Source organism: Mycobacterium sp. IS-2888 (genome assembly GCF_001954215.1).
Classification (GTDB): domain Bacteria; phylum Actinomycetota; class Actinomycetes; order Mycobacteriales; family Mycobacteriaceae; genus Mycobacterium.
Genome location: NZ_MBET01000067.1, coordinates 57,672 through 114,223 on the forward strand (window position 1 = coordinate 57,672; position 56,552 = coordinate 114,223).

A 56,552-nucleotide genomic window follows, 5' to 3' on the forward strand; every position below is an offset into this window, starting at 1 on the left:
CAGCACGTGCGACGCGCCGACGGCGTTCACGGCGTATGCATGCAGCCAGGTCTCCACATCGGTCTCTTCGATCAGTGCGAATGGCACCACGGCACTCGTGAACACCACTGCATCGAGCCCACCAAACTTGTCGGCGACGTCGCCGATGACGGATTCGATCGCGCGCGGGTCAGATACGTCCAATTCGTGTGCGGTTCCGTCGAGCCCGTCGGCCAGTTCCGATAGGACGTCCTTCCGCCGCGCCGCGAGCGCCACGGAGGCGCCCCTGGAATGTGCGGCAACGGCCAACGCCCGTCCGATGCCGGAGGACGCTCCGATGATCAGCATCCGCGTGCCCTCGAGATTGGAGTGCCGCTCGCTCATTACCGTTTCCTTTGCGCCGAAGTTAGGCAGATTCTTGCATGAGAGAATTACTATTCTCGGCGAGGGTAGCGCCCGGCGAAATATGAGGAGGCCACGTGATCGATCCTCTCGATTTCGAAGGCAAGGTCGTGCTCGTCACCGGCGGCGGAGCGGGCATCGGGCGGGCCACTGTCTCGGCGTTCGCCGACCTCGGTGCGTCAGTCGTCGCGCTCGAAAGCGTTGATGGCGATAGCGTCGGTGAGAGAAGAATCGCGGCCTGGGGCCGCACTACGTCTCCGGTGAGGCCGTGAGATGACGAATACCGTTGACTCACAGGCCGATTCGACCTCCACCGGGCCGACCGAAGGGAGCGGGTCGCGGTCGTCGTCGTGGTTCGGATGGGGACTTTTCATCGTCGCCTATCTGGTCTTCGCGGTCGTGACCGTCGCGACCATGCAATCGGGCACTCACGGGGATTCGCGGATCACCAACCCAAACCCCGGCCCGACGCCCTATCCGCCATTCCTCGGCTTCGATAACTGGCCGCTTGCGGTTGCCCTGAGTTCGATTCCGATGGCGATCGGTCTGGTCGCAACGCTGGTGTGGCTTTCGGTGAGACGGCGCAAGGTGCACTGGGCGGTGGTGATCGCGTTTGCGGGCCTGATCACCGGGGCGCTGGATCCGTTGGCCAACTGGGCGACGTTCGCGATCTTCGACCCGCGCATGCTGCACTTCCCGCTGTCATGGCCGTATGTGAACATCTCGCCGAACCTAGAGCCGGCGCTGGCGTTCCTCGGCGGTTACGCCGCGTACTACCTCCTCAACGGCCTGGCTTTCCTGCAATTGCACGACCGGTTTATCGACCCGCTGATGCGGCGCATGGGTTGGCTCGCCCGCCATCGACTGATTGCGGTGTTCATAGGCGCGACAATCGTCGCGATCCCCATTAACGGGATGATCCAGTTCACCTGGATGCGTTTCGGCATCTTCTTCTATACCGAAGCCGTCGGGCCTGTACTGCGAATCGGCCATGTCTATTTCCCGCTAATCATGGCGGTGTATGACTCAATAATCTTCGGCATGGTCGCCGTCATGTGCGTCCGCGGGGAAGACGGCGAGCTGGTGCTGATCGACCGGGTCGCTCGCTGGCTTCCGGCGCGTCGGGACGGCAGCGGGATCACGCTGACGCGACAGCTCCTAGTCTCGGTTGCCATAGGTCTCGTGTCGTTCGCGACGCCGCTGGCGGTGCTGTCCGGGCTGCGGGCCGCGGGACTGTCCGAACCCGCTTACGAGCAGAACCCGTATCCGAATCTCAAGGTGTACGACCCGTACGGGCATCTTCGGGAATCGGGCAAGCCGGGACCCTTCTACGAGTGAACCACGAACTCGTTGCTCGACTCGCTATGCCTGGGTGACCCCGACGTCCACTGAGATCGCTGCTGCGGTAACAAATTTCGACTCATCGGAGGCCAGCCACGCGACCGCGTTGGCGACATCCTCGGGCATCGTCACCGCGTTGGGTAGGAGTTGTTTGCTGAAGCCGTACTGAGGGTGAGAGTACGACTCGGCGGCGTGCTGCATTGCCTCCATCATCCGGCCGCTACCCATCGGCGTCGCGACCGATCCCGGGTGCAGGCTGTTCACCCGGATGTCGTAGCGGCCGAGTTCGACGGCGAAGGATTTGGCGAGCCCGGTGACGCCGTGTTTGCTCGCCGTATAGGCCACCATGAAGGGCTCCATCTTTATCCCCGCCACCGATCCGATGAGAATGATCGACCCGCCCCGCCCACCGGCAATGATGTGCTTGGCTCCGGCCATCACCGTGTTCCAAGTGCCGACCAGGTTGATGTTGATGGTGTCCTGAAAATCGCTGGGGGAGACCTGGTCCCAAGGAGCCGGACAGCAGATGCCGGCGTTGGCGACGATCACGTCGAGCCGGCCGAGTTCGGCTACGCCCTTGTCGACCGCGGCGCACAACCCGTCGTAATCGCGGGTGTCGACGATGGCGGTAACGGCGCGCCTGCCGTTCGCAGCGACGAGGTCGGCGGTTTCGGCCAACTCCTCGGGGCTGGCCGAATCGTATGGGACGCTTGGCGGCAGTGGGCCCGCGATGTCGACGAGGATGGTGTCGGCGCCGTCGGCGCTCAACCTCACGGCGTGGGCACGGCCCTGGCCGCGGGCGGCCCCCGTAATGAATACAACCTTGCCGGTCATGTCTGGCACACAGGTACGCTACATCAGTACGCCGCTTACGAGAACTTCCTTTATCTTTGGCTGAGAATGAGTATTCTACGATCGCATGGGTGTACTTGACGGACAGACCGCGTTCATTCTGGGCGCCTCGGCCGGAATCGCTCAGGCGAGCGCCCGGCTGTTGGCCGCCGACGGTGCCACGCTATACCTGCTCGGTAGGTCGAGCACGCGCCTGGAAGCGACCCGCGAGGGCATCCTCGCCGTAGCTCCGGAGGCCGAAATCGTGCTCCAGAAGGGCGATCCGCAGGACGAGGCGACCGTCGCGGCAGCCGCCCAGTCGGCCTTTGACGTCAACGGGCGGCTGGACATCGTCCTCGGTACGGTGGCCGTCGGGGGCACAGGTCCGTTGATCGAGCAGGACCTTGAGACCTTCACCAACTTCGTCATGGGCAATCTGCGGTCCAATTTCCTGGCGATGCGCTACTCGGCGCCGCTGATGACGAACGGCGGGTCGATCGTGTTCATCTCGTCGACGTCGTCGAAGATCCCGATGGAGGGACTGGGGCACTACTCGGCCGGCAAGGCCGCGCTCGAGATGATGATCCGGGTGGCGGCATCCGAACTCGGGCCGAAAGGAATTCGCGTCAACGCCGTCCGGCCGGGCTTGACCGAGGCGGCGACGACTCAGGGTTACATCCACCTAGAGGAGCTGACGAAAAGCTTTCTGGAGCGAGTTCCGTTGGGCCGGCTTGGGGTATCCGACGATATCGCGCCCGGCGTTCGGTATCTCGCAGGTCCCGAGTCCAGTTGGATGACGGGGCAGAGTTTCGCGATCGACGGTGGCAACGAGGTACGGGGTGCGCCGCGTGGCCCGATGTTCACCGTTTAGCTGAAATCCAATGCGTCGCGGGGCGCGGTGATCGGCAGATCCAGCGAGGTGGCGATGCCCGGGGCGGCATCGACAACGTACGGGATGGCGTTGACCACGCGCATGGCTGTCGCCTCCATGGCATCGTCGTTCGCTGACTTCGCGGTCGGTTCGGTACCAAAACGAAGATCGCAGTGGATGTGTGGCTCGCCCTCGATGATGATGCGGTAAGTGCCGTGCGGCGCCGACGCCCATTCGGGTGCGAGATCGGGGGCCATGCGGTTGATGTGTTCGATGGTGATCACCGGATGGCCGTTGACCACCCCGGTCGTCTCGGCGCGCACCGCCCCACACGTGCCGGCAGGGATCAACCCGCACGCCACGTGGAGGTCGCGTGGCGTGATCGCCCGCTCGTAACGTTCGGTCACCTCGTCGAGCTCGACGCCAAGGGCTCGTGCCACCAGACCTATCGGTGGTCCCCAGGCGAACCGCTGTGCGCCTTCCAGCTCGAGCAGCGGCGTGAAGTCCAACGGACGACCGAAGCCCATCGCGTCGAACATCGAGTACTCATTGGGGTAGGCCGAGTAATCGATGATCTCCTGCGCGCGGACCGATCGGATGGTGTTGGACAGGGTCGACAGCATGACGGCGAACTGATCGCCGGCGAAACCCGGTTCGATACCCGAGGTGTATATCGTGACGCCGCCGGCGAGCGCCGCCGCGCGCACTTGATCTGCCAGATCGGGAATCCATCTGTCGGGAAACATCATTCCCGGTGTGTTGGTCGTGACGACGTTGATGCCGGCCTTCAGAAAACGGACATAGTCGGGGACTGCGGCCGCATCCATGTCGGCGCCCAAAGCCGCGTAGACCACGCAGTCCGGCCTGAGCTTGATGATGTCGTCGAGGTCGGATGTGGTCGTCACGCCGATGGGGCCAAGGCCGACGATCTCACCGGCATCGCGGCCCGTCTTCTCGGGACTGTGCACCCACACCCCGACCAGGTCGAGGTGTGCTCGGCGGTGAATCGCCCGCACCGCGATGCTGCCCACACCGCCTGTCGATATGACCGCTACGCGTAACACTTTGTCTGGCACGGGCCTTGCTCCTTCGCTCGGTGCTTCTTGGCTACAGATCGGGGATCGGAAGCGATGAATTCGGCCCTTAGCGGGCGGACAACAGCCCGCTGAGCTGCCGCGCCAATTCCGACTTCTTCACCTTCCCGGTCGCGGTGAAAGGGAGGTCCTGTTTTGTGGTGACCCAGATGAACTTCGGCACCTTGTACGCCGAGAGGCGCGCGCGCAGTTGCTCTCGCAGAGATTCGCCATTGAGTGTCGATTCGCCTCGGGGCACCACCGCCGCGGCGACCACCGTCCCGTTATCGCTCTCGGCGCCGACCACGTACGCCTCGAGTACGCCGTCGCACTCGGCCAGTGCCAGTTCGACTTCGCCGGGTGTGACGTTGGTGCCACCGCCCGTCTTGATCAGGTCGCCCAAGCGTCCGGTGAACCTGATCCAACCGTCGTCGTACTCGACGCCGCAGTCGCCGGTCCGGTAGTAGCCGTCCGGGGTGAACACCTCTTCCCGCTCGCGCTTGTGCAAGCGTTGCATCAACGAGTACCCGCGAACCCATATTTCGCCTTGCGCGCCAACGGGCGCCGGCTGTCCGGTGTCGGGGTCGGCGATCAGATGGTGCAGCCCTTCAATTGGTGGGCCGCCGATTTCGGACCGATCGGGCGACTGCGGCAGATACGGGTCGATGCCCAGGTGATTGCCGCACAGCTCGCTCATTCCCAGGCCGCTCGAGCCCTTGGGCTGACGCTCCGGTGGCACCATCGCCGGCATGCTGGTGCGGTGCACCGAACTCAGATCGCGTGTGGCGAAGTCGGGATGTTCGGCCAGCGCCTTGCCCTGCTGCGGCCAGCCCAGCGCGATGGTCGCGTGGTGGCGCTCCATGAGTTCCAACGCCTCTGCCGCGTCGAACGCGGGCTGGGTGACCAGGGTCGCGCCGTGGTGGATCACCGCGTGCAATCCGGTGATCAGCCCGCCTACCCAGAAGAAGGGCATGGAGGTGAACATCACGTCGTCCTGGGTGACGGCGTACATGAACGTGAGGTTGTAGGTGTGGCGGACCAGTGTGCCCTGGCTGTGCACGGGTCCCTTGGGGTCGCCTGTGCTGCCTGAGGTGTAGATGATCATCGCGTCATCGGCCGGTGTTACACACGATTCGACGTCAACCAGAAAGTCGGTGTCGCGAAGCGACATCGGGCGATCGGCCTCGATCGTCGTCGTCCAGGCGCGATCGGATGCTGCTCCCCACACCGCGACCGTCCGCAGGAACGGGGCTCCGCGAACCGCGATGCGGTCCGGCTCGCGCTCATCGGCCAATCCCGGCAGCGCCTCCTCAAGGAGGGCGAGGAAGTCCTGATTGCGGAATCGCGACCAGGCGAGGATCGTCTTCAGGTCGGCATGACGCGCAGTCCAGGCCAGTTCGGACGCCCTGTAGAACGTGTTGAGTGGAACGGCCACCGCCCCAATACGTGTGGTGGCAAACCAGGCCAGCGCCCAGTCGACGCTGTTGGGCATCAGGATTCCGACATGATCGCCCTTGCCGATGCCCTGCGCCAACAGGGCAGTCGCCAGTGCAGCCGAGCGCCGATCGAGATCGGCATAGGTCAATACCTGGCCGTCGGCGATAAGGAAAGCCTTGTCTCCGAAGCGTGCTGCACTAAATCTCACCAGTGCGGGAATCGTGGGTGAGATCTTCGGAAAGGGCATGAGCGCAGGATAGTAGGATTTCCGGAAAACGGTAACACCGGTTCTCAACCACCGGCCTCCGCTTACAATATCCGCCATGGCCACAGAACTGCGGAGCGCGATGGCCGGCGACAGATTGGACCGTGTCGAATCGAACCTCGCGATCAGTCAGCTGCCCAGCAAATATGCGATGGCCCTCGACGCCCGCGATCTCGACACGCTGGTGGCGTTGTTCGTCGACGATGTGGACGCAGGCGCGGAGGGCCGTGGCAGGGATGCGTTGAAATGTTGGTATGACCGTGTGCTTCGGCGGTTCTACCGCAGCATCCACCTGATCTGCGGCCACCAGTTTGACTTCGTCGACGCCGAGCACGCGATCGGATCGGTCTACTGCCGCGCCGAACACGAAGACGGTGATGGATGGTACGTGATCACGATGCGATATGACGACGTCTACGAGCGCCGCGATGGCCAGTGGTGTTTCGTGAAGCGGCGGGAGCATCCCTGGTACTCAGTCGATGTGACGGAGCGCCCGGGGCCGGAGTTCATGCGCTGGCCGGCTGACATTCCGTTGCGCGCCGCCATGCCCCAACGCATGCCGACTTGGCAGGCATTTTGGGCCGAAGGGGATCCGGCGCTGCCCGAACGGCTGTCGGCACGTCCGTAGCACTAGGCCCGGGTTGCCTGTGGTCGGCGCGGTTTACAAAACCGCATAGAACTGACATTCTCAAACAATGCAAACAGGCGTTATCGCCGTTGCTGACCTGGTGGTGCGCTCGCACCCATCCCACCGCGACCAATGGAGGCCGTCATTTCCGTCGACAAAGTACTCAGCGGCGTGCGTGTGCTGGAGGTCGCCGCGTGGACCTTCGTGCCGTCGGCCGGCGCCGTCCTGGCGGAGTGGGGGGCCGAGGTCATCAAGGTCGAGCCGCGTGACGGCGGTGACCCGCAGCGTGGACTGGTCACGATGGGCATCGTCGACGAGGGCGGCGGCACGGTCAACTACATGATCGAGATACCCAATCGGGGGAAGAAGTCGATCGGCGTCGATCTCCGTACTCCCGGCGGCCAAGAGGTTATCCGCAAGCTGGCCGCGACCTGCGATGTGTTCCTCACCAGCTATCTGCCCAGCCGGCGCAAGAAAATGGGCATCGACGTCGACGACATCAGAGCCGCTAACCCCAGCATCGTGTACGTCCGCGGGTCGGGCCACGGTCCGAAGGGGCCCGATGCCGACAAACCCGGCTATGACGGAGTCTCCTACTGGGCGCGCGGCGGAATCGCAACCATGCTTACCGAAGACGGTGACGAGCTGGTCCGCTCCCGGCCGGCCTTCGGAGACCTGCTCGGAGGCATGACGATCGCGGGCGGGATCGCGGCCGCGCTGTACAAGAAGGCCACCACCGGCCAGGGGTCGGTCGTTGATGTTTCCCTCCTCGGGCTGGCGGCCTGGAACCTTAGCCCCGATGTCGCCGTGAGCCAGATCCACGGCGGCACATCCATTCCGAAGTACAGCCACGCCGACGCACCCAATCCCTTGGTGGGAACCTATCGCACCAAGGATGACCGCTACGTCCAGCTGATGATGCTGCAACTCGAGAAGTTCTACCCTGAAGCCATGCGCGCGATCGGCCTGCCCCAACTGATCGATGACGAGCGATTCGCTGATGCGGCAACGCGATTCGCCCACCGAGCGGAACTCATTGCATTGATGGACAACGCGTTTGCCCAACGCACACTCGCCGAATGGCGAGAAGCGCTCGCAGATCTTTCCGGCGCCTGGGGCGTGGTGCAGACGCCGGGGGAGCTGTGTCACGACCCGGCGGTGACCGCGAATGGCTATATCGCCAGAACCGCAACGATGAATGGTGCGTCGTACTCGCTGCCCACCAATCCCGTCCAGTTCGACGAACAGGCCGTTGTCCCGCCGGGGGCGCCCGAGCACGGCCAGCACACCGAAGAACTGTTGATGGAGGCAGGCTTCGACTGGGACACGATCGAGGGTTACAAGGAGACCGGAGCGATCCTATGAGCGCGACGACGTCACACGAAGTCGCTCGTTCGCGATTGCCTGCTCACGATTGCCGGTCCCGCCAAGGGATTCGCGAGTACGCCAGGTGCCGCCCCTACGACCTCGGGTATGGAGTTGACCGCAGCCAGCGCTGTCACCGCGACACCCGGATTGACCCGATCCGAGGCCGATTGCTCGAAGTACAGCTCCAAACACATGCTGGGCCGTCCCTCGACCCGGATGACCATGCCACCTTGGTCGTCCCTCGACGGCCTCGGCCATCGCTGCGGCCAGGGTGTGGAACTCACCGTTGCGAAATACTGCACCGCGACCACTGGCCGACCATCGATGACGCCGGCGAGCTGCCAACGGTGCGCGCAAATCGTCCCTTCCGGAATCACGCTGATTGCCGTTTCCAGATCCGTTGGTGCGAGCAACGTTTCCCAATCCAGTTCAACTCCGTCTAGCTCCAGACCGAGGATGTCGGCGATGTAGCGCACCACGGTCTCCCAATCGTGGTTAACCTTGCCCGACGCGATTCGAGCGGGCACGTGCCCGTCTGGCTTTCCAAACCCCATGGATTCGTGCAGGACATCCCAAATGGGATAGGACTTGTCGAGGTCGATCGCGTATTCGTCCATCCGATAGGACTCGATGACTCCGGCGCCGGCAAGCAGGGCGGTAGGGATGTTAAGGCTGATGAAACCCGGCTCGGCGCCGGTGGCGTAGAAAGTCGAATTACCCTTTGCCGCTGCGGCTTCTACGGCCGCGCGCCACTCCGGCGGCGCCGCAGGCGGGTAGACCATCGGGATCGTCGAGATCGTCACAACGTTGATCCCCGCCTCGAGGTAGGTGACGATGTCGGCAATTGCATCGTTCTCGCGCCGGACGGCCGTGGCACAGTAGGTAACACAGTCCGGCGTGAGAGCCAGCACCGCGTCGAGGTCGTCGGTTGCCGATATACCGACATCCGCTCCGCCACACAGGCGACCCGCGTCGACTCCGGCCTTCTCGGCCGTGGAAACTTTGACACCGACGAGTTCCAGCGCCGGATCATTGATGATTGCCCGGAGTGCCTCCTTCCCGGTCAGTCCCGTACCTACGTGAACAACGCGATACCTTCCAGATTTCTCAATTGCCACCGTTCAATCTCCTATGTGCGTTGTGCCAGGAGCCGACGTCGTCGTGCTCCACGGTTACGGCGGATCATTGCGCTACCGCACGCACGGGTACGCGTCCCCAACCGAAGACATTCGGCATCTTGACCCGTTGCAGGCCCGCGACGTCTACCTCGAACTCGGGGATCAAGTCCAACAGGACATCGATGGCAATGCGGCCCTCCATGCGCGCCAGTGCCGCGCCGAGACAGCTGTGTATTCCGTAGCCGAATCCGAGGTTGTGGCCGGAGTGCCGACGATAGATGTCGAAGCGATCGGCATCGACGAACGCACGCTCGTCCCTGGTGGCCGAACCATTGATGAGCATCACCGGCCTGTGCTTGGGTATCACTGTGCCATGAAGCTCGACATCGACTTTGCTCCAACGGATGTCGTATTGCGATGGTCCCTCGTAACGCAGCAGCTCTTCGAAGGCGGCGGGGATGAGGCTTCGGTCTCGCCTTAGTGCCTGCCATTGGTCCTGGTGTCGGGCAAACACCACTGCGGCGCTGGCGACCAGCTTGGTCACCGTCTCGGCGCCCGCACCGCCGAGCATCGACGCAAAGGCCGAAATCTCCGTGTCGTCAAGGCGGGTCATGGTGCCGTCATCGCGTTCGACCTCGACCTGGGTGAGCCGCGAAATCATGTCGTCTTGCGGGTTGGCGCGTTTCTCGACGACAAGGTCGTAGTAATACCTCCACATGGTCACCGCCGACTCGCGGCCGTGCGGCGTCGTGCTGATGTTTCCCGGCTCGCGTTCCAGCAGCGCATCGAGCCAGTGCCGGATCTGCTGGCGACCGTCCGGCGGCACCCCCAGCATCGTGGTGATGATCTCGACGGGGAACAGCGCCGAGAAGTCCTCGACCATGTCGAACGACGTGACATCGATGGTCTGCGCGATTGTTTCGATCACATTCCGGATCATCGGCTCGAGCTTGGCGATTGCACGGGGGGTGAATACCTTGTTCACCAGCGACCGCATTCTGGTGTGCTGCGGAGGGTCCATCATGATGATCACCCCGTGCGGGACCATCGCGTCAGGATCGATGAAATGATCGAGGGTCACTCCCTTCGCCGAGGAATATGTTTCGTGATCACGCATCGCGGGCGCGACATCCTCATAGCGGGAAAGGGCCCAGAAGTCGTACTGCGTGCTGTGGTAGACCGGCGCCCGATCGCGTAGTTGGCGGTAAGTCTCGAACGGATCGTTGAAGAATTCATCCGAGAAGGGATCGAAGTGAACGGATCCCGGAGACGTGCGGGATTGATCGTTCATTCCCCTCCTTTACGTTTACATGTGCGCCACGTGATCTTGAGTCATGTGGCCGGTCAGTTCAGCGGTCGTAGTCTCTGTGCGCTAGTGCGCGTAAACACCTCTTCACAATATTAAGAATAGAGCTTCTCACGTAATAGCGCGGGCCGGCCTCGCCCTCGATTGACCTTGTCCTTCACATGATCTGACGAATCACGAACACCCCTGGCTGGAGCGCTAGGCCCCCACGCCGCCCTCCTTCAGGAAGTTGATGGTGTACTCCTGGCTCGTCAGCCCGTCGGGCTCGAGCCCGATCAGCGCCAGCAACGATTTCCACTCGGCCGAGTCGACAAACCAGTCCCAGCGCGAGATACGCCCCTTCTCGTCGGTCCAGATATAGTCCCATTCCCGCAGTTCCAACCGGGTCCCGTCGGGAAGTGTCCCCGCATAGGTGTCGCAGGAGGAGAAGCCCCAATCGCCAGCCACACATTCGAATGGGCTGATCAGCCGGTAGTCCGGCATGTGTTTCCACCACATGCGCCACTCCGGGGTGAGAATATCGCCGTCCGGCGCATACTTGGCGATGGCGGCCGCGACCTCGTCGGAGAGCATATCGGTGGCCGACTGCGGGACACCGTCGTTAAACAGGGGACTCATCATCACGGAATCGGGTGCCCAGATGAACTCTTCGCCGAACGAGACATGACGGCCGCGCTCAATCGGTTTTGCATAGCCCTCCCACTTCGCGAAGGCAATCCTTTCGTGTAGCGCCACGCGGTCCCGGGTCATCTCATGTCCTTTCGGCTAGTGCAGCTCGGCGAATCTCTTTAAATAGGGCCATGCGATCGCGGGCGGTATCCCGCCGCATAACGGCGAGAGGTTGAAGACTTCACCTGCGGCAATGCGTTCTCGCGCTTCGTCGACCGACAGAATCACGTGTGACGACGTTTTGCGAAGCTCGTCGATGGTCGTGGCGGTGGTGATGTTGGCAGACACGGCGTTGTCGGGGTTCCACTCCGAGTAGGCCATTGCGTCGTGCAGGAGGTACTTGCCGATCTCGTCCCACGCCGCGTCGACGTCGTCGGCGACGAAGCAGTTGGTCGCCGCGTCACGGTCGGGGATGAGGACGAAGCCGGGCTCGAACCCGTTGTCGCGGCACGCTTTTTCGTAGGCATCTCGCATTCCGGGCACTCCGCCGTTGGCAAGCAACCCGAGACCGTTGCGTCCAGCACGCCGGGCGGCCGCCAGGCTGGCACCGCCCCAGCACATCATGGGACCTTCCGGCGTGCGCGGTCGTGGGGTGACCTTCATTCGCCTGCCGCCGCGTTCGATCTCTTCGCCGGCAAGGAGGCGGCGTAGGACGCCGAGCTTCTCGTCCGCCAGCCTCCCGCGGTCGGACATAGAGAGTCCGAAGTGGTCGTATTCCTCGGCGCGATATCCGATTCCGAATACGTAGGTGGCTCTGCCCGCGCTGATGTGATCCAGCACGGCCATGTCCTCGGCCAGCCGTGCCGGATCGTAGAAGGGCAGCAAAATCGTCAGGTTCAGCATCAGTTGCTTCGTGCGAGCGGCAATGGCCGCGCCGAGCAGCAACGGGGACGGCAGGTAACCGTCGTCTGCGCAGTGGTGTTCGCACAGTACGACGGCGATACAGCCATGCTGCTCGGCCCATGCCGACATCTCACTGGCCGCGGCATACAACTCGGCGGCCGGCGCTCCGATGGAGGGCGCTCGCATGTCGAAGCGAAGGGTGAACATAGCCCTGTCTAATCCAGTTGCCGTGCGTCGGAACCCATGACTTCGGCACTTGCCTGCATGATTAGACGAACCACTTCGTTGCGTGACATGGACTTGAAAAGTTCAGACGCCATCCGGACGTCATCGCCCGTGGCGATCGTCGGTCCGTTGCCAAGGTTGGCGAATGCCTCATCCACCACGCTCGCCGCGGTCACCGCACCCGGGGGAATCTCGTCGACAGATTTGAGTCGGCCGCGCTCGAGCTCCAGTTGCCGCAGAGCCGGTGTGTCGGTCATGCCGAGGACCAGACCCAGGACGTCGACACCCTTGTCGTGCAACTCCGCCCACAGCCCCTCAGTGAAAACCATGTCGAAGGCCTTGGTTCCTCCGTATGCCACCATGTTTCGGCCACCGGCCAGCGCAGCACCCGAAGTAAAGTTCACGATGCCGCCTCGTCCTCGCTCAACCATGAGGCCCGCGTAGTGGTGACACAACCGCATCAGCACCAGGCAGTTGCGTTGCAGCAGGGCTTCGGCTGCCGATACCGGATTGGCAAGAAAGGGTTGGTAATTCGGATCCCCGCCAGCGCAGTAGACCAGCATGCCGACCTCGAGGTCGGCGGTGGCGTCGATGATGGACTGCGAAGCGTCGGCCTCGGTGAGGTCGATGGCGAGCGTCCGAGTTTCGGCACCGGTGCGCTCGTGGATTGCATCGGCTACCGTGTCGAGAAGGTGCTGGCGACGAGCGACGAGCGCAACGTTCACTCCTTCCTGTGCCAGCCGCTCGGCGAACAGCGCGCCGCATCCGTCGGACGCGCCGACGATCAACGCCCACGGTCCGTATCTCTGTGCGATGTCACCCATGGGCGCCCGCCACTGCAGCGAGCCGAACCGAGGTGTAGGTACGACGGTCGATCCGCCAACCGTCCGGCGTCCGTACGGCGTGGTCGTCGTAGTAACCGACGGGGTTCGCGCCCGAGCCGTCCTCCATCAGGATCAGTGCGTCGACGTAGGTGCGGATCGTCGCGGTGTCGGTGTCTATTGCTATGGCCTGGTTGGTCATTCGATGGATCGTGTGCGCCGCGCCGGCGTGGGCTGCCTCCATAAACTGTGCCACCTCTGCGCCACCGGTCCACTGGCCGACCACACCGTAGTCGACGCGCGCATCGTCGGTGAAAACCGTCGTGAGAAGCGAGTATTGCCGGCTGTCGATTGCCGTTGCGTACCGGACCGTGAGGTCGAAAACGTCGTCGCGGTCCGACATCAGAGCTCACCGTTCGGGTGGATCACGACGCGGGGTGGCCCTTCGGACCGCCGCGCCGCCTCCAGCGCCGCGGGCACCTCGTCCAGACCGATGATCTTGCCGACGCTGGGCAGTGGGTCCAGCTTCCCCTCGACCACCGCGTCCAAAACGCCGTACCAGTCCTGCGGTAGCGGCCCACCACCGAACTGCAGAGTGAGACCGTTTCGGGTGGCTGCGGTGATGTCGAGGGTGTCGCCGGTGTACCAACCACCCGCGCAGTAGATGCGCGACGAGAACTCCGCCTCCGCGACAATCGTGTCGATAAGACCCGCAGCACCAACGCATTCGAATACCACGGCGGAGCCGGCCAAGTGGCGTTCGGCGCGAACCTTGCGGAAGACCTCGAACACCGACTGCTGTGCCGGGTCGACCAGAACGTGCGCGCCGAACCCCGTGTGGGCCAGTTCGCGTCGGTCGGCGCTGAAGTCGGACACGATGATCGGATCAACCCCGCGCGCGCTCAACGCAGCGACCGCGGACAGCCCGATGGCACCCGCGCCCAGGACGATCGGGATCTCGCCGGGCTGCACGTTCGAGGCGCGGACGTAGAACTCGCCGACGGCGAAGGCGTCGACGACAGCGACCGCATCGCTGGACACCGCGCCGTCTATCACCTTCGCCGTTGCCTGTGGTACGACGAGCAACTCACCGAAACTGCCCTGGGCCTCGGGGTGCTGTCCGATGATGCGTAAACCGCCGGCACCGCCGTCAACCAACCGGATAGGCATCGACGTCACCCTGGCCCCGATCGGGAAGGCATCGCTACATCCGGGGCCATGGCCGATCACCTCGCCCACGAACTCGTGCCCCATGACGATGTCGCGGTCGGGGTCGTAGAGCGAGCGGCCCGTCGGATCGTCGATCGCCAACTCGGGATGGTCCATGTAGTGCACATCGGACGCGCAGATCGCGGTGCTGAGCGTCCTGAGCAGCAGGTCACCCTGCCCGGGGATGGGATCGGCCGTCTCGCGAACCGTAAGCTCACCGCCCCGCAGCACCACGGCACGCACTGGCTCTCACATCCTCATGGGATAATCTCTACTATTAGAGAAAGTTCTATCCGATTACTGAGTCGACCGTAGAATGCGGCGCGAAGGGAGTCAAGATGCGCGGAGTCGCCTCAGCGCCGGCCGAGCGTGTCCTCGATGTCGTTGAGTTGCTCAGCCGGCCGGAAAGTGGCGGGCACCGCTTTTCCGACGTCGCTCGCGAACTCGGCCTTTCTCAGGCGACGGCGCACTCCATACTCAAGACTCTCTGCGACCGCGGTTGGGCGACTAGGGATCCCAATTCCAAAAAGTTTGTCCTTGGCCTGACTGTGGCCCTCATCGCGGAGAGGTTCGAAGCCACGCGCCCACTTCAGGCCGTCGCTCGCGAGGCCATCCGCCGTCTCGCCGAGACGACGCATATGCCGGCCTCGGTAGTCGAGCGCACCGGAGATGAACTGGTGATTACCGCGTTCGAGACTCCTGACGGGTCAACTAAACCGGTCGCTTCCCACGAGCGAATCCCGTATGCCCCGCCGTTCGGGATCGCCTGCGCCGCTTGGGATATCCCAAGCGAACAAGAATCGTGGATTCAGCGCGGCGCGGCAGGGGATACGTCGCTGGCAGAGCGCCTTCGGACGGTTTTGGCTCAGACGCGAGACCGCGGTTATGACGTCGATTGGATGACCCCGGCGCTGGCGCAGGCGGCTCATGCGATCGAAACGTTGTCCAACGAGACAGTGCCCCACAATCTGCGCTCCGTCGTCGACCAACTGCGCGTCGAATTCATTTCGGCGAACTTGCTATCCGGCGACAGCGCACGCGGTGAGCTCCCGGTTGCCACAATCTCGGCGCCCGTCTTGGACGAGAGGGGCCATGTGCGACTCATTCTCGGATTCCACCCGCTACGCGTTATGACGATGAGCGAAATCCGTGCTGCGGCAAAACCGCTGCTGCGCGAGATCGACCGAGTGGGAGGCCACAGAGCGCCGTGAGCTATCCGCCGCTACCTCTTGCGTCGGTCATGGACGAATCCCCGCACGACGTACGCGCGGACGAAGTCGCCCACCGCAACGTCGTTAGCGTCGTGATAAGGCGACGGGGTTGTGAACAACGAGAACAAGATTCGCGCAAACCACTCCGATGCCGAGCGAATGTCGAGGTCGCTGCGCACCTCACCGGTCAGCCTCGCCGCCGAAATGTACGGCGCGAGAAATTCGCCACATTCGCGGAGGAGCGTCGACGCATTCTTCGTCAACATCAGGTCGACTTGTTCTTGGTCGAAATACAATTCGGATTCCACTAGTCGGCGGGCCTGGGTGACGAAAACGCCTGCCCGGACCAGTTTGTCCTCGAGGGTGCTGCCGCCGTCGCGCTCGATTGCCCTGGCCAGCTTGCGGTAGAAGCCCTGCGACGCCGCCTCCGCACTGGCCTCGACAATTGTTTCCTTGTCCCGGAAGTACTCGTAGAACGTGCTCCTGGACACCCCGGCGGCACGGGCGATGTCGACGATCGTCGTCTTTCGCAGCCCGTGCGTTCGGAAGCAGGTGAAGGCGGCAGAGATGAGCACCGCGCGGGTGTCGACGGCGGTCGCGCGGGTCATCAGGCTCCCTTGCATCGGCGAACTCAGCGATCCGGCGCGAGAATCAAGCCGCTCGTCGGAACGCCCGTGCCGGACGTGACGAGCACGTGTTCGACGTTGTCGACCTGGTTGTAGGAGGTGCCGCGCACCTGACGGACGCCCTCGGTGATGCCGTTCATGCCGTGGATGTATGCCTCACCGAGCAGGCCACCGTTGGTGTTGATCGGCATCCGGCCCCCGAGCGACAACTCGTCGACCGAGACGAAGTCCTTCGCTTCCCCGCGCCCGCAGAATCCCAGTTCCTCGAGCTGGGTGAAGACGAAGGGCGTGAAGTGGTCATAGAGGAACGCAGTCGAAATATCCTGCGGTTTAAGGCCGGAATCCCGCCACAGCTTGTCGCCGACCACACCCATCTCGGGCAGGCCCGTGATGTCCTCGCGGTAGTAGCTCGTCATCACCTCGCCGTCGTAGGCGGCGCCCTGCGCTGCGGCGGTGATGACGGCGGGCGGTTTGGCCAAGTCTCGCGCTCGCTCGAGGCTGGTCACCACCATCGCAACACCACCATCGCTTTCCTGGCAGCAGTCGAGCAGCCTGAGCACCGGCTCGATGATCCAGCGCGATTGCTGGTGCTGCTCAATGGTTATCGGCTTGCCGTAAAACCACGCGTCCGGATTCTTCGCGGCGTGCTTGCGGTCGATGACGGAGATCTTGCCAAAATCGGCGTTGCTGACCCCGTACGCCGTCATGTACCGCTGCGCATGCAACGCGACCCAGGCGGCGGGCGTCATGAAGCCGAACGGGGCATAGGGCGCCATCCACAACGGCGTCACGCCCGGCTGGCGTCCGGCGCCCCCGAAACGAAAGCCGGAACGCTCGTTGAAGGCGCGGTAGCAGACCACCGCCTCCGCAACACCCGTCGCGACCGCCATCGCGGCCTGCATTACGGTTCCCGCGGCCGCACCGCCGCCGTGCGGGACTCGGGTGAAGAAGGTCAGGTCGCGAATACCGACGTTACGCGCGACCTCGATTTCCTCGTTCTCGTCGACGCTGAATGTGACCATGCCGTCGATGTCGGCGGGTTGTAGACCAGCGTCGCGGATCGCCGCCAATACCGCCTCGCAGGCAAGCTGCATCTCGGTGCGGCCAGATTCCTTGGAGAATTCGGTTTGCCCGATTCCGGCGAGGGCGGTTTTGCCGCCGATACCGTCGCTCATGCATCCACACCCTGGAGCAGGCTGAGCACCGCGGTTCCCGAGACGTGGTCGCCCAGGCTGTTGGTGCCCTTGAAGGTGACCTCGACAAAGCCTTCCCCGTCGGCCGATGATTTGTCCGTGACGGAACCCGTGAAGCGCATCGGATCATTCGGGTAGGCCGGCACGCCGAGTCGAATGGACAGCTTTTTGACCATCGCCTCGGGGCCCGCCCAGTCGTGCAAGAACTTCACGCACAGCCCGTTGGTCGTCAGGATATTCATGAAAATATCTTTGGAGCCTTGGGAATTGGCGAAGTCGCGGTCGTGGTGCACCGGCATGTAGTCACGGGATGCAATGGCGCCGGCGACGATCAGCGTGGTGGTCACCGGTACGTCCATCGGGGTGACTTCGTCGCCCACATTGATGGAGTTCCAGGCCCGTGTGGTGGTGCGGTCGACGGTGGAGGTCATTTGCTTCCTTCCGGATATGCGGCGCCGAGGCGGGCGAGTTGTTGGGAGGCAGAGCCGAGCGAAAGCTCGATCTGCTTGGCCCATAGGAAATAGCGGTGGAGCGGGTAGGTGACGTCGATGCCCATCCCGCCATGTACCTGCTGGGCCGATGCGACGACCCGAGCGCCGGCCTCGGCGGCCCAGAACTTGGCAATCGCCGCTTCGCGGCTCGCGGGCCGGCCCTCATCGATCAGCCAGGCCGCGTGCCAGGTGGTCCAGCGGATCGCCTCGACGTCGATGAAGGCATCGGCCAACCGCTGCTGCACCGCCTGGAATGAGCCGATCGGCCTGCCGAATTGCTCGCGTTCGGTGGTGTAGGAAGCCGCGAACTTCAGCGCTCGTTCGGCCACGCCGACCTGCATCGCGCACAGCCCGACGAGCGCCCTGGTGTAGAGCGAGCCGACCGCGTCCGCACCGGGGGGGTTGTTGAGCCGGTGTGCGACGGCGCCGGTGAGTTCGACATCCGCGTAGGGCTCACCGTTGGTGACAGTCGCCGGCGTGACGATCACCCCGGCCGTCGCCGCCTCGACGATGAATAACCCAGGTCCGTCGTCGGCGAGCGCCGAAACCACTATGGCGTCGGCAAGCTGGGCCGCGGGTACGAGTTCTTTTGTGCCGTCGAGGATCCAAGCGTCACCATCTGCGCGTGCGGCGGTGCGCGGCATGGTCGGATCCGAGTTGCCCGGCTCGGCAAGTGCGGCGGTCAGAATCGCACTGCCGTCTACGACTTTCGGAAGGTAGCGCTGCTGAATTGTCGAATCACCGTGCCGCGCAATAGTATCCGCGCCGAGCATGAGGGTCGCGTAGACGGGGACCGGTGCAACGCTCCAGCCGACCTCGGCGAGCAGCACGCCGAGCTCGAGGAAGCCGCCGCCACTGCCGCCAACGGACTCGGGCAGCGCGATGCCCAGCAGGTCCGAGGATGCCAACTCGCGCCACAGCGCTTCATCGAAGCGAACCTCGCCTGATTCCAGTTCCGTGAGACGTTCGGGGGTGGCACGGTGCTCGAAGAGCTGACGCGCCACCTTGCCGACGGTCTCTTGTTCTTCGGTGAAGGAAAAGTCCATGCTCGCCTAATTCCTTGTCAGCGTGCCGGCCGGAACTGGTGCAGAACCAGCTCCTCGCCGCTCGGGATCGCTTCGAACTTTTCGTAGAAGACCTCAACGGGGAGGCCCATTTCGATTGCCTCGGGCTCGATGTCGCAAAGGTTCGAGACGATGCGCACGCCTTCGTCGAGTTCGATGAGCGCCACCACATAGGGATACTGAAGGAAGGGCAGCGGCGGATATTGCGGCATGATGAAGCTGTAAACAACGCCACGCCCGGTCGACTCGACGGAATCCCAGTTCAGGGACTGACAGTGTCCACACATCGGCCGAGGCGGCACCCGCAACGTATTGCAGTCCTTGCACCGCTGGATCAACAGCTTGTGGTCCTTCAGGCCCGACCAGAAGAATTCGGTGTCGGGGCTGATCGATGGAGCAAGTCTGGTGGCCATCAGTCCCCGGCCGTTCCGGCGGGGGCTCCACCCGTCTTGAATCGCAGGGTGCGGAACCGCTGGCGGCCGATCACTTCACCGTTCTGATCCCGGTAGGTCGTGATCCAGGTGACGAAATAGCCCATACCCATCGCCGTCTTCTTCTCGTCGGAGATGGTCTCGAAAACAGTTTCGGCCGTGATGTCGTCACCAACGCGCGGGTATCGCTCGATCTCGAACTCGGAATTGGTGGCGACTGTGCCCGTGTAGCCGGCATCGGTGAGAAACTGCAGCGGATTTTCCTTGAGCTCGACTGGGACTCCGCCTCGCTCGTGGATGCCGACGAGTTTGGGTGGCGCCATGGTCCACGACTGCAGCATCACCGGAGGTGAGACGAGGCCGCCGTAGCGGGAGGAGGCGGCGAACTCCGGATCCAGATACGCCGGGTTCATATCGTCCAACGCGTAAGCCCAGTGTCGGATCATGGCCGCGTTCACGGGATCTGGCGCCTTGACCGGCTGTCCGGAACTGATGGGTTGGCCGATGAGCGCATCGAGGCGCTCGCGCAGTTCGTCCTTCGTTGTCTCAGTCACGAGCTTCCTTTCTCCGATGCGCTGGCTCGCATGTCCCGGGGTGCGCGCGGCATCCCGAGACCGGCCATAGCGATGATGTCGCGTTGAAGCTCGTTGGCTCCGCCGCCGAATGTGTTGATGACCGCCATGCGGTATGCGCTCTCCAGCTCGCCCCTGAGGGGAGCCGCCGAGTCCTTCCGAACGCCGGCCTGACCCACGACTTCGAGCAGTTCGCGGGCGACCTGCTGGGTGAGTTCGGTGCCGAATACTTTTGTAGCGGACGCCTCACCCATGCCGAGTGCGCCAGAACTCATCGTCGCGTTCACCCGCAGGTTCAGCAGCCGGTAGGCGGCGACTTGCGCTTCCACCCGGGCGAGAGCCTGCTGCACCCAGGGCTTGTCGATGACAAACCCGTCGTCGAGCGGCGTCGTCGATGCCCATTTGAGGGTCTTCGTGAACAGCGGCTCCAGCGCGCCGAGGTTCCCCAAGGCGGCGCGTTCCAGGTTGAGCTGGTTTGTCACCAGCGTCCAGCCCTGGTTTTCGCCGAGCACGATCGCACTTTCGGGCACCCGGACGTCGTCGTAGAACGTGTAGTACGTGGACACGCCCGGCATCGTGTGCAGCGGCTTCCACGAGAACCCTGGTGAGTCGGTCGGCACGATGAAAAGCGTGATGCCCTTGTGCTTCTTGGCAGTTGGATCGGTGCGTGCAGCCAACCAGATGTAGTCGGCGAACTCGGCGCCGCTGGTGAACATCTTCGAGCCGTTGATGACGAACTCGTCGCCGTCGCGTACTGCGGTGGTGCGCAGTGACGCGAGATCACTTCCCGCGCCCGGCTCCGAGTAGCCGATCGCGAATTCAACAGTTCCCTTGAGAATCGCGGGGAGGAACTTGGTCTTCTGCTCCTCGGTTCCGTACTGAATAAGCGTGGGGCCCACCGTGTTCAGGGTGATCATTGGCAACGGCGCGTTGACCCGGCGCGCCTCTTCCGAGAAGATGTATTGCTCCAGCGCGGTCAGCCCGCCACCGCCGTATTCGACTGGCCAGGCGACGCCGAGTAGGCCGGCTTCGCCGAGCGCGCGCCGGCATTCGGCGATCGCGGGGCCTCCCTCGAGCAGGTTGGCAACAGCGGCGCGGCGCTCCGGGGTCATCACCGCCTCAAGGCGCGTGCGGTAGTCCTTGCGGAGCTGTTCCTGCTGAGGTGTGTAGTCGAAGTCCATCAATTGCCCGTTCCCAGTCGGATCGGCATGCGTTTCACCCCGGGCACCATGGTGGCGCGAAGTCGTGACACGTCACCGGTGAGTTCGATCGTCGGATATGTACCCAGCAGCACCTCAAACATCACCCTGGCCTCCAGCCGGGCGAGCTGTGCACCAAGACAGGCGTGCTCACCGGCACCGAACGCGATGTGCGGGTTGGGATTACGCGTGATGTCGAAAACTTCGGAGGTCGGGCCAAAGATCTCTTCGTCGCGGTTGGCGGCGCCGTAGAGCATGACGACGGTGTCGCCGGCCTTGATCTGTTGGCCGCGGATCTCTACGTCCTGGGTGGCGCGGCGGGCCATGTGGGTGACCGGGCTGGTGAATCGCAGCATCTCCTCGACCGCGCCGGGCAGCAGAGAAGGGTTCGACCGCAGCAGCGCGAACTGATCGGGATGGTCGATCAACGCCAACGTGCCCAGTGCGATGAGGTTGCGAGTCGTCTCGTTGCCGGCGACCAACAGCAAGAAGGAGAAGTTGAGTAGATCGGCGTCGGTGAGCTGCTCACCGTCGACCTCGGCCGCAGCCAAGATGCTCAGCAGGTCGTCCTGCCCACTGACCTCGCCGGATCGCCGTGCAGCGATGAGTTTGGTGAAGTACTCGTAGAGCTCACCGAGTGCGACTACGGAATCGAGTTCGATATCGGGGTCGGCAGTGCCAACCGCAGCGTCCGACCAGCTGCGGAACCGCTCCCAGTCTTCGGGTGGTGCACCGAGCATTTCGGCGATCAGCCGGGTAGGAAGAGGTGCGGCGATCTCCTCTGCGAACTCGTACTCCCGCGATGTGTCGACACTGTCCACGATGCCCTTCACGATCTGGCGCACCTTGGGCTCCAGCAACTGCACCTGGCGGCGGGTGAAGCCGGAGTTGATGAGCTTGCGAAGCTGCCGGTGACGCGGCGGATCGGTGAAGATCAGGTTTCCCTCCTGAACGGGTTCGGGCTGGGCGGGATCCGGGATCGAGATGCCCTTCGTCGAGGAGAACGTCAATGGGTGACCGGAGACGTAGCGGATGTCCTCGTACTTCAACAGCGCCCAGAAGTTCGTGACATCGTTCCAGACGACGGGCGTTGTGTTGCGAAGTTCGCGGTAGGCCGCGTAGGGATCGCCGGCGTAGAAGTCCGGTGAGTGCAAGGGAACCGTAGTAGTGGGCACCGCAGGCCTTCCTCGACGCTGAGAGCTGTTCGGACAAATAAATAAAGAATGTCCGTTTCCAAGGTGTCTACAGCAGACCCGACTTGCCTGTCAAACACCGGCTATTTGGCTTAAATAAAGGTGGATTGCCGTTGACGGCCTCTTCGGAGCCGTGTACACACAGTCAGAGAGTGTATGTTGTGGCTACGTCACCGGGCCGCGCCGCGATCGAGCAGTCAGGAAGGCAGGCAGATGATGGCTGGCTCACGGTCTCTCCGCGACGCCTACGGGCATTACATCGACGGCCGATGGGTCGAACCGGACAGCGGGCGCTACGACGTCGTCAACCCCGCGACCGAGACGGTGATCGGTACCGCGCCGGACGCGAGCGTTGCGCAGGTCCAACAAGCGGTCGCGGCGGCCAGGGCCGCCTTCGATTCGGGCCCCTGGCCGGCGGCGGAGCCGGCGGACCGCGCCAGATGCCTGCGACAGCTCAGCGAAGCGCTACTGGCCAACAGCGAGGAGTTCTACGCCCTCGCGCAGGCCGAGTGGGGTTGTTCGGCAAACGAGCGCATCATCCATGTCGAAGGCCCGGCATTCATGGTCGGTCACGCCGCCGAGCTCGCGATGGAGCCCGCCGAGGAACCAATGGACGCGTGGGGCGCTGCGGGCACCACGCTGTTGCGCTACGAACCGCTTGGTGTGGTGGCCGCCATGACCCCGTGGAATTTCCCGCACACCATCAACGTGATGAAGCTGGGTGCGGCGCTGGCGGCGGGAAATACGCTCGTGCTCAAGCCATCGCCGCTGACGCCCCTGGCCGGGCTCGCGCTGGCTCGAATCGTCGAGGAGGAAACGGATATCCCCGCCGGTGTCGTAAACGTGGTTACCCCGACCAGCGTCGAGGCCAGTAGGAGCCTGACGCTGGATCCCAGGGTCAATATGGTCAGCTTCACCGGCAGCTCGGCCGTCGGCCGCGACGTGATGGCCGGTGCGGCGACCACAATGAAGCGCGTTCTGCTGGAATGCGGCGGCAAGTCCGCGACCGTCTTGCTGCCCGACGCCGAGATCACCGACGAACTGTTGGAGCGGCTGCTGTTCGAAGGATGCACGATGCATGCCGGTCAGGCGTGCATTCTCAACAGCAGGCTGTTGTTGCCCGATGCGATCCATGACGACGTGGTGGATCGGCTCGCCGCGCTGTCGCGCGGGGTCGTAATCGGCGATCCCGTCGACCCCGCGGTCACCATGGGACCGTTGATCAGCCGCGAACATCTCGACCGCGTCGAGGGATTCGTCAAGCGCGCCGAAGCCGACGGCGCAACCGTGGTCGCCGGGGGAGGCCGCCCGAAGGATCTGAGCCACGGATTCTATTTCGAGCCAACGATACTGACCGACGCCTCGGCCGATTCGTACATTGCGCAGGAGGAAGTGTTCGGTCCTGTGCTGACGGTGTTGCGGTATCGCGACGACGATGATGCGGTGGCCATCGCCAACAACTCGGCGTACGGGCTCGGGGGCGCGGTGTGGGGAAGCGACGTCGACCGCGCGGTGGCGATCGCCCGACGGATCAGGACCGGGCAGGTCTCGATCAACGGGACGATTCCCGGAGATGCCCCGTTCGGCGGCTTCAACCAGAGTGGAATCGGCCGAGAGGGTGGTGTGATGGGACTGCGGGCTTATATGGAGCCCAAGGCCATCGGGGTGCCCGCGTGAACCGGCCGCTTGCGGGCTTGCGTGTTGTTGAGCTGGCCTCCGAAATTGCCGGTCCGTACTGCGCCAAGTTGCTCGTCGACCTTGGTGCCGACGTCTGCAAGGTCGAGCCCCCAATGGGTGATCCGCTGCGCCTATGGGGTCCGTTTCCGTCGGCCGATCCTGATCCGGAACGAAGCGGGCTTTTCGCGTACCTGAACGCCGGAAAGTCCGGCGTCACAGTCGACTTAGCACGTGATAGCGACCTCGCGGACCTTCACGAGCTCATCGCACAGGCGGATGTGATTATCGAAGACCTGCACGCCGCCGCGCCCGAGCGGCGGGACTGGGGTCTGGACGCGGACGCCCTTCGTCGCAGCAACCCGAACCTCGTCGTGGTCCGGATATCGAGCTTCGGCCAGGACGGACCGCTGCGTGACCGGGTGACGACTCCATTGACCCTGCAGGCGGCAGCAGGTTGGGTCAATGTGCGCGACCCCGGTCGGGCACCAGTCCAAGCCGGCGCCCGGATTCCGGAGTACATAGCCGGCGCGTATGCGGCCCTCGGAGCGCTGACGGCGCTGCGGGTCGCCGCGGCGGGGACGAACCGGCCGGTCGAGGTGGACGTCTCGATGTTCGAGTCGCTGCTGTCGACGCTGCCCTATCCCATGCTGATGGCAGCGCGCCTGAAAAGCCTTGGTCTGCCGACTAATTCGAAGGCTGCACCGATGTTGGGTATCGTGCGTGCCGCCGATGGCTGGATCGGAATCAACTGCCTGACCGGCCAGCACTGGCTGGACGTGTGCGCCATGGTCGGGTTACCCGAGTTCGGCGAGCACCAGCTTGCGATCATGCTCGGCGGCCCCGAGCGCGACGAGTTTTTTGCGAAGGCACAACCGTTTTTCGATGCGATGACCGTTGCCGACCTCGTCGACCTGAGTCAGGCCATGCGGATACCCGCGGCGCCGGTCACCGAAGGCGATAGCATCCTGGACTGTCCGCAGTACGCCGCGCGAGAATTTTTCATCGAGATGGCGGCTGACGCATGGCGATTCACCAGACCCGGAGCGCCGTTTCGGTTTTCAAAGACACCCGTTCCTTCGCCACTTCCTGCCCCAGCCCGCGGAAAAGACTCGCGGGCTGCCTGGAGCGAGCGCGGCGCGCGCCGCCGGGACGGTGGCGTCGAGAAAACGCCGGACGTCCTGCCCTTCGCCGGATTGAAGGTGTTCGACTTGAGCACCTTCTGGGCGGGGGCGTATCTGACGTGCTACCTCGGCGCGTTCGGGGCTGACGTGATCAAGGTCGAATCCATTCAGCGTCCCGACGGACACCGCTACTCCGGGTCGCTACTGCGTGAGGGGGACGACTGGTATGAACGCGGGCCGCTTTGGCAGGGAACCAATCTCAACAAACGCGATATCACCCTCGATCTCACTTCGACCGCCGGCCGCGACCTGGCTCTGCGGTTGGCCGCAGAAGCCGACGTGGTGGTGGAGAACTTCTCCCCGCGCGTCGTTGAGCAGTTCGGACTCGATTACGACTCGCTCGCGAAGATCAATCCTGCACTGATTATGGTGCGGATGCCCGGATTCGGGCTGGAGGGGCCGTGGCGCGACTATGTGGGCTGGGCGCTGAACATCGAACAAGTGTCCGGTATGTCGGCCATGACCGGTTACCCAGACGGCCCGCCGTGCAATCTGCAGGGGCCCGCCGACCCGATCGCCGGTGTACACGCAGGTGTGGCGCTGCTGGCCGCGCTCGAGCACAGGAGGTCCACCGGTGAGGGCCAGCTCGTCGAGGTCGCGCAGATCGAGGTTGGCGCGGCGGTGACCGCCGAGCCTGTCATCGAGTACTCGCTGACAGGCGCGGTGCGAACACGAGACGGAAACCGCCACCGCGAATATGCCCAGGGCGTCTACCCGACGAGCGTCACCGACGAGTGGGTAGCGCTCTCGGTGCGCGACGACGCCGACTGGCTTTCCGTACTGGAAGCGATCGACCGCGCTGACTTGCGCGACGACCCGAGATTCGCGACCGCAGAAGCTCGCCGGCAAAATCATGACCAATTCGACGAGATCGTCACTAACTGGACGTGTACGCAACCCGCCGAGGAGCTGGTGACAACGCTTGTCCGGCATGGCGTCCCAGCCGCGCGATTGCTTGCAGCCGACGAGATGTACGGGGTCGAGCAGCTCGATGCGCGTGGTTACTATCAGGATCTGGTCCACCCGATTACGGGGCGACATAGATTTCCGGGCTGGCCATTTCAGATTTCGCCGGGTCCGGCGCACCATCACAGGAACGCGGCGCCGACGCTGGGGCAGCACAACGCCGAGGTGCTGGGGGCACTCGGACTTTCCGATGCGGAGATCGCCGCGTTGGGCGACCAACAAGTGATCGGGCAACGCCTGCTCAACGCCTAGCTGTCGTCGACCATCGCTGCGATCGTGTCGACGACGCAAGCCGGCCGGTCATTTCCCTCGACCTCGACGGTGACACGAACCGTGGCCCGCCCCCCGCGGTCGCTGCGCTCAACCTTGAGTAGCTCGGCTCCGGCCCGGATGCGGGAGTCCACCGGTACCGGGGCGGGGAACCGCAGCTTGTCGGAGCCGTAGTTCACCTGCATCGACAGCCCGGTCACCCGGTAGATCTGTTTGACGAGAGCGGGCACCAGCGACAAGGTCAGATAGCCGTGTGCGATGGTCTTGCCGTAGGGACCGGCAGCCGCTTTCTCGGGGTCGACGTGAATCCACTGATGGTCACCGGTTGCCTCGGCGAACAGATCGATCTCCTTTTGAGTGACCCGAAGCCAGTCGCTGTAGCCGAGGTGCTCGCCGACATGCGCCTCGAAATCAGCGATCCCGTCGTACTCCTTCGGTGACGTGGACGCCTGGGTCATGCCGCGACCTTGAGACCTAATTGCTCAATCGCGTTGCCGCCCATGATCTTTGCTTTGACGTCGTCCGAGAGACCGTCCAGCCGGTCGACAAAGCTCAGCGGGTCGCCGATGCCCTCCGGGTGCGGGAAATCGGAGCCGAACATCACGTGGTCCTCGCCCATGATCTCGACGATTCCCCTGACGTCGTCTTCGAGGAACGGGTGGATGTAGATGTTGCGCTTGAACACCTCGACGGGGTGCTCGTCGAACTCCTTGGGCATGATCTTGTACGCCGTGTTGAGCTGCTCGAGCAGGTTGCGCACCCAGCCGCTGCCGTTCTCCACACAGAAGATCTTCAGGTCGGGGAACCGTGAGAGCGCGCCGTGGCAGATCATCGCCGCCAGCGTGTCCTCGATGGCGCGGTGCCCCATCACGACCTCCCGGAGGGCACTCGGTTTGAAGGACAGGTACTCGTCGCCGCCTTCCCACTCCATGAGGTGCTTCTGGTAGCCGCTGTCCGAGGCGTGCATGGTGACCGGCATGCCGGCGTTGACCACCTCTTCCCAGAACGGGTCGAACTCGGGCAGGCCCATAGACCGCGAACCGCCGAAGCGACTGGGCACCGGCGCCGGCCGGACCAGAAATGTCTTCATACCGCGCTCGAGGCACCAGTGAAATTCTCTGATGGCTTCGTCCACGATCGGCAGACAGATGACGGGGGTCGCAAAGATCCGCTCGTGATAGTTGAATGTCCAGTGTTCGTGCATCCACTCGTTGAGCGCGTGGATGATCGCGTGGGTGAGGATGACGTCGTCGGTGGTGCGCTCCTCGATGAGGCTGGCGAGAGTCGGGTACATCACGCACTGGTCGAGGCCCAGTTCATCCATCAGCTCCAGTCGCGGGGCGGGCGCCTGGTATGCGGGGATGACATCCATTGCCTCGCCGACGAACTCGCGGAAGTTGAGGCCTTCGGGATTGTTGCCCAGGAAGTAGTCCTCGGCGCTCCCAGGCCTGGCAACGCGCGCGAACGTCGGGTTGGGGATCATGTGGCTGATGTGGTCCTTGACAACCAGTTTGGGCCGGCCGTTGACCTCGACGTAACCGACCTTTCCGCGGTGCTCCTTCGGAAGGTACTTCGTGAGCGCGTCCGTCGTCTCGTACATGTGGTTGTCGATGTCGAAAACCGGGTACGGCAATGAACGGCGAGACATGAGACTTCCTCCTGAGCAGCGAATATGATCATTTACGCTATCTGAGAACGACGTTATCATATCGCCCCACAACGGATCAGGCCACTGCGCTCCACACGCCGATAACCGCACTGGACGCGGTGACGGTTGCCAGCAGGGACAGCGTGTTGTCGATGATCGAATCGGCGTACTCCCGCGGGTATCCGCTGACCGCATCCCGCGGCAGCACGAACTGATAGCCACGGTTGACCGCATCCATGACAAAGTTGGTGATGGCGATATTCACCGACACCCCCACTCCGACAATGGTTTTTATCCCGAGGTTGCGCAGCACCGAGTTCAGATCGGTGCCGCACATGGGGCCGACGCCGTGGGTGCGAGTGAGAACGAGGTCGGTATCGAGCGGCCCCAACTCCGGCAGTAGCGAGGCCCCCGCGCTACCGGGCGTCAGGTCGGCGGTGAAGGATTTCCCCGCCGCGAACAATCGGGCGTTCGTATTGGAACCACGACCGTCGGCGCGCCGCTGGATCAGGCAATGGACGACCGTGACACCGGCCGCCCTGGCCGCGTCAAGCAGTTTGGCGATGTTGGGAATGGCTTCGCGCCGGGCTTCCTCGGCCAGCAAGGGGAGGCCGGCCTGCGGCCCAATCACCCCGCCCTGGCACTCTTGGGTGACGAGCGCGGTGGTCACCGGATCGAGCAGGTCCTGGAGACTTGGCTGCGGCATGAGAATACACGTTATCGTGAGCCGAAATGCTCGTTCACCAGGAGGTCAGGTGGAGGCTTGGGAGCTCGAAGTGCGGGAGTCGGTGCGGCAGACGCTGGCCGACTACACCGCGGCCACGGATCGATTCGATCTCCGGGCGGTGGCGGCATGCTTTAGCGACGACGGCGTCTTGGAGTTCACCGGAAGCGCCGAACCGCTCACGGGACGCGCAGAAATCGAGGCCGGTTTGGGCGCCGCGGTAACCCAGCCTTCGAGCTCCGGGCGGCGAGCACCGACCCACGTCCGGCATCACGTTTCCAGCATCCGGTTCGGGGCGGTCGCTCGTGACAGGGTCGAGGTCAGCAGTTACTTCGCTGTCCACACCGACATCGGCGTCGATCACTGGGGCCGTTACCGCGACGTGCTGGTACCGGTGAACGGCCGCTGGTTGTTCGCCCATCGCCGCATCCGCGTGGACGGATTTGCGGCCGGCAGTCTGATGGCATGAGGCCAGTCAGGCGGTGATGAATTCCTTGGCGAAGGCGCGCGACCGGTCGATGACCTCGGCGCGGTCGACGCCCGCCGGCGCGATGGTCAACCAGGTGACACCCGCCGCCTCGAGTCGTGCGATGGTCGCGCGACGTTCGTCGGCCGATCTGCTGTCGTCCAACATGTTTCCGGCCGAGAAGCAGATGTCCAGCGGTTCGGTGCGACCGATCTCGGCCGCGTACTGCTTGGCCCAGTCGATGGCGAGCTCCAAGTCGTCGATCGTCGAGATCTCTGCGGTCCGCGACGCCGCGGCATACCCAAACGTATTGAACGGCGCCCAACCCTGAGCGCGTGATACTGCCCGGCGTACCGCAGGCTTGCTGTTGCCGCCGACCCACACCGGTGGCGGCGTCGCGGGCAGCGGCCGCAGCCGCACACCGCGGGCGGCGAACGACGTCCCTTCGTAGGCGATGTCCTCACCGGTGAGCACCTTGTCCAGGACGTCGAGCGCCTCGTCGAGCAGAGCGCCACGGTTGTCGAAATCGATTCCGAGAGCTTTGAATTCGGGCTTCAGGTATCCCGCGGCGGTGCCGAGGATGAGCCGCCCCTTCGACAGCGCGGCGAGGCTTTGGATCGACTTCGCACCGAGGAACGGGTTGCGGTAAGCGGCGATGTAGACATTGGTCAGCAACTTGAGCTCGGTAGTTGCGGCGGCGGCGAACGCCAGCGCGACGAACGGATCGAGGGCGTGGTGTCCGCCGTGGTCGAGCCACTTCGCGTCGGGCGCGGGGTGGTCGGTGACATGGACTGCGGCGAACCCGCTTGCCTCAGCCACTCGCGCGACGTCGGCAATCGCCTCGGCGGTCACGAACTCGTCGACCGCCTCGACACGCTGGGTGGGTAGTTCGAGGGAGAAGGAAACGGTCACAAGGGTCCTTTCGGTCCGGAGACGAGCGTGGCCAGGCGTTGGGCGTGATAGTCGGGGTCGCCGAAGATCAACTGACTGACCTTGGCGCGACGGACGAACAGGTGGGCATCGTGTTCCCAGGTGAAGCCGATGCCGCCGTGGATGCGCATGTTGTCGAGCGCAACTTGCAGGAAGGCTTCGGAACAGACCATTTTCGCGACTGACGCGGCTGTCGGCAGGTCATCGGTGCCCGCCACGTCGGCCGCATGTCCCTCGGCCGAACGCGCACCTTCGACCTGGACGAGCATGTCCGCGCACCGGTGCTTGATCGCTTGGAAGCTGCCGATCGGCCGGCCGAACTGAATTCGGTTCTTGGCGTAGTCGACGGCCATGTCGAGGCAGCGCTGGGCAGCGCCGACCTGCTCGGCCGTCAGCGCGATAAGGGCCAGGTCCGATGTGCGGGCCAGGAAGTTGGCGGCGCCACCGTCCGTTCCGATCAGTTCTGCGCGCACGGCGTCGAACTCCACCCGCGCCACCTTCCGGGTGCGGTCGAGCCCGGCCAGCGGCGTGCGGCGAAGGCCATCGGACCCGGCGCGCACCGCCAGCAACGAGATTCCCCCCTCCGTGATGGCGGCCGCGAAGAGGACGTCCGCGGTGTGACCATCGATCACGAGCGGTGCCTCGCCATGGAGCCGATATCCGGTGCCGTCTCGCATAGCCCTCAATGTCACCGCGGCGGGATCCCATGCGTCGAGTCGGCCGTTGAGGATCACCGTCGCGGTGGCAGAGCCGTCGACGAAGCCGGGAACGAACCGTTCCGCCGCCGCGTCGTCGCCGCTGGCGAGGATGGCCTGTGTCGCGAGCGCCACTGTGGCGAAAAAAGGGGAGCACAGCAGCGCCCGCCCCATTTCCTCGAAGACGACGGCCAGTTCGGCCACACCGGCGCCCGCGCCGCCCCATTTCTCGGGCACACCGATGCCGTGCAGGCCCAATTCACTGGCCATCTGGCGCCAGGACGTCTCGTCGTAGCCGGTCTCCGTCGCCATCAGCTTGCGTACGGTTTCACTCGACGACATTGCGCTGAGGTACTCGCGCAGGACGCTGCGAAGGTCGTCGACCTCATTTGTCGGCACTGACGGCCTCCCTGTTCAGCCGCATTTCAGCTCACCGATCCCGTTGCCTGTCAGTGCGTTTGATGGGTGACGTCCTCGTCCGGGCGGTCGCGGTCGAGCGGGCGCCACCAACTCACGGCGCCACCCGCCGACTGCCCCGACATAGCCATTGCCGGACCAGGATAGTATGTTTTTCAAATATAGAGAATATCCATTCTCGTCAAAAGGAGCGACGCGGTGACGACGAAACTCGATTACGGCATCTTTGACTGCGACACCCACTGCTACGAGACGCGGGACGCGTTCACCCGTTATCTGCCGGAAAAGTTTCGGGACCGCGCGATCACCACCGTGCGCGGGGCGGACGGCGTGGAAGTGATCCTTGCCGGGCATCGCGTCGCCACCTTCAACAGCGAAGGGGGCCTCGGTCTTGATGTCGCGTACCGGCCCGGCTCCCTCAAGGAGATGCTCAAGCAAATGGGCTCGGGCAACCCCGAGGAGTCCTACGAGCCGCAACCCATGCAACCGGAATTCGTCGAGCGTGCTGCGCGCCTTGCCGTCATGGCGGAGCAGAACATCGAGCGCATGGTCATCTATCCAAGCGGCATGGCCCTGGCCGGCGAACACTACGTCGATGACACAGCGGCACTCTATGCCAATCTCCGCTCGTTCAACCGATGGTTCGACGAAGAGTGGGGTTTCAACTACGAAGATAAGATTTTTGCCACGGCGCTGATGTCGTTGCGCGACTTGGATTCCGCGATCGCAGAAACAGAGGCGATCATCGCGCAGGGGGCGAAGTTCGTGCTGCTGCCAACCGGCCCGGCTTACGGTCGATCACCCGGCGACCCGTACTTCGACCCCATTTACGCACGCCTACAGGAGGCCGGCTGCGTCCTGGTGTTCCACATCATGCCGTTTTGGTACTTCAATGCGATCTCGCCCGCCTGGGGACAGAACCCCGACCCCGCCTCCTGGCACATGTCGGCGTGGCAGTGGATGAACATCTACGGCCAGCGCCCGATCGAGGACACGTTGTCCGCGCTCATCTTCGACAACCTGTTCGGTCGCTTCCCGGGTCTGAATGTCCTCGTTGCCGAGCATGGGGCGGAATGGGTGCCGTTCTTCGTCAGGCACATGGACAAGAGCCGGGGCATGGGCCGCAACGGTCCATGGATCGGCGGGAAGCTGACGGAGCGGCCGTCGGCGATCTTTCGCCGTCACGTCCGTGTCGTGCCGTACCCCGAGGACGACATCCCCGCGATCGTCGGAAGCATGGGATACGACGACTGCCTGGTGATGGGCTCGGATTACCCGCACGCCGAAGGCCTGGCCGTACCGGCCGAGTTCGCCAAGCTGCTTGACCCGCTCGACGACGCCACCAAGCGGCGGATCATGCGCGACAACGCCGAGCAGCTGCTCTTCCGGAGCTGATCGCGGCATGGCTGATGAGGACTCAGCCGAAGTCGACCTCGATCTGTTGCGAGCGTCGGCGCGTCAGTTCCTGGCCGAACGCTTGGAGAGGGGAACGGTCAAGGACCTTGCGGCGATGGACTGGACCGGGCTGCTTGTCGATGAGGTTATAGGCGGCGCGGGCTGGCGTCCGGTCGAGGCGTGCGTGGTGGCCGAGGAGCTCGGTCGAGCGCAGGACGGGTCGGCGTGGTTCGGAACCACGCTGGGCGCCGCGGCGCTTGCCTGCGGGCCCGAGGAGGTTAGGGATCAACTGCTGCCCGGCTTGCTCGACGGCACCGTGGCGGCGGGCTTCGCCGTCCTCGACGGGCCCGCGCGGGTCATCCGCGGCGATGCGGTTGACATCGTCCTTCTGCTGGGGCGCAACGGAATTCACCTGCTACGTGACCTGGATCGCGACCGGTTCGAGCTGGACGCAGACGTGCTGGACGTCACCAGGACGGTATGGCGCCTCGACGTGGCGAACGCGCCCAGCGCCCTGATCGGATCTCCCGAACGGGCCGACCAGTTGGTCGCCGTGGCCCGGCTGCTTGTTGCCGCCGATTCCGTGGGCGCGGTGTCGATGACCCTTGAACGGTTGACCGCATACCTCAAGGAGCGCGTTGCGTTCGGGGTGCCTATCGCGAGTTTTCAAGCGATTCAGCACCGGCTCGTCGAGCTACTGGTCTTCCAGGTCAAAGCGCGCGCCGTCGTCATGAGGGCGGCGCGGGCAATCGCGTCTGCCGAAGAAAGGGCAACCGTGCTGACGGCGGCCGCGCACGCGTTCGTCGCGGCGAAAGCCGCAGCCGCCGTTGACGAGTGCATGCAACTGTCGGGCGGCATCGGATTCACCTGGGAGTATCCCCTGCACCATGAACTGCGTCGCGTCTTCACCAACGGCCATTTGATAGGCACCGCGCGGTCGAGTCGGGCGCTCGTTGCGGAGGTATCCGGCTGGTGAGCATTTTCGGGAATCGACCCACCCAGGCGCAGCTGACCGCATTCCGGGAGCGGGTCAGGGCCCACATCGCCGAACACGCACCGCCTATCGAAGCGCGCGAAGGCCACCGGGCGCCCGAAACCGCCGAAGAGGAAGCACAGCTGCGGGGATGGTTCGCCGGCCTGTTCGAGGCGGGTTTCGTCGGTGCGGACTGGCCGGCCGAACACGGCGGTCGCGGCGACCACCACCCGCTGCATGATCGCATTGTGAGCGAGGAGATTTTACGCGCTCGCGCACCACGGCCCATTGATCAGGTCAACCTGGCGGCACACGTCTTGTTGCACTTCGGTTCTGAAGAACAGAAGCGAACGCTGCTGCCCCCGATCCGGCGCAGCGAGCATGTCTGGTGTCAGCTGCTCAGCGAGCCCGACGCCGGCAGCGACATCGCCGCCGTGCGCAGCCGCGGAACGCAGCAGGACGATGGCAGCTGGCTCATCGACGGGCAGAAGACCTGGATTACGGACGGGCACTGGGCCGACATGGGCCTCGCCCTGATCCGCACCGACCCGGCGTCGTCGCGCCACCACGGCCTGTCGGTCTTCGCCGTGCCGCTCTCGGCGGACGGTGTCGAAGTTCGTCCGATCCGCACGATCGGCGACGCGATCGAGGTCAATGAGGTCTTCCTGACCGGAGTCAGGCTTGGTGCGGAGAGCCTGATCGGCGAGGTGGGCCAGGGTTGGTCGATCATCATGGCCGGCCTGGACTTTGAACGATTCGGCATCGGCGGCAACGTCATCTTGCTCGAACTCTTGATTGATGATCTGGTGACCGTGGCGCGTCACGCGCTCATCGACGGCACGCCCGCGTTGGACTCCGCCGACATCCGCCAGCAGGTGGCCGAGTTGGCCGTCGAAGCCGAAGTGGCCAAGGCGTTCATCGACGACCATGTGGAGCGGCTGACGTCGGGCGACGAACGACCGGGCGACGGTTCGATCGCGAAGTTGAGCTTCGCCGAGACATATCACCGAGTCGCGGCCTATGGCGCCGAGCTGGCCGCGTCGGTGGTTGCCGTGGGGGCTGCGAATCCTGATGTGGAACAGGCCAAACAACGCCTGCGGGAATGCTGGCTGTGGTCTCGGGCCTACACGATATCCGGTGGCAGTTCGGAGATGATGCGCAACATTCTGGCTAAGCGCCGACTGCGCCTGCCGAGCCGATGACCGCATACCCAGCCGCGCAGACCTACTGGTCCCTCGTCGAAACGGCGGCGCGGGCGCATCCCGATCGAGTGATCCTCGTCGACGACTACGGACGCACCCTGTCGTGCGGGCAGCTGCGCGAATCCGCGCTGACGTGTGCAGCGGCGCTGGCGCAACGCGGAATTGGTGCGGGGACGGTGGTGTCGTGGCAACTGCCGACGACGCTGGAGACGATGGTCGTCATGGTGGCGCTGGCGCGCCTTGGCGCAGTCCAGAACCCTGTTCTGCCGATATGGCGGGAGAGTGAACTGCGTTTTGTGACAGCGCAACTCGCGACCGACGTCATCATCGTGCCCGGATTGTGGCGCAATTTCGACCACACCGCGCTCGCGCATAAGATCAACGGTGACCAGTCCATGTCGGTGGTGGTCATCGACCACAATGCGCCCATCACCGGTGCACTTCGACTGCCGGCCGGTGATCCGGCAGCGCTGCCTCCACCGCCGCGCTCCGGCGAGGAGCCGCGCTGGGTCTACTATTCGTCGGGCACCACGGCGGCTCCGAAAGGCGCGCGGCACTGCGACCGCTCGGTCATCGCCGGCTCGGCAGGCGTCGTCGGTATCGTCGGCGCCTCCAGTAGCGACGTCAACCCGATCGCTTTTCCGGTGTCGCACATCGGGGGAGCGGCTATGCTCGCTGCCGGCCTGCATACCGGCATGCGATTGGTGCTGTTCGACGCTTTCGATCCCGTTGAGACCCCCTTCGCCATCGCTGCGCACCGCCCGACACTGTTGGGCAGCGCGACCCCGTTCTTCGTAGCCTTCATGGCGGCGCAGGCCAAGCACGGCGACGAACCGCTCTATCCCGATCTGCGTGGCTGCGTCGGCGGTGGTGCGCCCATCACCGCCGAGTTGGGCCATCAAGTGCGGCAGACTTTCTCGGTCGACGGTGTGGCCAATTCCTGGGGCCTGACCGAATTTCCGGTGGCCACCTCTCAAGCGCCGAACGGCCCCCCGGAGCTGCTGGACCATACCGTGGGCAAGCCTGTGCCAGGCGTTTCGGTGCGAGTCGTCGATGAATCCGAGCGGCAGGTTATGTCCGGGGAGGAGGGGGAGTTGCGGCTCAAGGGCCCGCAATGCTTCCTCGGCTACGTCGATGCCTCCTTGGACGCCAAAGCATTCGACGCCGAGGGGTGGTTCCGCACAGGCGATCTGGGGCGCATCGACGACCAGGGCAACGTCGTCGTCACGGGGCGCATCAAGGATGCGATCATCCGCAATGCGGAGAACATCTCGGCACTCGAGATCGAGGGCGTGTTGGCGAGCCACCCTGCGGTCGCCGACGTCGCGGTCATCGGAGTGCCCGATGAGCGGACCGGCGAACGGGTGTGCGCTGTCGTCGTCGCGCGTCCCGGCGCGGCGGTGACGCTCTCCTCGGTGTTCGAACATTGCCACGCCCGAGGGCTGAGCAAGCACAAGACGCCCGAACGACTCGAAATCGTCGATGCGCTGCCCCGCAACCTCACCGGCAAGGTGCTCAAGACCGAACTGCGCGCCAAGTTCGGAACGTCGGCGCGCCCGGCCGCTACAGGCCGATCAGCTCCTTGAGGTTGCCGCCCATCACACCCCCTCAACTGGTCGGCGGCGAACGAGAGTCGCTTGTTGGTGGCTTAGATGGTTCCGGACTCATCACTTAGCGGCGTAGCCCGCATCGACCGGCAGGGTGATGCCGGTGATGTAGCGGCCGGACGGCCCGCACAAATAGACCATTGCTTCGGTGACGTCCGCAGGCTCGACCATTGGGACTGGCAACAAGTTTTCTAAAGCGCTGTTGCCCTCGGGGTGTTCGACCATGTTTTGTGCCACTGCCTCGTTGAGAATCATCGGAGTGGCAACCCCGCTCGGGTGCACGGTATTGACGCGGATGTTCTTTTCCGCCAACGAAGTTGCGTAATACCTCATCAGTCCCACGACGCCATGTTTGGCGGCGTGGTAGCCGGCATAGCCATGACTTCGAACACTGAACTTCGGGCACAAGCTGGTCAATCCAGCGGCCGAACTGGTGATCACAATCGCCCCGCCGTCACCATGCTCTAACAGCGCAGGCAGCGCGGCCTCGACCGTGTAGTACACCCCATTGAGGAGGATGTCTACCGCGTCTACATATGCCGTAACCGCATAACGCTGCTCGCCAACGCCGGGCATAATTCCGGCGTTGGCAAGCACGAAATCGACCCGTCCCAGCTCGGCCACACCGTTAGCTACCGCCGTCTTTAGTCGCTGGAAGTCTCGAACGTCACCCTGCTCGGCGACAATGCGGCGACCTGTTTTCTCGACGAGGTTGACAGTCTCATCCATGTCCTCGCGTGTGGCCATTGGATACGCGACGCTGTCAATCTGATCGCACAAGTCAAATGCGATGATGTCGGCGCCCTCTTCGGCGAACCGAATTGCATGCGAACGGCCCTGGCCGCGCGCTGCCCCAGTGATAAATGCAACCTTGCCCTCAAACGGTTGGGCCATCACGTTCTCCCAAAGTTTGGACGCCAGCAGATCGCACCCGACCCTACAGGCTGGTGTAATGACCGCCGTCGATTCCGATCGCCTGACCGGTGGCCGCGCCGAAATTCACATGTCGGCCATCGCCGCGAGTTCGCGCTTGACCACCTTGCCGACATCGTTGCGCGGAAGACGGTCGATGAACACGATCCGTGCCGGGACGCGGTACGGCGTCAGGCGCTCGCGGCACCAGGTGATCAACCCATCCTCGGACAGCTCGTCGTCGTTGCCACGCACCACGAATGCCCACGGGACCTCGCCAAGGCGTTCGTCGGGTATGCCCACGACGGCGGCCTCGCGGACACCGTCGGCGCCTAGCAGGACGTCCTCGACGGTCCCCGGAAACACCTTGAGCCCTCCCCGGTTGATCATGTCCGACACCCGTCCGTCGAGCCACAGGAAGCCGTCATCGTCGAACCAGCCGAGGTCACCGGTGTGGAACCAGCCGTCGTCGGTGAGCCGGTCGAGGAATGCCGGATCGATCTTGCGGGCGGCGGTAGTGGGCGTGCGGACCAGCACCTCGTCGTCGGCGACCCTGACGTCGATGCCGGGCAGGGGTCGGCCGACGGATCCGAGTTTGGTCTCGCCCCACTCGCGGGCGTCAGCGGCCGACCAGCCCACCACCTCGCCGCCGAGTTCGGTCTGGCCGTAGGAGTTCAGCACGATCACACCGAATTTGTCCCGGAACCGGGCCGCCTGAACGGGCGACAGGGGAGCGGTGATCGACCGCACGATCTTCAGCGGCGACAGGTCCGTGACCGAATCGTCGTGCAGCACCATGGTCAGCGCCGCGGGCGGCAGCACTGTGGATCGCAGTTGGTGCCGCCGGACGAGGGCGGCGAAGTCGCTGGGGGAGAAACGGTCCATCAGAACAACGCCCGAGCCGGCCCGGAATGCGAACAGGACCTGATAGATGCCGGCCCACAGCGACAACGACAACGGCACCAGATTCGGCATGGGCGACCGCTTAGGCTTGTCCCCAGCGGGTTTCGCGCCACGGAGTTTCTCGAGTAGCCGATCGATCAGATCGAGCACCGTGCTGTGCCGGAGCGGCACCGGCTTCGGCGGGCCGGTGGTGCCCGACGTGAACTGCAGCAGCGCAACATCGTCATCATAGGACCGCGCATCGGCGACTTGCGTCGCGGAGGCGGCAATCGCCCACGCCAGCGCGTCGCCGGTGATGACCGGCAGGTGGAACGCCGAGAACCGTTGCGCAAGTGCGGGAGTAGTGATGACGGCAACGGGCTGCAACGTCTCCAACTGGGTCACGATCTCGGCGTCGGCCGCCCTGGGATTCAGCGGTGTGTACACGCCACCGGCACGCCACGCGCCGAACAGCGCTGCGATCGTCGTGGCGTCGTTGGGCAGCATCGCGGCGACCACGTGTCCCCTCGTCAGTCCGCTTTCGGCGAGCAGTGTCCGCAGCCGGTCGGCGCTGGCGGCCAGCTCGTCGCGCGACACCTCAGCGCCGAGCGTATGTACTGCGACTTCGGGCAGGCCGTCCAGCAGCTCCACCAGGCTCACGAATCGGCCTCCAACGGCGCCCAATTCGGAGTTCGCCTGTCCGCGAAGGCAAGCGGACCCTCGTTCTGGTCGGGATGCCCCCACATCGATGTCAGGTGCTTAGCGCCCTCGCGGCAGGCATCCGTCAGGCCGTATTCGAGCGCGCCCCACAGCGCACGCTTGGTGGCGCGCATCGCCGCGGGCGAGTTCCTGGCGATCTTTTCGCCCAGCTCCTGGGCGACCTCGCGCAGCTTTTCGGGCGGGTCGACGACCTGGCTGATCATGCCGAGCTGGTACGCACGCTGGGCGCTGAGCCGTTCATGGCTGCCCACCAGAGCCATCCGCAGCACGGCCTCGGCGGGCATCTTGCGCATCAGCGCGATGGTCTCGAGCGCACTGACCTGCCCGATCGACACATGCGGATCGACGAAGCTCGCATCTGACGACGCGAGGACGACGTCGGCGTCGGCCACCCAGTGCAGCCCGCCCCCGGCGCACACGCCGTTGACGGCGGTGATGACCGGCTTGTCGACGTTGCAGTGCCACGCCGTCAGCTTGAGGTCCAGTGTGCGCATGGTCTCCTGAAACTGCAGCACGGCCTCACCGTCGAGCTCCTCGACGTCGGCGCCCACCTGGAAGGCTCGACCGTTGCCGGTGTGCACGATGACCCGAACGTCGGGGTCAGCGTTCAACTGCGCCCACGCTTTGGGAAATTCCTCTCGCATCACCACGTCGTAGGCGTTGAGGCGGTCCGGCCGGTCGTTGATGATCCAGCCGACCGGCCCATGCCGCTCAACGATCAGCCTCTGGTAGGTCATGAAACCTCCGCCGCATCCGACAGCGGCTGCCACTGCGGCCGGCGCTTTTCCCGCCACGCCCTGGCGCCCTCGCCATGGTCGGGGTGATTGCGCAGCCGCCAGATCTCATCGGAGGCATCGGTGCGGGCCTGCGTCATACCGACCTCCAGCGAGTGCCACAGCGCCTTCTTGGTGGCGCGCATCGCGGTCGGCGAATTCGTGGCGATCGCGGCGGCGAGTCGCCCGGCCGCCGCGCGCAGCTGGTCGGCGGCTACCACCTCGGACAAGATGCCCAACTCGTAGGCGCGTTGCGCCGAGATGCGTTCGCCCTTGCCGCTCAACGCCATTCGGGTGATTGCCTCCATCGGGGACTTGCGAAGCAGGGTGATCGCCTCGTAGGCGACGGCTTGGCCGAGCGATACGTGCGGGTCGACGAACGAGGCCTGCTCGGCGGCGATCACGATGTCGGCGTCGGCCACCAGGTGCAGTCCGCCGCCCGCGCAAACACCGTTGACCGCCGCGATCACCGGCTTCCACACCCCGCACTGCCACGACGAGATCTTCAGCTCGGCGTCCCGGGTCCGGCGTGAATGCCTGCGCATTGCCGCCTTATCGCGCGCCACCTGCACCACGTCCATTCCGGTGCAGAAGGCGTTGCCGTTGGCGGTGTTGACGATCACGCGAATGGTGGGGTCGGCGTCGAGGTCGGCCCACGCGGATTCGAGTTCGTCGAGCATCAATGAGTCGAAGGCGTTGCCCGCGTCCGGCCTGTTCAGGATCAGCCAGCCGATACCATCAGATTTCTCCACCACCAGGCGCTGATAGTTGCTCACGAGCGCGGAATTTCCTTCCAGGGCTTGCCCTTCCATGGGTCCGGTTCCTTGGGCAACCCGAGCACCCGCTCGCCCAGGATGTTCTTGTTGATGTCGGTGGTGCCGCCCTCGGTGCCGTTGGCGAGGCTGCGCATCATTCCGTGGACGTCCCGCGGGAGGGCGTCCGGATCGTCGGTGGCCGGCCAGGCGACCGCGTCGGTGCCCAGCAGATCTACCATGAGGTCCTGGATTTGCTGGTTCAGGGTGGCCTGGTGCACTTTGCCGATCGAGGACGCGGCTCCCGGCGACTGACCGGCCGAAAGTGCCGCGCGGACACGGTCATTGGTCCAGCCGCGGATCTGCTCCTGGGCCCACAACCGCATGACCTTGTTCCGGACGACCGGGTCGTGCCATCGGCCGGTCTCGCGCGCCAGAGCTATCAGGCGGTCGGCGCCGGAGCCGCCCAGGCGGCCCATGCCTCCCGACCCGGAACCCGAAACCATCTGCCGCTCACTGGACAACGTAGATGCGCTGACACGCCACCCGTCGTGGACATCGCCCACGCGGTGCGCGTCAGGGATCCGCGCATTGTCGATGAAGACCTCGTTGAACTCCGCCTCGCCGGTGATCTGGCGCAGAGGACGCACCTCGACGCCGACTTGATGCATATCGAGCAGGAAGTACGTAATGCCTTTGTGCTTGGGTGCATCCGGGTCGGTTCTGGCGAGCAGGATCGCAAAGTCGGCCTCGTCGGCCCACGTGGTCCAGACCTTCTGGCCCGAGATCACCCACTCATCGCCGTCCCGGACGGCTCGCGTCGCCAACGAGGCGAGGTCGGACCCGGCGCCCGGTTCGCTGAAGAGCTGACACCACTTTTCCTCGTTGCGCACGATCGGCGGCAGGAAACGCAGCCGCTGCTCTTCGGTGCCGTGGCTGAACAACGCTGCGGCAGCGTTGTTGAGCCCCAACGGGTTCAGCCGGGACAACCGCAGCGGACGCAGCACCTGATCGATCGCCCGGGCCACCTCGTTGCCGATTCCCAGACCGCCGTATTCGCGAGCCCAGGTCGGCACGACGAGGCCGGATGCGGCGAAGACCGGGTACCACTGCCGGTACTCCGCGGGACTCCGCACCTCCCGGAGGGCGGCGGGGCTGTCGGCGGCTGCTGTGCGCCAGGAGACCGGTACCTCGGCGTCGACCCATCGCTCGACGGCCGCGACGGCGTCTGCGGTGCTGGTGGCCTCGGTGATCGGCAGCGGTGTCATGGTCCTCTAGCGCCCTTGGAACTTCGCCTCGCGCTTGTCGCGGAATGCCGCCAAACCCTCTTTGAAATCCTCACTGCGGCTCGACAACTCGAGCGCCATCGCCTCGTTCTGCAGGTGACGGTCGAGGTCGAGCCCGTTGCCACTGTGCAGCAGCCACTTGGTGAGGCCCAGCGCCACTGTGGGTGCGTCGCCAAGGCCGGTGATCAGTTCGCTTGCGACCGCGTCCAATTCGTCGGCGGGGGCCGCGGCGTGAATGATTCCCCACTCGGCCGCGGTGGTTCCGGAGATCTCGTTGCCGAGCATCAAGAGTTGCCGGGTGCGGACCATGCCGATGAGGCGGGGCAGCAGCCAGGCGGCGCCGCTGTCCGGCGTGAAACCGCGTGCCATAAAAGGTTCCCAGAACCGCGCGTCCTCGGCGGCGACGCAGAAGTCGGAAGCCAGTGCGATGTGGAATCCGAGGCCGGCGGCCCAGCCTCGCACCACGCACACGATGGGCACCTGCGTCTCGAGCATCAATGGGATGAGCCGGTTGGCCTTGTTCGGCAGTCTCCGCTGTGTGCTGCCCACCCGCGGCTTGCGCTCTGAGCGACTGTTGTTGGCGATCAGGTCGGAGCCTGCGCAGAAGTCCGGTCCTTGGGCATCGATCAGGATGACACGCACCGACTCGTCGGTGCCGGCCGCGACCAAATGCGAGATCATCGCGTCGAGCATCACGTCGTTGACCGCGTTACGGCGCTCGGCACGGTCGAAGTTCAGGTGCAGGACCTGACCGTGTTGTTCGGCGCCGAGGCCGGGCACGCTGTCGTAACTCATGGCCTCAGCGCTCGGCGAACCCTGCCGACACCGCGGTCAGCAGGTCGGCGAGGTTGGTCGCGCCGCCCGGCGGATCAGGTAGCCGGACGGGGCCGCGTTCGCGGCTCGGCAACAGGATCGTGGCGTGTCCGGGAGCCGTGACCTGGCCACGGTGGTTCGTCGCCGCAAGTTCGAGGTCGACGGCGGGCCGGTCGCTCTCGGCGAGATATTTGCGTACCACTTTGCCGGTGATCGTGTGCAGGTCGCTGACGTAGTTGAAGAGCCGAAACTCGCAGTCGAGCTTCCACAGCCAGGCGTCGTCGCCCATCCAGTCCGTGCACAGGTGGATCAGCCAGGTCTCGCGCATGCGGCCGTAGTCGAAGGTGGTGGGGTTGCCCGCATTGCGGGCCGCGTCCGGTTCCCAGTGCACGCGCTGCTGCACATCGGGGACACCGTGTTCGTTGGGCGTGTAGAAACGGGGAATGCGTTGCCTGTTGCGCCACGCCAGCCGCAGGGGCCGTACGCCGTACATCCCGGTGCCCATGCCGACGTGCCAGCAGACCATGTCGGTTACCGTCAGCGGGCCTTTGGTCAAGGGGCCGACGTCGTCGCCCTCATCGACGTCCTCCCACCATCGCGGTTCGCCGCCGCGCGGCGACTCGCGCGCGTATCTTTCGTCCAAATCGGCGATCTCGTCCGGCGTCCACGACTTCAGTTCGACGGTCTCGTACTTCTTGCGTCCGCGGGCCTTGCCGCGCTCGGTGCGGATCATGTTGCGGTACTGCGCACCCAGAATGATGCCCTCGTCGTCGCGGAACACCTGCGCCGACCATTCGTGCACGGCGCGCTCGGCGAATTCGCTGCTCTTGTCCAGCGCCGCAACCAGAGCGTTGCGCCGGAAGACCCGATGATTCGCCCGCAGCGGCGCCCACCATTCCCGTCCGGAGGAGGCGTAGAAGGCGTGGACGCCGCGCAGCGGGTCGCCTTTGGTCAGCGCTCGGTCCTCGTCGGAGAGCGTGGTCACCTCGTCCTCACCGATCAGCGTGTCGCCCCCCACGAGCGCCGGCGGCGCGATGGACTCACCCCAGATGGATTTGGCGGCGTACTCCGGATCAGCCCACAGCGGGTTGGCGTCGCCGTAGCTCTCCGCCACGTGGCGGAAGCAGTCCTCGTTCGGGCGGTAGTAGTGCGGCGGCTGGGTGTGTGGAACGGCGATACCGATGGTAGAGCGCAACCGGGCCAGTCCCTCGTCGGTAATCTGACCCGTCGCCGGCATGGAAATTAAGATACCCGAAAAGCGGAAACGCCGTTAACGCAGGGATGAGTCAGATGAGTGAAGAACGATCAGGCATCGTGGTAGGCGTCACCGACGGCGGGGTGCAACGAATCACCATCGACCGCGCCGATGTCGGAAACTCGCTGTCGCCCTTGGCGCGTGACGTGCTCACGGAGGCATTCACGCGAGCGAACGACGATCCCGCGATCCGCGCCGTGCTGTTGGGCGCCACGGGTGACCGACACTTCTGCACCGGCGCGGGCTTGGCGCCGCAGACGGGGGACGCAGTTGCACAATCGAAACCCGTCGCCGAGAAACGGCCCGGCGACATCGCTCGCATGCTCCAGCAGGGCTGGCAGCGGTTGGTGGCGTCGGTATTGGATTGCGACAAACCCGTGGTCGCCGCGGTCAAGGGCACCGCCGCGGGCGCCGGGGCCAGCCTGGTCCTGGCGTGCGACCTCGTCGTCATGTCAACGGAGGCAAAGCTTGTCGAGGCGTTCGTGCACCGCGGGATCCTGCCGGATTCGGGCGCCATTCACTTGCTGACCAGAATTGTGGGGCTGCGCAAGGCGACCGAACTGCTGATGCTCGGCGAGCCTGTCGACGCTGTCACCTGCGAAAGGCTCGGACTTGTCAACCGGGTGACCGCAGCCGACGAAACCGACGCCACGGCGGAAGAAATCGCTGGACGCCTCGCTGCTGGGCCGACCGTGATGCTGGCGCTCACCAAGCGGTTGTTGTCCGTTTCATCGGAGTCCGGGCGCGATCGCGCCTTCGAACAGGAAGCCTGGGCGCAGGAGGTGGTGTCGCGGACCGCTGACCTGCAAGAGGGCCTGCGGTCGTTCGCCGAGCGGCGCCCCCCACGGTTCCAGGGAATCTGAATGCTCAACCCTGCTCAACCCTGCTCAACCCGTTGGGGGCCACCGCGAATGGTAAACGCGGAGCTGTCGTCGATCTCGTCGATCGACGATGCCACCGACTCCGCAGTCAGCGACGTGTCCTCGATTCCCTTGGTGACACCGATGAACACCCGTGACACCTTGCCTGCGCCTACCGAGTAGATGTGCGCAGTGCGGTCACAGCTGCGGTGTGCCAGGTAGACGACCACGGGCGTAACGAGTTCGGGGTCCATCTTCTTACCGGCCTCACCCATGATGTCCTCGGTCATTCGCGTGCGCGCGATGGGCGCAATGGCGTTGACGGCGATGCCGTTGCGGGCGCCCTCGATCGCAAGAACGTGCATCATGCCGACGAGACCCATTTTCGCCGCGCCATAGTTGGCCTGACCGAAGTTGCCGAAAAGGCCGGTGCCCGAGGTCGTCTGAACGATCCGCCCGTAATTCTGCTCCCGCATGACCGGCCACACCGCCCGCGTCACATTGAAGGCGCCGGACAGGTGCACGGCGATGACCGCATCCACCTGCTCGGCGGTCATGTTTTTGAACGCGGCGTCGCGCAGGATCCCGGCATTGTTGACCAGTACGTCGATCCGCCCGAAGGCATCGATCGCCGCCGCCGCGATCGCGGCACCGCCCTCCTCGGTGGCGACCGAGTCGCCGTTTGCGATCGCGGTTCCCCCCGCGGCTGTGATCTCGTCGACCACCGCTTGAGCCGCTGACGTCGACGCGCCGCTGCCGTCCACCGAACTGCCCAGGTCGTTCACCACGACACGTGCACCACGCCGGGCGAGCTCCAGGGCGTGGCAGCGGCCGAGTCCGCCGCCGGCTCCGGTAACGATGGCCACCTGGTTGTCGAAAGTCATTGACTGCATGGGTGAGAGGTTACATTTACCTAATCGAGAGCGAACATTTGCATCGGAGGACAAACCCATGACCGGCCCGGCTGAGTTGTTACGACATGCGCGCCGGCGAGCCGAACGGGTGCGACCGGGGTACCGCGCGGCCGGATTCTGGTCGGCGGAACCGCTCGATGTGGTGAGATCCGCCGCGGCCCGACACGCCACCCGGCTGGCCGTGGCGGATCGCGACGCCGAACTGACCTACGCCGAACTGGACAGGCGGGTGGATGCGGCCGCTTTCGCGATGGCCGATTCCGGCGTGGTTGCGGGCAGCGCGATCGTGCTGGTGGTCGGCAACGACGTGGACTCGGTGGTGGCCGTTCACGCGGCGCTGCGAGTCGATGCGGTGGTGCTGCTCGTGCCGCGCAGCGCCGGGTCCAGGCAACTCGCCGACATCCTCACCCGCACCGGGGCGCGGTTCGGCGCGGCGCCGAACTGGACGGCGATCAACCAGCCGGAACTGTCCGTGGGTTGTCATTGGATCGAACTGGGTGACCGCGACCGAGTTGACGCCGACCCGCCGCACCCCGCGCGGTCAGCGGACGAACCGTCCTTCGTGCTCTACACCTCAGGCACTACGTCTCGACCCAAGGGCGTGATCCATTCGCTGAGCACGTTGGCCAAGGCGTCGGCGAACTACATCACCGCAGCGGGCCTCGGGTCGGACGACCGGATCTTTCTGATCAGTCCGCTGGCGTCGGTCACCGGGGTGCTGCAAGCGCTGTTCATCGCTCCGATGCTCGCGATACCGGTGATTCTCGAGGATCGTTGGGATCGGTCGGCGACTTCCGACTTGCTGACCAGCTCAGGCGCGACGTGGTACGGGGGCCCCGACCGGCTGCTGGCCCAAATGCTCGACGAGGCCGCAGCGCGCGGCGCTGACGTCGCGCTACGCGCGGTGTATCTGGGCGGCACGATGCTTGACCGGCGGATCGTCGAACGTGTCGAAGACGAATTCGGCATCGTCGTCATGCGCGCCTACGGATCCTCGGAGATCCCGGTCAGCACGTCGGGCCTGCGGACCGAATCCCGAGAAGCGCGTCACGCGGACGACGGAGTGGCGCTCGGCGACGTCGATGTGCGGGTCGGATCCGTGGCCGAACCCACCGAGTGCTGCGTCAAGGGCCCCCACACTTTTCTCGGATATACCGATGCCGCGGACGACGAGCACGGGTTCGAGGGTGAGTGGTTCCGCACCGGCGACGTGGCGGAGGTCATCGACGGGCGGGTGCGGATCATCGGTCGCATCAAGGACATCGTGATTCGCAACGGGTTGAAGATTCCGGCCGCCGAAGTGGAGGAGGCCGTTTCGCGGATGGACGGAGTCCGCGAGTGTGCCGCCTACTCGGTCGCCGACGACACCACCGGTGAGCGACTGGCGATGGCGGTCGTGCTCGAAGGGGACGTCGAGATCTCGCTGGCCGAGGTCGCCCGGGCGCTCGTCGCGCAGGGTCTGCCGAAATACAAACTGCCCGAGGAGCTGGTGCTCTGGGACGAGCCGCTTCCCGTCAACGCGAACGGCAAGATCGACCGCACCAAGCTCGACGCGCGATCGGCGGGGCGCCGGCGGCTCCTGGCCGACCGAGTTGCCACTACCCGGTAGCCGGATGGAAAACCGGGACCAGGAATCCGTCCTCGTCGTCGCGGAAGGCAAGGACCAATTCCATGTCCGCGCGCAGATCACCGACGCGGCAACGCTCCACGACCGTCATCAGCCGCGGCCCCTCCTCGAGATCCACCATTGCCAGCACGTAGGGCGTCCGCGCGTCAAAGGGTGCGCCATTCTGGTGAATGACGCTCCACGTGTAAAGCCGCGCGCGTCCGGTGGCCGGCACCAACTCCACGTCCTCACTCCAGCAGAGTGGACAGAACGGCCGCGCGTACAACGACGTCCGAGCGCAGGAGCGGCAGGCGTTGACCATCAGCCTGCGGTCCTGCGTGGCCGACCACCATGCTTGGCCGTCGGCGTCGATCGTGGGCCGGTCTGGAACCGTCACTACAGCCTCCCGAGGATCATCGTGGCGCTGTGGGTGAAGAAGCCTCCCATCGCGTGGACACACGCCAGGCGGGCCCCGCCGACCTGCCGCGGCCCGCATTCCCCCCGCAACTGCCGCACCGCCTCGACCATGAGGAACATTCCCCGCATACCGGGGTGACACGAGGCCAGGCCGCCGCCGTCCGTGTTAGTCGGGAGCGCCCCACCCGGGCGAAGCGCACCGGACTCGATGAAGGGCCCGCCTTCGCCCTTGGCGGAGAAGCCAAGGTCCTCCACGGTCAGCAACACGGTGGACGTGAAGGAGTCGTACAGCTGGCACACGTCGATGTCAGCCGGACTGATGCCCGCCCGCGCGAAGGCTCGCGGGCCCGAGCGCGCGGCGGCCGACGTCGTGAAATCGGCCCATTCGCTCATGCTGACGTGTGAGGTCGCGTCGGCGGCCCCGAGAATCCAAATCGGGTCCTTCGCACAATCCTTGGCCACGCGCTCGCTGGCGAGCACGACAGCGCCGCCGCCGTCGGTGCGCAGGCACACATGCTTGGTGGTGAACGGGTCGGCCAGCATCGGTGCGGCAGCAACGTCGGCTACGGTGATGCGGTCGCGCTCAAATGCGTTCTCGTTCATGGCCGCCCATTCATGGGCGGCGACGGCGACCTCAGCCAGTTGGTCGACGGTGGTGCCGAATTCGATCATGTGACGCCTGGCCACCATGGCGTATTTGGCGATCAATGTCGCGCCATAGGGCGCCTCGTACTGCAGTGCGCCACCGGTGCCCATCGCCGCAGCGGACTGGCGCACCCGGCGCTTGACGTCGGAGCGGGCGGTGGAGCCGTACGTCAACAGTGCGACCTCGATTTCCCCAGCCGCGATCGCGGCGGCGGCGTGAGCGGCCATCACTTCCCACGACGATCCGCCGACGTTGGTCGCATCGACCCAGTCGGGCCGCAGGCCCAGGTATTCGCTGACCTCCACCGGCGGAAGCAACGTCCCGTGGCCCCCGAAACCATCGATGTCCTCCTTCGTCAGGCCGGCATCGGCGACCGCCCGCCGCGACGACTGGGCCATCAGCGCCATCGCGGTCTTATCGGGAACTCGGCCGCAGTCGGACAGGGCAGCACCCACGATGGCGACGCGGTTCGACGGCATAGCTCATGGTTATCACATCGCCCCCGGGACTGATAATGGCCGTTCACGTAATCATGGAAACCATATTCTCGGTCCGCTACGGTGAGCCTATGACTCCGACGCTGCGGACCTCGTTGCGAGGAGAAGGGCTGGTGCTGTGCCTGGCGCTGCTCAACTCACGTACCCCGGACGTTCCCGCGGTCGCGGCAGCGTGCGGGTACGACGCCGTTTACGTGGATCTCGAGCACACGCCGACGTCTCTAGAGACGGCGCAGATGCTCTGTGTGAGCGCACTCGGGGCGGGAATTTCCGGTCTTGTGCGGGTCCCCTCCCACGATCCCAGCGTCATAGCGCGGGTATTGGATGCAGGGGCGGTAGGAGTCATTGTGCCGCACATCAATTCGCGAGAAGAGGCGGAAGCTGTCGTCGCGGCCGCGCGTTTTCCGCCGATCGGCCATCGGTCCATTTCGGGTCCCAACGCAGTCAGTGGATACCAACCGCGAACAGCGCCGCAATTGGTGGAGCTGCTCGAACAACGCACGGTTGTGGCTGTGATGATCGAAACCCCGGAGGCCGTCGAAGCCGCCGAGTCCATCGCCTCGCTCGACGGCATCGACATGATCCTTGTGGGACCAAGCGACCTGACCGCCGAAATGGGCATCCACGGCCAGTATGAGAATTATCATTTCCAAAGTGCAGTAGAATCTGTGGCGGCGGCTTGTCGTAGTCACGGCGTGGCGCTCGGTATGGCCGGAATAAAGTCCCTTGAGCTGCTGAATCGGTTCGTCGGACTGGGATTGCGATTCATCTCGGCGGGAACTGATGTCGGGATGATGACCGAGGCGGCCACAAGCCGTGCGCAAGCACTCCGCGGGCTGGTGAGTCACCCTGTGAAGCGATTTGACGAATGACACCGACAGCAGAAAAGCGAAGCCGAGACATCAGGAGGACCGGATGCCGACAGCCATCTACACCGAACCCGTCACCGATTCGATGGCGTGGACAGGCGCCGACTTCACGAGCAAGGAAGACTTCGCGTTCGACCTGTCGGCCCGCAATGTGGCTGCGCTGGAATCGATCCTGGCCAAGACCGCCAACAAGGACCGTGACGACATCACGCCCGAGGATGCCCGGCACCCCGATCTCGACGACGATCTAGCGCGGCTCTACCGGGAGCTGATGTTCGGCAGGGGCCTGGCATGCGTACGCGGCTTCCCCGTCGAACAGCACTCGATCGACGAGCTCGAACGCATCTACTGGGCGTTCTGCACCCACCTCGGATATCTTGTGTCGAACAACTCCTTCGGGCACCGGATGGTGCGCGTCCAGGAGGAGATCCTGCCCGGCGGCGTGCAACCCGCGCGCGGAACGAAATCCCGCGCAGAACTGGCAATGCACAACGACGCCGCCGACATCCTGTCGCTGTTGTGTGTGTATCCGGCCGCTGAGGGTGGGGAAAGCCAGTTCTCCAGCGGGCCCGCTGCGCACAATCGGGTTCTCGCCGAACGTCCGGATCTGCTCGAGGTGCTCTACCGAGGCTTCCCGCATCATCGGCGCAGTGAACAGCCCGACGACCAGCCGGACGTCACACCCTACGATGTCCCCGTCTTCTCCCAGATCGACGGACGGATCTGCATCAACTTCACCTACAGCAGCATCCTGCCCGCCATGCACGCGCTCGGCCGGGAATTCACACCCGAGGAGACCGCAGCGGTGGATCTGCTGCGCAACATCCTGGTCGAGCAGCAGGTCGAGTTCCGGCTGGAATCCGGTGAGGCCGCGGTAGCCAATAACTTCGCGATGTGCCATTCGCGATCGGATTTCGTCAGCAGCAATGACCCGAAGAAGGCGCGCTGCTTCCTGCGGGCGTGGATGGAGGTGCCGCGGGAAGATCGGCGGTTGCCGATCGGCAGGGAGTACTTCCACATGGAGAACAAGGATCTGCGGCTAGGGTACGACGTCGTCGAGGGCCGAGACGGAACCATCGCCCGGAACGACTATAAGAATGTCAACGCGGAACTGGCCGAGATGTTCAAGGCGGCTCAGGCGAAACCCAGAGTCAAGAACACGTGAGCGTTCGTCCGCGTCTGGTCTATGAACGGTGGACAGATTCGGTCGCCGGAGACATCCTCGAGGCCGGTGATATCGATCTGGTCAAGCTCGATCTGAACGCGGCCGACGAGAAAAGTTGGGCCGCACTGGAATCCGCGCACGGATACCAGGTCGCCACCCGGACCGACGTGGCTGGATACGCCGATGGTGCACAGTGGCTCGCAGGGCCGGTGTTGGTAAGGCGTTGTCAGAAGCTGCTCGCCGTGTGCTCGGCCGGCGCCGGGTATGACGTCATCGACGTCGATGCGTGCACGCGGGCCGGAATCGCGGTGTGCAACAACTCCGGCCCCGGCGCGGAGGCGGTCGCCGAGCATGCTCTGGGTTTCATGCTCGACCTGGCCAAGAAGATCACGGCCGCCGACCGGATGCTGCGGGGTGGTCCGCTCCGCGACCGGTTGGTCCTACGGGGGAGCCAACTGCTGGGGAAGACGCTCGGCGTCATTGGGCTCGGGGCCATCGGGGGCCGCCTCGTTGAGTTGTGCGCGCCGTTCGGCATGAAGGTCCTGGTCTTCGACCCCTACGTCGACGAAGCCAGCGCGCAAGCGCGCGGGGTGCAAATCGTCCCACTCGCCGAACTTCTCGAGCACTCCGACTTCGTGCAGGTGACCTGCCCGCTGACCAGTGAGACTAAGGGGCTCATCGGCAAGCCCCAGTTCGCGGCGATGAAGCCGACGGCATTCTTCATCACGACAGCGCGCGGACCCGTGCACGACGAGGCGGCGCTGCTCGATGCGCTCGTCAGTGGGGGCATCGCGGGCGCGGGCCTCGATGTGTTTCACGAAGAGCCGCCGCGCACGGACAATCCCCTCTTGCATCTCGAGAACGTGGTCGCCACACCGCACACTGCGGGCATCACCGTCGAGGCCGCCCGCGACATCGCCGTCGCCACGGCCACCCAATGGCAAACCATCTTCAGTGGCGGAATGCCGCCGCGCCTGCTCAATCCCGACGTCTGGCCGCACTACTGCGACAGGTTCCAGGGCACTTTCGGCTTTCGCCCCAGCGCCACAACGGTTTTGGAGAGTGAGGGCCACACGAGGTGACACGGTATGAAACGATCGAGGTCGAGGTCCGGGGTCACACCGCATGCGTGACCCTCAACCGTCCCGAAGTGCTCAACGCGATCAATGACGAGATGATCGCCGAATTGGGCATGGCCTACGAAGAAATCGAGGGATCGCAAGACATCTGGACGGTGATCATCACCGGTGCCGGCCGGGCATTGTGCGTCGGAGCGGACGTCAACAAGGCTGCCGACCACGACATGGAGAACGCGGCGGGAATCGACAACCAGGGCGCACCGATCCTGAGCTCCATGCGCCAGTGGGATGCACCGCAGGAGGCGACGCCGCCGTGGCTACAGATGACCAAGCCGATCATCTGCGCGGTCAACGGCATCGCTTGCGGTGCGGGGATGGACCTGGTGACGACGGCGGACATCACCATCGCGTCGGAGCGCGCGACGTTGATGGACCCTCATGTCAGCATCGGCGTGACCTCCGGGCGCGAAGGGGTCAGGCTCGCTCGGATCCTGCCGCTGCCCGTGGCGATGCGTCTGATCTTGATGGGCAGGCACGAACAACTCGACGCGCAGCGCGCCTACGACCTGGGTGTCTTCACCGAGGTGGTCGCGCACGACTCATTGATGCCCCGGGCGTGGGAAATCGCGGACATCGTGAATTCCAATGCGCCCCTGGCGGTCCGGGGATCCCGGCTGGCCGTGCGCAAGGGTCTGACGCTGCCGATATACGAGGCGGAACTGCTCGCCGAGAACTACCGCATGAAGGTCGCCCTGACCAAGGATGCCATCGAGGGACCCCGTGCCTTCTTGGAGAAGCGCAAGCCCGAGTGGAAGGCACAGTAGCGCTACGTGAGGCCAAAGAACCTTTTCGCGTTGGTGGACAACACCTTACGCTTGGTCTCCTCGTCCAAGCCTTCCGTCGCCTTATTGGCCACTTCGAGGCTTCTGGGCCAGTTGGTGTCGTTGTGCGGGTAATCCGTCTCGAACATGAGCTGGTCGGGCCCGACGAGATCGAGGATGCGGAAGGCGACCGGGTCGCCGAAGGTGGAGAAGTAAACGCGCCCAGGCACCTGGCTGCTTGGCGGTTCCGTCAGCAGCGGATGGATACCGCCCCATGCCCGACGGTCCTCCCACACCTCGTCGACTCGTTGCAGGTAGTAGGGGATCCAGCCGGCCTGTGCCTCGGCGAACGCGAGCTTGAGGTTGGGAAACTGAACGAGCTTGCCGGAGAACAGCCAATCGACCAGGGCGATGGTGCAATTGACCGCCATGAGTGCGCTGGTGACAACGTGCGGCGAATCCGGAGAGGACTTTGTCAGCGAAGAGCTCGAGCCGATGTGCAGCATGATGCCGACCTGGTTTCGCTCGCAGGCAGCGAAGAACGGGTCCCAGTAGCCGCTATGGATCGACGGCAGGTCCAGACGAGAGGGCAGCTCGGAGAAGCACACGGCGCGCATGCCCTTGGCGGCGACTCTTTCGACCTCTTTCGCGGCGAGTTCGACGTCCCAGAGCGGGATGATGCCCAGCGGAATCAGCCGGCCGTTCGAGCTACCTCCCCACTCGTCGATCTGGAAGTCGTTGTAGGCCTCGACACACAGCCTGGCGAGCTCCTTGTCCTTGCCGTACAGGAATCGTTGACCGCAGAAGCGGACAAGGGTGTTGGGGAAACATGCCGAGGCCTCGATGCCGGCGATGTCCATGTCGGCGAGCCGGTCCGCCGGACGGTAACAGCCCGGGCGCATTTCGTCGTACGTTATCGGATCGGTGGTGAGCTCGTCGAGGTCGTAGCCGGCAGCCGCGCTGATGAGCGGGATCGGGATGACTGCATCCTCGTAGCGCCAAATGTCCGCCTCGCGGCCCCCGTCGTCCTCGACGAACGCGACATCGGAAGTGACGCTCGGATCCATGCGCCCACGGGTGCGAACGATTCGCGGCCCGATGTCCCGGTAGCGCTCCGGCAGGCGGCTGGTCCACAGATCGGCCGGCTCCACCAAGTGGTCATCCGGCGAGACGATTAGGATGTCTGCACTCAACGCTGCGCTCCTTCGACCATCGCCTGCGGCTTCCGTTTGCGGCACACTGATTCAGAAAAGAGAATCACCGTTTCCACGGTACCGCATCATTCTGCTCCGAGATACCCGGGCATCCCCGGTAACCTGTGCACCGCCCGCGACGATCTGAAATACAAATGCGCCCTTGGGATGCCGGGTGCCGACCCGGATCCCCTCGAGGCGCCCCAAGTCGTCACGGAAGCTGCTCTGCCGAACGATGGGACTGCCGGCAGGCGCGGCAAGAGGACTGGAAATATGCACTTGCGCACAGTGACAATCAACATACACGCGTACGTAGACTGTCCACATGATTGATGTTGCTCGCGTATGCTTTAAGCACTATGTCTGCAAAGAGGCCCGCCGGCACCGAATCCAAAGCCGGCCTGGAATTGGTTGAATCCGAGGCCGAGCTGCCCGGCACATGGCAGCAGCGCACGATCGAGCGGCGCCTGAGCAGTGCGAGAGCGCGCGCTCTCGCCCGCAGTTCGCGGTTCCTGGCCACCGCGCTGGAATTGGTGGAAGAGTCGGGCAAGGCCGACTTCACCATCCAGACGCTCATCGACAGGTCGAATCTGAGCCTGCGGGCGTTCTACCAACACTTCGCCGGCAAAGAAGAACTGTTGTTGGCGCTTTACGAGAACGTCACGAGTCAGTTCACCGAGAACATCCGGCAGGAAGTCGCTGCGGCCGACGGCCCTATGGAGCAACTCGAGGCCTTCTGCCGCGGTGTGCTGTCCCGCGCGGAGTCGTCCGAAGCGGTCGGCGGCCGAGTCATGACGATCTACAATCTGAGCCTGGAGATCGAGCGGCCGGACGCGTTCGCCAAGGTGTGGGAGCCGCATCTGAAGCTGCTGACAAAGATCATCACGTCGTGCGCCCGGGCGGGGCTGGTCCGCACGGACATGACCCCAGCCCAGCTGACCACGTTGCTGAACACCACGCTCACCGCACTGGCTCAGATTGGGGTTTTCCACCTGGGCGGCAAGAGTTCCAGGCTGACTGAAGATCAATTGTGGGCGTGGTGCAAGCAGGCGGTCACACCGCCTGCTGCCGAAATCAAGGCCAGGCCGGCCCGCAAGGCGGCGCCGAGGGCGACGTCGAGCCGCCGGGCAAAGAAGCTAACGGGGTAGGCCGAGCCCACGCTGCGCGATGATGGTGCGGTGGACTTCGCTGGTGCCCGCATAGATCGTGGTGCCCAACGAGAAGCGGAGTGAGTGTTCGAACCGCCCACGTTCGGGTGCCGTCGGCTCGAGATAGCTGCGTAAGGCGTCCGCGCCGACGAGTTCGACCACATCCTGGCTGGCGCGTTCGAGCGCCTCGGTGCTGAACAGCTTGGACATCGATCCCTCGGCCACAGGTATGTCGCCGTGTTCGAGCATCCACACACACCGCCGCTGCAACAGCATCGACACCTCGGTTTCGATTGCGATTCGAGCGAGCCGGCGTCGGACGTCGGCATTCACGATGGAGCGTGAGTCATCGTGGGACACGGTCCCGGCGGCCCAGTGTTCGGCATGGTCCAACAGCCTGATCAGGTGTGGTCCCCAACCGGATGCGTGCTCGTCGCGCAGGGACAGCCCAAGCACCGCCCAGCCCCCGTCGACTTCGCCGATTCGCCACTCATCGCCGACGCGGACGTCGCTGTAGAAGGTGATGTTGGTGCGCTCGCCGGAAAGCGTCCACACGGCTTGTGCCTCATAGCCTTCGGAGTCACACGGGACCAGGAACATCGTCAGGCCCTTATGTTTTGGCTTTTCGGGGCTCGTGCGTGCAAGCAGGAACACGAAGTCCGCAACGTGACCGTTCGTGGTGAACATCTTGGAGCCGTTGATCACCCAGTCTGCGTCTTCTCCCGGGCCATCGCGAACGGCCTTGGTGGCAGCCGCCGCAACGTCCGACCCGCATTCTGGCTCGGTGAAGCCTAGAGCGATGGTGATGTCGCCGCTGATCGCGCCGGCCAGGATGCGTTCCTTCAACGCCGGGGTGCCGATCTCTCGGATGATCGAAGCCACCATCCTTGTCGTTTCGGAGAGGTACACGGGCGCGTCAAACCGCATGAGCTCCTCTTTGACGACCTGCTCGTCCCACGCGCCGCGGCCCTGCCCGCCGAGCTCCGCCGGCCAGCCAGGCGCGAAGTAGCCCTTTTCGACCAGCCCCTTGGCGAACTCGTCGTCGTGCGCGACGCCGCTGCGGTAGATGCGTTCCTCGAATTCGGGAGTCAGCACGTCCTGCAGGTGGGCTCGCACCGCGTCGCGGTAGGTGGCAGTGTCCGCATCGAGCTGAAAATGCATCTGTGCAAGCCAATCTGTCGTCAGGCGCGCGCGTGGTTGAGCGATCGATAATGCTACTCTCAAATCTGAGAGTATCCATATCCGCATTGGGATCGAGGATCGTGGACCTGAGCTTGACGAGCGAACAGAGACAGTTGGTGGAATCGTTCGCCGCACTGTTTGCGCGTGAGTCGACCTCCGAGCGTGTCCGGGCTGCTGAGCCGTCGGGTTTTGACCCCAAGCTGTGGAAGGCACTGCTCGAGACGGGCACGGTACAGATGGCGGCA

The 56,552-nt window shown here is 64.5% G+C and carries 57 protein-coding genes (2 of these 57 cut by a window edge); 21 read left to right on the top strand and 36 right to left on the bottom strand.

Features of this window, described 5'->3' with window-relative positions; translation table 11 throughout:
- Positions 1–363, bottom strand: partial view of an SDR family oxidoreductase gene (locus A5745_RS12990; protein ID WP_076116379.1) — the 5' end (the start) only. The gene continues 396 nt to the left of window position 1, outside the view; the window shows 363 of its 759 coding nt (coding positions 1–363); it begins with the start codon at positions 361–363; its stop codon lies off the left edge, out of view.
- 95 nt (positions 364–458) lie between these two features.
- Between A5745_RS12990 and A5745_RS24700 the strand changes: the two genes are divergently transcribed.
- On the top strand, positions 459–653 hold the full coding sequence (locus tag A5745_RS24700) for an SDR family NAD(P)-dependent oxidoreductase (protein ID WP_076116381.1): 195 nt from the start codon (positions 459–461) through the stop codon (positions 651–653).
- Position 654: 1 nt separating this feature from the next.
- Positions 655–1,719: a hypothetical protein gene (locus A5745_RS13000; RefSeq protein ID WP_076116384.1), complete on the top strand. Its 1,065-nt coding sequence runs from the start codon at positions 655–657 to the stop codon at positions 1,717–1,719.
- A gap of 24 nt (positions 1,720–1,743) precedes the next feature.
- On the opposite strand, the gene A5745_RS13005 is transcribed toward A5745_RS13000, so the two are convergent.
- Positions 1,744–2,556, bottom strand: coding sequence for a mycofactocin-coupled SDR family oxidoreductase (locus tag A5745_RS13005; protein ID WP_076116387.1), 813 nt, complete (start codon positions 2,554–2,556; stop codon positions 1,744–1,746).
- Positions 2,557–2,641: 85 nt separating this feature from the next.
- Between A5745_RS13005 and A5745_RS13010 the strand changes: the two genes are divergently transcribed.
- The gene (locus A5745_RS13010; RefSeq protein WP_076116389.1) at positions 2,642–3,424 is read left to right on the top strand and encodes an SDR family NAD(P)-dependent oxidoreductase; all 783 of its coding nucleotides are present in this window, start codon (positions 2,642–2,644) and stop codon (positions 3,422–3,424) included.
- Here A5745_RS13010 and A5745_RS13015 read toward each other — a convergent pair.
- Positions 3,421–4,500: a dihydrodipicolinate reductase gene (locus A5745_RS13015; RefSeq protein WP_256385476.1), complete on the bottom strand. Its 1,080-nt coding sequence runs from the start codon at positions 4,498–4,500 to the stop codon at positions 3,421–3,423. The two genes, A5745_RS13010 and A5745_RS13015, sit on opposite strands and share 4 nt — an antisense overlap.
- Positions 4,501–4,567: 67 nt before the next feature.
- Positions 4,568–6,181, bottom strand: coding sequence for a class I adenylate-forming enzyme family protein (locus A5745_RS13020; protein ID WP_076116394.1), 1,614 nt, complete (start codon positions 6,179–6,181; stop codon positions 4,568–4,570).
- A gap of 115 nt (positions 6,182–6,296) precedes the next feature.
- On the opposite strand from A5745_RS13020, the gene A5745_RS13025 reads away from it, so the two are divergent.
- A complete protein-coding gene (locus tag A5745_RS13025) occupies positions 6,297–6,827 on the top strand; it encodes a nuclear transport factor 2 family protein (protein WP_083662917.1) in 531 nt (176 codons plus the stop codon).
- Positions 6,828–6,959: 132 nt separating this feature from the next.
- Complete coding sequence (locus tag A5745_RS13030) at positions 6,960–8,192, top strand: CaiB/BaiF CoA-transferase family protein (protein WP_076060540.1); 1,233 nt, start codon at positions 6,960–6,962, stop codon at positions 8,190–8,192.
- A gap of 11 nt (positions 8,193–8,203) precedes the next feature.
- Here the strand turns inward: A5745_RS13030 and A5745_RS13035 are convergent, their stop codons facing one another.
- The 7 genes from A5745_RS13035 to A5745_RS13065 all read right to left on the bottom strand — a co-directional run bounded on the left by A5745_RS13035 (position 8,204) and on the right by A5745_RS13065 (position 14,620).
- Positions 8,204–9,313, bottom strand: a complete 1,110-nt coding sequence (locus tag A5745_RS13035; RefSeq protein WP_254848562.1) for a dihydrodipicolinate reductase — start codon at positions 9,311–9,313, stop codon at positions 8,204–8,206.
- Between the two features lie 64 nt (positions 9,314–9,377).
- Positions 9,378–10,604, bottom strand: a complete 1,227-nt coding sequence (locus tag A5745_RS13040) for a cytochrome P450 (protein WP_076116398.1) — start codon at positions 10,602–10,604, stop codon at positions 9,378–9,380.
- 213 nt (positions 10,605–10,817) lie between these two features.
- Positions 10,818–11,369 (bottom strand): hypothetical protein, encoded by a 552-nt coding sequence (locus A5745_RS13045; RefSeq protein ID WP_076060544.1) that lies wholly within the window; start codon positions 11,367–11,369, stop codon positions 10,818–10,820.
- Between the two features lie 15 nt (positions 11,370–11,384).
- Positions 11,385–12,338 (bottom strand): LLM class flavin-dependent oxidoreductase, encoded by a 954-nt coding sequence (locus tag A5745_RS13050; protein ID WP_076116400.1) that lies wholly within the window; start codon positions 12,336–12,338, stop codon positions 11,385–11,387.
- Positions 12,339–12,346: 8 nt separating this feature from the next.
- Positions 12,347–13,180 (bottom strand): SDR family oxidoreductase, encoded by an 834-nt coding sequence (locus A5745_RS13055; RefSeq protein ID WP_076116402.1) that lies wholly within the window; start codon positions 13,178–13,180, stop codon positions 12,347–12,349.
- Entirely contained in the window at positions 13,173–13,580 is a 408-nt protein-coding gene (locus A5745_RS13060; RefSeq protein WP_076060550.1) for a nuclear transport factor 2 family protein, read from the bottom strand. Before A5745_RS13060 ends, A5745_RS13055 begins: the two co-directional genes overlap by 8 nt.
- Positions 13,580–14,620 (bottom strand): zinc-binding dehydrogenase, encoded by a 1,041-nt coding sequence (locus tag A5745_RS13065; RefSeq protein WP_076116509.1) that lies wholly within the window; start codon positions 14,618–14,620, stop codon positions 13,580–13,582. Before A5745_RS13065 ends, A5745_RS13060 begins: the two co-directional genes overlap by 1 nt.
- 104 nt (positions 14,621–14,724) lie before the next feature.
- On the opposite strand from A5745_RS13065, the gene A5745_RS13070 reads away from it, so the two are divergent.
- Positions 14,725–15,597: a helix-turn-helix domain-containing protein gene (locus A5745_RS13070; RefSeq protein WP_076116404.1), complete on the top strand. Its 873-nt coding sequence runs from the start codon at positions 14,725–14,727 to the stop codon at positions 15,595–15,597.
- Between the two features lie 11 nt (positions 15,598–15,608).
- Here A5745_RS13070 and A5745_RS13075 read toward each other — a convergent pair whose 3' ends face one another.
- Genes A5745_RS13075 through A5745_RS13110 form a run of 8 tightly spaced genes read right to left on the bottom strand, consistent with a single transcriptional unit; the run spans position 15,609 to position 22,327 of the window.
- On the bottom strand, positions 15,609–16,205 hold the full coding sequence (locus A5745_RS13075; protein ID WP_076060553.1) for a TetR/AcrR family transcriptional regulator: 597 nt from the start codon (positions 16,203–16,205) through the stop codon (positions 15,609–15,611).
- 23 nt (positions 16,206–16,228) lie between these two features.
- Positions 16,229–17,398 carry a lipid-transfer protein gene (locus A5745_RS13080; RefSeq protein ID WP_076116406.1) on the bottom strand — a complete coding sequence of 390 codons (1,170 nt, stop codon included), beginning with the start codon at positions 17,396–17,398 and terminating at the stop codon, positions 16,229–16,231.
- Positions 17,395–17,847, bottom strand: a complete 453-nt coding sequence (locus tag A5745_RS13085; RefSeq protein ID WP_076060556.1) for a MaoC family dehydratase — start codon at positions 17,845–17,847, stop codon at positions 17,395–17,397. The genes A5745_RS13080 and A5745_RS13085 overlap by 4 nt, the downstream gene beginning before the upstream one ends.
- Positions 17,844–18,953, bottom strand: coding sequence for an acyl-CoA dehydrogenase family protein (locus A5745_RS13090; RefSeq protein WP_076116408.1), 1,110 nt, complete (start codon positions 18,951–18,953; stop codon positions 17,844–17,846). Before A5745_RS13090 ends, A5745_RS13085 begins: the two co-directional genes overlap by 4 nt.
- Positions 18,954–18,970: 17 nt before the next feature.
- Positions 18,971–19,384: a Zn-ribbon domain-containing OB-fold protein gene (locus A5745_RS13095; RefSeq protein WP_076060560.1), complete on the bottom strand. Its 414-nt coding sequence runs from the start codon at positions 19,382–19,384 to the stop codon at positions 18,971–18,973.
- The gene (locus A5745_RS13100) at positions 19,384–19,956 is read right to left on the bottom strand and encodes a MaoC family dehydratase N-terminal domain-containing protein (RefSeq protein WP_076060562.1); all 573 of its coding nucleotides are present in this window, start codon (positions 19,954–19,956) and stop codon (positions 19,384–19,386) included. The genes A5745_RS13095 and A5745_RS13100 overlap by 1 nt, the downstream gene beginning before the upstream one ends.
- The gene (locus A5745_RS13105; RefSeq protein ID WP_076060564.1) at positions 19,953–21,155 is read right to left on the bottom strand and encodes an acyl-CoA dehydrogenase family protein; all 1,203 of its coding nucleotides are present in this window, start codon (positions 21,153–21,155) and stop codon (positions 19,953–19,955) included. The genes A5745_RS13100 and A5745_RS13105 overlap by 4 nt, the downstream gene beginning before the upstream one ends.
- The gene (locus tag A5745_RS13110) at positions 21,155–22,327 is read right to left on the bottom strand and encodes a cytochrome P450 (RefSeq protein WP_076116411.1); all 1,173 of its coding nucleotides are present in this window, start codon (positions 22,325–22,327) and stop codon (positions 21,155–21,157) included. The genes A5745_RS13105 and A5745_RS13110 overlap by 1 nt, the downstream gene beginning before the upstream one ends.
- A 255-nt stretch (positions 22,328–22,582) precedes the next feature.
- Here A5745_RS13110 and A5745_RS13115 point away from each other — a divergent pair, with 255 nt between their 5' ends.
- Positions 22,583–24,043 (top strand): aldehyde dehydrogenase family protein, encoded by a 1,461-nt coding sequence (locus tag A5745_RS13115; protein WP_076060683.1) that lies wholly within the window; start codon positions 22,583–22,585, stop codon positions 24,041–24,043.
- The gene (locus A5745_RS13120) at positions 24,040–26,442 is read left to right on the top strand and encodes a CaiB/BaiF CoA-transferase family protein (RefSeq protein ID WP_076060567.1); all 2,403 of its coding nucleotides are present in this window, start codon (positions 24,040–24,042) and stop codon (positions 26,440–26,442) included. The genes A5745_RS13115 and A5745_RS13120 overlap by 4 nt, the downstream gene beginning before the upstream one ends.
- Here the strand turns inward: A5745_RS13120 and A5745_RS13125 are convergent.
- From A5745_RS13125 to A5745_RS13135, 3 genes are all read right to left on the bottom strand, one after another.
- Positions 26,439–26,918: a MaoC family dehydratase gene (locus tag A5745_RS13125; RefSeq protein WP_076116413.1), complete on the bottom strand. Its 480-nt coding sequence runs from the start codon at positions 26,916–26,918 to the stop codon at positions 26,439–26,441. The two genes, A5745_RS13120 and A5745_RS13125, sit on opposite strands and share 4 nt — an antisense overlap.
- Entirely contained in the window at positions 26,915–28,108 is a 1,194-nt protein-coding gene (locus tag A5745_RS13130; RefSeq protein ID WP_076116415.1) for an amidohydrolase family protein, read from the bottom strand. The genes A5745_RS13125 and A5745_RS13130 overlap by 4 nt, the downstream gene beginning before the upstream one ends.
- Before the next feature lie 76 nt (positions 28,109–28,184).
- Positions 28,185–28,814: a cysteine hydrolase gene (locus A5745_RS13135; RefSeq protein ID WP_076116418.1), complete on the bottom strand. Its 630-nt coding sequence runs from the start codon at positions 28,812–28,814 to the stop codon at positions 28,185–28,187.
- A 70-nt stretch (positions 28,815–28,884) separates the two neighbouring features.
- Here A5745_RS13135 and A5745_RS13140 point away from each other — a divergent pair, with 70 nt between their 5' ends.
- On the top strand, positions 28,885–29,301 hold the full coding sequence (locus A5745_RS13140) for a nuclear transport factor 2 family protein (protein ID WP_083662918.1): 417 nt from the start codon (positions 28,885–28,887) through the stop codon (positions 29,299–29,301).
- Between the two features lie 6 nt (positions 29,302–29,307).
- On the opposite strand, the gene A5745_RS13145 is transcribed toward A5745_RS13140, so the two are convergent.
- The gene (locus A5745_RS13145; protein WP_076116421.1) at positions 29,308–30,210 is read right to left on the bottom strand and encodes a TIGR03619 family F420-dependent LLM class oxidoreductase; all 903 of its coding nucleotides are present in this window, start codon (positions 30,208–30,210) and stop codon (positions 29,308–29,310) included.
- A complete protein-coding gene (locus tag A5745_RS13150; RefSeq protein ID WP_076116425.1) occupies positions 30,207–31,322 on the bottom strand; it encodes an acyl-CoA dehydrogenase family protein in 1,116 nt (371 codons plus the stop codon). The genes A5745_RS13145 and A5745_RS13150 overlap by 4 nt, the downstream gene beginning before the upstream one ends.
- A gap of 216 nt (positions 31,323–31,538) precedes the next feature.
- On the opposite strand from A5745_RS13150, the gene A5745_RS13155 reads away from it, so the two are divergent.
- From A5745_RS13155 to A5745_RS13170, 4 genes are read left to right on the top strand one after another with little or no spacing between them, the layout of a single operon-like run.
- Positions 31,539–32,735: an amidohydrolase family protein gene (locus tag A5745_RS13155; protein ID WP_067149734.1), complete on the top strand. Its 1,197-nt coding sequence runs from the start codon at positions 31,539–31,541 to the stop codon at positions 32,733–32,735.
- A gap of 7 nt (positions 32,736–32,742) precedes the next feature.
- The gene (locus A5745_RS13160) at positions 32,743–33,711 is read left to right on the top strand and encodes an acyl-CoA dehydrogenase family protein (protein WP_076116428.1); all 969 of its coding nucleotides are present in this window, start codon (positions 32,743–32,745) and stop codon (positions 33,709–33,711) included.
- Positions 33,708–34,910 carry an acyl-CoA dehydrogenase family protein gene (locus A5745_RS13165; RefSeq protein ID WP_076116431.1) on the top strand — a complete coding sequence of 401 codons (1,203 nt, stop codon included), beginning with the start codon at positions 33,708–33,710 and terminating at the stop codon, positions 34,908–34,910. Before A5745_RS13160 ends, A5745_RS13165 begins: the two co-directional genes overlap by 4 nt.
- The gene (locus A5745_RS13170; protein WP_076116433.1) at positions 34,907–36,496 is read left to right on the top strand and encodes a class I adenylate-forming enzyme family protein; all 1,590 of its coding nucleotides are present in this window, start codon (positions 34,907–34,909) and stop codon (positions 36,494–36,496) included. Before A5745_RS13165 ends, A5745_RS13170 begins: the two co-directional genes overlap by 4 nt.
- 81 nt (positions 36,497–36,577) lie before the next feature.
- Here the strand turns inward: A5745_RS13170 and A5745_RS13175 are convergent, their stop codons facing one another.
- The 7 genes from A5745_RS13175 to A5745_RS13205 form a co-directional block, all read right to left on the bottom strand.
- Entirely contained in the window at positions 36,578–37,411 is an 834-nt protein-coding gene (locus A5745_RS13175) for a mycofactocin-coupled SDR family oxidoreductase (protein ID WP_076116435.1), read from the bottom strand.
- Positions 37,412–37,516: 105 nt separating this feature from the next.
- The gene (locus tag A5745_RS13180; protein WP_076116437.1) at positions 37,517–38,971 is read right to left on the bottom strand and encodes a class I adenylate-forming enzyme family protein; all 1,455 of its coding nucleotides are present in this window, start codon (positions 38,969–38,971) and stop codon (positions 37,517–37,519) included.
- Complete coding sequence (locus tag A5745_RS13185) at positions 38,968–39,768, bottom strand: enoyl-CoA hydratase/isomerase family protein (RefSeq protein WP_076116439.1); 801 nt, start codon at positions 39,766–39,768, stop codon at positions 38,968–38,970. Before A5745_RS13185 ends, A5745_RS13180 begins: the two co-directional genes overlap by 4 nt.
- The gene (locus A5745_RS13190; RefSeq protein WP_076116511.1) at positions 39,765–40,580 is read right to left on the bottom strand and encodes an enoyl-CoA hydratase/isomerase family protein; all 816 of its coding nucleotides are present in this window, start codon (positions 40,578–40,580) and stop codon (positions 39,765–39,767) included. The genes A5745_RS13185 and A5745_RS13190 overlap by 4 nt, the downstream gene beginning before the upstream one ends.
- Complete coding sequence (locus A5745_RS13195) at positions 40,577–41,824, bottom strand: acyl-CoA dehydrogenase family protein (RefSeq protein WP_076116442.1); 1,248 nt, start codon at positions 41,822–41,824, stop codon at positions 40,577–40,579. The genes A5745_RS13190 and A5745_RS13195 overlap by 4 nt, the downstream gene beginning before the upstream one ends.
- Positions 41,825–41,830: 6 nt before the next feature.
- Entirely contained in the window at positions 41,831–42,637 is an 807-nt protein-coding gene (locus tag A5745_RS13200) for an enoyl-CoA hydratase/isomerase family protein (RefSeq protein ID WP_076116445.1), read from the bottom strand.
- A 4-nt stretch (positions 42,638–42,641) separates the two neighbouring features.
- Complete coding sequence (locus A5745_RS13205; RefSeq protein ID WP_076116447.1) at positions 42,642–43,892, bottom strand: hypothetical protein; 1,251 nt, start codon at positions 43,890–43,892, stop codon at positions 42,642–42,644.
- A 44-nt stretch (positions 43,893–43,936) separates the two neighbouring features.
- Between A5745_RS13205 and A5745_RS13210 the strand changes: the two genes are divergently transcribed.
- The gene (locus tag A5745_RS13210) at positions 43,937–44,773 is read left to right on the top strand and encodes an enoyl-CoA hydratase/isomerase family protein (RefSeq protein WP_076116449.1); all 837 of its coding nucleotides are present in this window, start codon (positions 43,937–43,939) and stop codon (positions 44,771–44,773) included.
- Positions 44,774–44,787: 14 nt separating this feature from the next.
- Here A5745_RS13210 and A5745_RS13215 read toward each other — a convergent pair whose 3' ends face one another.
- Entirely contained in the window at positions 44,788–45,663 is an 876-nt protein-coding gene (locus A5745_RS13215) for an SDR family NAD(P)-dependent oxidoreductase (protein ID WP_076116453.1), read from the bottom strand.
- Positions 45,664–45,772: 109 nt separating this feature from the next.
- On the opposite strand from A5745_RS13215, the gene A5745_RS13220 reads away from it, so the two are divergent.
- Complete coding sequence (locus A5745_RS13220; protein ID WP_083662915.1) at positions 45,773–47,293, top strand: class I adenylate-forming enzyme family protein; 1,521 nt, start codon at positions 45,773–45,775, stop codon at positions 47,291–47,293.
- Here the strand turns inward: A5745_RS13220 and A5745_RS13225 are convergent.
- Together A5745_RS13225 and A5745_RS13230 are read right to left on the bottom strand one after the other, a co-directional pair.
- Positions 47,283–47,687, bottom strand: coding sequence for a Zn-ribbon domain-containing OB-fold protein (locus A5745_RS13225; RefSeq protein ID WP_076116459.1), 405 nt, complete (start codon positions 47,685–47,687; stop codon positions 47,283–47,285). The two genes, A5745_RS13220 and A5745_RS13225, sit on opposite strands and share 11 nt — an antisense overlap.
- Positions 47,687–48,832: an acetyl-CoA acetyltransferase gene (locus tag A5745_RS13230; protein WP_076116461.1), complete on the bottom strand. Its 1,146-nt coding sequence runs from the start codon at positions 48,830–48,832 to the stop codon at positions 47,687–47,689. The genes A5745_RS13225 and A5745_RS13230 overlap by 1 nt, the downstream gene beginning before the upstream one ends.
- A gap of 35 nt (positions 48,833–48,867) precedes the next feature.
- Here A5745_RS13230 and A5745_RS13235 point away from each other — a divergent pair, with 35 nt between their 5' ends.
- From A5745_RS13235 to A5745_RS13250, 4 genes are read left to right on the top strand one after another with little or no spacing between them, the layout of a single operon-like run.
- Positions 48,868–49,722, top strand: a complete 855-nt coding sequence (locus A5745_RS13235) for an HpcH/HpaI aldolase/citrate lyase family protein (RefSeq protein WP_175879818.1) — start codon at positions 48,868–48,870, stop codon at positions 49,720–49,722.
- 43 nt (positions 49,723–49,765) lie between these two features.
- A complete protein-coding gene (locus A5745_RS13240; protein WP_076116463.1) occupies positions 49,766–50,884 on the top strand; it encodes a TauD/TfdA family dioxygenase in 1,119 nt (372 codons plus the stop codon).
- Positions 50,881–51,966 (top strand): hydroxyacid dehydrogenase, encoded by a 1,086-nt coding sequence (locus A5745_RS13245; RefSeq protein WP_076116465.1) that lies wholly within the window; start codon positions 50,881–50,883, stop codon positions 51,964–51,966. Before A5745_RS13240 ends, A5745_RS13245 begins: the two co-directional genes overlap by 4 nt.
- Positions 51,963–52,787, top strand: coding sequence for an enoyl-CoA hydratase/isomerase family protein (locus A5745_RS13250; RefSeq protein ID WP_076116467.1), 825 nt, complete (start codon positions 51,963–51,965; stop codon positions 52,785–52,787). The genes A5745_RS13245 and A5745_RS13250 overlap by 4 nt, the downstream gene beginning before the upstream one ends.
- A gap of 2 nt (positions 52,788–52,789) precedes the next feature.
- Here A5745_RS13250 and A5745_RS13255 read toward each other — a convergent pair whose 3' ends face one another.
- On the bottom strand, positions 52,790–53,977 hold the full coding sequence (locus A5745_RS13255; protein WP_076116469.1) for an amidohydrolase family protein: 1,188 nt from the start codon (positions 53,975–53,977) through the stop codon (positions 52,790–52,792).
- Between the two features lie 359 nt (positions 53,978–54,336).
- Here A5745_RS13255 and A5745_RS13260 point away from each other — a divergent pair, with 359 nt between their 5' ends.
- Complete coding sequence (locus A5745_RS13260; protein WP_076060619.1) at positions 54,337–55,125, top strand: TetR/AcrR family transcriptional regulator; 789 nt, start codon at positions 54,337–54,339, stop codon at positions 55,123–55,125.
- Here A5745_RS13260 and A5745_RS13265 read toward each other — a convergent pair.
- On the bottom strand, positions 55,114–56,286 hold the full coding sequence (locus A5745_RS13265; RefSeq protein WP_076116471.1) for an acyl-CoA dehydrogenase family protein: 1,173 nt from the start codon (positions 56,284–56,286) through the stop codon (positions 55,114–55,116). The two genes, A5745_RS13260 and A5745_RS13265, sit on opposite strands and share 12 nt — an antisense overlap.
- Positions 56,287–56,387: 101 nt before the next feature.
- Between A5745_RS13265 and A5745_RS13270 the strand changes: the two genes are divergently transcribed.
- Positions 56,388–56,552 carry the 5' end (the start) of an acyl-CoA dehydrogenase family protein gene (locus A5745_RS13270; RefSeq protein WP_076116473.1) on the top strand. Its footprint extends 852 nt past the window's final position, so the window shows 165 of its 1,017 coding nt (coding positions 1–165); it begins with the start codon at positions 56,388–56,390; its stop codon lies off the right edge, out of view.

What these genes read in the sequence shown, in the direction of transcription:
- A5745_RS13000 (WP_076116384.1), top strand. Translation starts at nt 655, where the DNA reads ATGACGAATACCGTTGACTCACAGGCCGATTCGACCTCCACCGGGCCG.
- A5745_RS13005 (WP_076116387.1), bottom strand. Translation starts at nt 2,556, where the DNA reads ATGACCGGCAAGGTTGTATTCATTACGGGGGCCGCCCGCGGCCAGGGC.
- A5745_RS13010 (WP_076116389.1), top strand. Translation starts at nt 2,642, where the DNA reads ATGGGTGTACTTGACGGACAGACCGCGTTCATTCTGGGCGCCTCGGCC.
- A5745_RS13020 (WP_076116394.1), bottom strand. Translation starts at nt 6,181, where the DNA reads ATGCCCTTTCCGAAGATCTCACCCACGATTCCCGCACTGGTGAGATTT.
- A5745_RS13030 (WP_076060540.1), top strand. Translation starts at nt 6,960, where the DNA reads ATGGAGGCCGTCATTTCCGTCGACAAAGTACTCAGCGGCGTGCGTGTG.
- A5745_RS13040 (WP_076116398.1), bottom strand. Translation starts at nt 10,604, where the DNA reads ATGAACGATCAATCCCGCACGTCTCCGGGATCCGTTCACTTCGATCCC.
- A5745_RS13045 (WP_076060544.1), bottom strand. Translation starts at nt 11,369, where the DNA reads ATGACCCGGGACCGCGTGGCGCTACACGAAAGGATTGCCTTCGCGAAG.
- A5745_RS13050 (WP_076116400.1), bottom strand. Translation starts at nt 12,338, where the DNA reads ATGTTCACCCTTCGCTTCGACATGCGAGCGCCCTCCATCGGAGCGCCG.
- A5745_RS13055 (WP_076116402.1), bottom strand. Translation starts at nt 13,180, where the DNA reads ATGGGTGACATCGCACAGAGATACGGACCGTGGGCGTTGATCGTCGGC.
- A5745_RS13060 (WP_076060550.1), bottom strand. Translation starts at nt 13,580, where the DNA reads ATGTCGGACCGCGACGACGTTTTCGACCTCACGGTCCGGTACGCAACG.
- A5745_RS13070 (WP_076116404.1), top strand. Translation starts at nt 14,725, where the DNA reads ATGCGCGGAGTCGCCTCAGCGCCGGCCGAGCGTGTCCTCGATGTCGTT.
- A5745_RS13075 (WP_076060553.1), bottom strand. Translation starts at nt 16,205, where the DNA reads ATGACCCGCGCGACCGCCGTCGACACCCGCGCGGTGCTCATCTCTGCC.
- A5745_RS13080 (WP_076116406.1), bottom strand. Translation starts at nt 17,398, where the DNA reads ATGAGCGACGGTATCGGCGGCAAAACCGCCCTCGCCGGAATCGGGCAA.
- A5745_RS13085 (WP_076060556.1), bottom strand. Translation starts at nt 17,847, where the DNA reads ATGACCTCCACCGTCGACCGCACCACCACACGGGCCTGGAACTCCATC.
- A5745_RS13090 (WP_076116408.1), bottom strand. Translation starts at nt 18,953, where the DNA reads ATGGACTTTTCCTTCACCGAAGAACAAGAGACCGTCGGCAAGGTGGCG.
- A5745_RS13095 (WP_076060560.1), bottom strand. Translation starts at nt 19,384, where the DNA reads ATGGCCACCAGACTTGCTCCATCGATCAGCCCCGACACCGAATTCTTC.
- A5745_RS13105 (WP_076060564.1), bottom strand. Translation starts at nt 21,155, where the DNA reads ATGGACTTCGACTACACACCTCAGCAGGAACAGCTCCGCAAGGACTAC.
- A5745_RS13115 (WP_076060683.1), top strand. Translation starts at nt 22,583, where the DNA reads ATGGCTGGCTCACGGTCTCTCCGCGACGCCTACGGGCATTACATCGAC.
- A5745_RS13125 (WP_076116413.1), bottom strand. Translation starts at nt 26,918, where the DNA reads ATGACCCAGGCGTCCACGTCACCGAAGGAGTACGACGGGATCGCTGAT.
- A5745_RS13130 (WP_076116415.1), bottom strand. Translation starts at nt 28,108, where the DNA reads ATGTCTCGCCGTTCATTGCCGTACCCGGTTTTCGACATCGACAACCAC.
- A5745_RS13135 (WP_076116418.1), bottom strand. Translation starts at nt 28,814, where the DNA reads ATGCCGCAGCCAAGTCTCCAGGACCTGCTCGATCCGGTGACCACCGCG.
- A5745_RS13160 (WP_076116428.1), top strand. Translation starts at nt 32,743, where the DNA reads ATGGCTGATGAGGACTCAGCCGAAGTCGACCTCGATCTGTTGCGAGCG.
- A5745_RS13170 (WP_076116433.1), top strand. Translation starts at nt 34,907, where the DNA reads ATGACCGCATACCCAGCCGCGCAGACCTACTGGTCCCTCGTCGAAACG.
- A5745_RS13175 (WP_076116435.1), bottom strand. Translation starts at nt 37,411, where the DNA reads ATGGCCCAACCGTTTGAGGGCAAGGTTGCATTTATCACTGGGGCAGCG.
- A5745_RS13185 (WP_076116439.1), bottom strand. Translation starts at nt 39,768, where the DNA reads ATGACCTACCAGAGGCTGATCGTTGAGCGGCATGGGCCGGTCGGCTGG.
- A5745_RS13195 (WP_076116442.1), bottom strand. Translation starts at nt 41,824, where the DNA reads ATGACACCGCTGCCGATCACCGAGGCCACCAGCACCGCAGACGCCGTC.
- A5745_RS13200 (WP_076116445.1), bottom strand. Translation starts at nt 42,637, where the DNA reads ATGAGTTACGACAGCGTGCCCGGCCTCGGCGCCGAACAACACGGTCAG.
- A5745_RS13205 (WP_076116447.1), bottom strand. Translation starts at nt 43,892, where the DNA reads ATGCCGGCGACGGGTCAGATTACCGACGAGGGACTGGCCCGGTTGCGC.
- A5745_RS13210 (WP_076116449.1), top strand. Translation starts at nt 43,937, where the DNA reads ATGAGTCAGATGAGTGAAGAACGATCAGGCATCGTGGTAGGCGTCACC.
- A5745_RS13215 (WP_076116453.1), bottom strand. Translation starts at nt 45,663, where the DNA reads ATGCAGTCAATGACTTTCGACAACCAGGTGGCCATCGTTACCGGAGCC.
- A5745_RS13230 (WP_076116461.1), bottom strand. Translation starts at nt 48,832, where the DNA reads ATGCCGTCGAACCGCGTCGCCATCGTGGGTGCTGCCCTGTCCGACTGC.
- A5745_RS13235 (WP_175879818.1), top strand. Translation starts at nt 48,868, where the DNA reads ATGGCCGTTCACGTAATCATGGAAACCATATTCTCGGTCCGCTACGGT.
- A5745_RS13240 (WP_076116463.1), top strand. Translation starts at nt 49,766, where the DNA reads ATGCCGACAGCCATCTACACCGAACCCGTCACCGATTCGATGGCGTGG.
- A5745_RS13260 (WP_076060619.1), top strand. Translation starts at nt 54,337, where the DNA reads ATGTCTGCAAAGAGGCCCGCCGGCACCGAATCCAAAGCCGGCCTGGAA.
- A5745_RS13265 (WP_076116471.1), bottom strand. Translation starts at nt 56,286, where the DNA reads ATGCATTTTCAGCTCGATGCGGACACTGCCACCTACCGCGACGCGGTG.